Below are 56910 nucleotides of genomic sequence, written 5' to 3'. Positions count from 1 at the left end.
CGACGTCGGGGCCGGTGCGAACCTCTACCCGGCGCTCTCCATGCTCCCCTGGTGCGCCAAGGTCCTGCTGCTCGAATACGCCGAGCCGAACGTCGAGTACCTGGAGAAGCAGACCTCCCCGGCCGGTTTCGACCTCGCCTGGGACGCGTTCTGGGACGTGCTCAGGGAAGGCGCCCTCTACCGGGACGTCGAGCCCAGGAGCCGGGTGAGCGAGATCGTCCGGGTCGAGCGGCTCAACCTGTTCGACCTCGACGGACAGCGCCGCTGGGACATCGGGACGATGTTCTTCGTCGCCGACTCCATGTCCGAGTGCCCCGAGGAGTTCGCGCGCGGCGTGTCCTGCTTCATGAACGCGCTGGAGAAGGACGCTCCCTTCGCCGTCGCCTTCATGAAGGAGTCCGTCGGCTACGACGTCGGCGAGCACCGCTACCCCGCCTACCGGGTGAACAAGACGGTGGCCGCCGAGAGCCTGGCTCCCTTCAGCGCCGAGCTGGAGATCCACGATCTCGACCACGTCGTACGGCCCGGCCACGAGGGCATGCTGCTCGCCCTGGGACGGCGCAATTCGGAGATTGCCGCCCCCTAGGAACGGGGACCATGTCGGGGCGGGGACGGGGAGCGGTTCAAGGCAGGCATCGGGATCTGTACGAGGGGTGCGGGGATGCAGATCAAGCCACGGCAGCATCTGCTGGACATCTGGCGGGCCATGGCCCGTCATTCGTTCGAGGACGGAAAGCTCGTCCTGGAGGACACCGACGGGCTGAGCAGCGTCGCCGACGCCGAGCGCCTGCTCTGCCTGCTGTACCCCGCCACCGAGGTCCCCGCCTTCCGCCTAGACCAGCCCGACACCACCGAACGGGACGTGCTGCGCGCCCTCGAGGGGGTCGGCAGCCGGCTGGAGATCCCGCCCAACCTGATCACCGCGCTGACCCAGTTCATGCGCACCCACACCGGCCCGGACGACAGCCCCACCTTCGCCGGCGGCCACTACTTCAAGCCGTCCGACCCCAAGCTCGAACTCACCTATGAGCAGAGCCAGTTGGGCGTGGTCGACTCCTACTCGATGTCCGTCACGCTGTGCCTGGCCACCCTCGGCTTCCTCAAGGTCTACGAGGTCACCACCAGCCGCCCCGAGGTGCTGCGAGCCGTCGCGGAACTGCGGGAGGCCACCAACATCCGGCTGACCTCCGCGATGATCAGCCTGCTGCGCTCCTTCACGGTCAACGTCTTCGACGCCGAGTCCGAACAGGGCCGCCGGCTGATCCAGGTCATCGGGCAGAACAGACAGTCCGAGCGGGCCGTCCTCCAGCAGTTCTCCCGCCGGTTCCGCCCCCTGCGCGCCACCATCATCGAGAGCCTCAGCCGCGGCATCCAGGTCGACGAGAGCATCCGCGACGAGACCCAGCTCTTCGAGTGCGGCTGGGCCTGGGGCGTGGTGCAGGACGCGCCCAAGATCACCGACCTGGACACCGAGGTCCCCGGCCAGCCCGACGGCATCGCCGACCGGCTCCCGTACGTGTACTTCACCGTCGTCGCCCTCGACGGCATCCAGGACCTGTTCTCCGAGCGCACCCTCACCCTCGGCCTGCTCGACGCCGACCAGCAGAAACTCGCCGAGGCGCTGCGCCTGCGCTGGGAGCTGAGCCAGCAGTACTGGTCGGCCGTCGCCCGCTTCGGCAGCGAACGCTGGCCGCTGGAGGACCTGCCCTGGCAGACCACTGGACTGCGCCTCGAGTCCGAGTACTTCTCGCTGACCGTCGCCGCCATCCTCGTGCACGACCTGATCCGCCGGAAGGCCACCGACGACGACCTCACCCGCACCGTCGCCATCATGGAGCGCCTGGCCGACCGCGGCCGGGTCACCAGCCGGATGACCAAGGAGGATCCCATCCTCCGGATGCACAGCTCCGGCGTCACCATGCCGCTGGCCGGCTCCGACCGCTCCGGCGGACTGCTCCTGTGGCGGATGACGGACTTCTCCGCCCAGCTGCTGAAGCGGACCGTCCAGCTCGCCACGCTCTCCCGCAACATCGACGCCCAGGACCGCCTGCTGCGCCTGGCCGAACAGGTCTTCGAGCACCTGTGGGACCGGCGCATCCAGGAGGGCGACGGCCTCGAACTCTGGGACGACGTCCGGGCCGTCTACCCCGAGGCGCGCGGCGTCGGCCCCCGGCTGTCCTGGAGCATCACCGAGCGTCTCACCGAATGCCTCGTCGCCGCCCGCAACCTCTACGAACAGCAGCCCATCCGCAGCCCCGAACTCGCCCAGCTGGCCCGGGACCTGCTCAGCGAGGCCACCCACCTGTTCGGCAAGGAGCAACTGGAGGCGTCCGCCACCGGCGACGGCAACCGGGCCCGGACCATGCGCAGCATCGAGAGCCGCCTCGACCGCGCCCGCACCCTCCTGGACGAGCGGCCCGCCACCGCCTTCGCGCTCGCCCTGCCCGTGCTCCAGGAACTCGACACCCTGGCCCAGGCCAGGGGCGCCGCGACACAGGAGGTGTGAGCCGTGCTCGTCTTCGCCGCCTCCGACAAGGGAGGCACCGGCCGCTCGGTGACCAGCGCCAACCTGGCCTACCAGCGTGCCCTCACCGGCGACCACGTCGCCTACGTCGACTTCGACTTCGGCTCGCCGACCGCCGCCGCCGTCTTCGACGTGCCCAGCGCGATGCGCGGCGCCGAGGAACGCGGACTGCACTCCTATCTGGAGGGCGAGATCGCCGAACCGGTCCGGATCGACGTCTGGCGGCAGACCGAGCACCCGCTGCTGCGCGCCCGGCCCAACCAGTCCGGCCGCCTCGTCCTGCTGCCCGGCGACGCCGGCGGCGGCGAGTTCGCCACCGGCGAGGAGGCCCTGGAGCGCTGCATCGACCTGCTGCTGCGGCTCAACGGCGAGTTCGACCTGATCGTGGTCGACCTCAGCGCCGGCCGCAGCTACGCCGTCGACATGGTCCTCGCGGCCACCGCCCACCCCCGGATGCGCAACGTCCCCTTCCGCTGGCTGGTCTTCCACCGCTGGACCCGCCAGCACGTGATCGCCGCCGCCGGACTGGTCCACAAGGCGCACGGCATCATCAAGGGCGGTGTGGAGCGCGGGCACGACGAGGACGCCCTGCGCGCCGCGATCCGCTTCGTCCGGGCCGCCGTGCCCGACCCCGAGTCGCCGGTGTGGGCGCAGGGCTCGCCCGCCCAGGCCGCCTGGATGCAGGCCTGCGACGAGACCCTGCGCCGGCTCGCCGCCGAACAGCGCATCGGCGACAGCGTCGTCCTCGGCATCGTCCCGCTGGAGCCCATCCTCCAGTGGCGCGAGCAGCTGATCACCGAGGAGGACGTGCTCTCCACCCAGATAGCCAACAAGGAGACGCTGGAGGCCCTGGAGGAGATCGCCCGGCGGCTGACCGACGACTCCTACTGGGGGCGGCCATGAACCGGTCCTACGGGGGGCGGCGATGACGGAGGCAGTGTTCCGCGAGACGACCGCCGAACCGCGCACCCAGTCGGTGCCGCTGTCCCACCTCTCCCTGGAGCTGGGACACCTCTACATGGAGGACTTCGAGGCCGGGCCGCGCCGGCTGCGCGAGCACTTCGCCCAGGTCCGCCCGTGGGTGGCGGCCGCCCGCGCCGCCGCCGAGGCCCGCGCCGGCGGCCGCCGCCCCCGGATCAGCACCTGCTTCCTGATCGACGACTACTTCACCCGCTTCTCCAGCCCCGCCGAACTCGTCCCGCTGCTGCTCGACGAGGCCGACCGGGCCGGACTCGAGATCGACTACCTGGCCCGCGAGTCCGGCTGTGCCGTCACCGGCAAGGTGCCCGTCGCCCAGGCGGTGGCCGCCCGCATCGTCGAGTCGCCGCCGCCCGGCAGCTACGGCAACCGCCCGCCCGCCGCCCAGACCGGCTGGCTGGCCAACGGCGAGCGCAGCCCCGTGGCCCGCGCCCCGCAGGCGATGAAACCGGCCGCCGCCTGGCAGCCGCCCAAGGAGACCGCCGCCCGCCGCCACTCCGTCTTCCTCGACGTCGAACTGTGGAGCGAGGACGCCGACGGGCACCGCACCTGGTCCTGCCCCTTCCTCGCCGCCGTGTGGCAGCTCGCCCGGCTCGGACTGCTGCGCGCCGAGGGCGAACCCCTCTTCACCCCCGATCCGCCTCCCGGCGGTGACTTCCCCGACGACTGGGACGAGCTGCCCTCGCTGGTCCGGCTCAACGCCCGCGCGGACCCGTTCGCCGCCTACCGGACCTGCTCGGTGCTGCCCAACCGGTTCCTGCCCGTCGAACACGCCGTCCGCGTCGTCCTCGACCAGACCGAGGTGGACACGGCGGCGCTGCGCCAGATCGCCGAACGCTCCGCCCGCGAGCGCGTGCCCGTGCCCGACTCGGTCGCCGACCGCGTCTCCTACGTCTTCTACGCGGGGCCCTGACATGACGGGGCCCGGAGTGGAGGAGAGCGCACCGAGCGCCGTACTCGCCTGCGGCGAGATCCGCACCTGCCTGCTGCCCACCCGGCAGGCGCTCGACATCCGCGCCGCCGCCCAGCTCCTCGGCCTGCGCGCCGACGAACGCGTCCTGCTCTCCGAACGCCCCAACCTCTACGCCCGCTCGCCCGACACCCTCACCGGCGTCGACTGCCCGCTGCCCAGCGCCAACGGCGCCCGGGTCCGCGCGGTCGGCACCGTCGCCGCCCGGGCCGCCCTCACCGAGGGCCGCGTCCTGCAGACCTCCGCCTACTTCCGCCTGCCCGCCACCGGCCCCGACCAGCGTCGGCCGTGGGGCCACTACCTGGTACGGCCCGGAGTGCTGGAACCCTTCGGCAAACTGCCCCACGAGGCGGTCGCCCAGGGCGTCCTCGACGGCGGCCGGCACGGCGACCTCGACGTCGGGCTCATCGCCGACGGGCTGCTCACCCGGCTGCTGCGCCACCCGCTGCTCGACCACTGCCCGCCGCTGCGCTCCCGTCCCACCCGGCTGCGGTGGGCCGCGCTGCCCGCGCACCCCGGCGACGGCCCCAGCCTGGAGCGGTTCACCCTCGCCGAGGACGAGCTGCGCACGGTACGGCTCAGGGTGCCCGAAGGCACCGACAGCGCCGACATCGCCGGGCTGTGCGACGACCTCGCCCTGCACGACTGGCTGCTGACCACCGTGGTCCGCATGCTCGACGGCATCGCCCTCGGCTCCGGGGCGGTGCCCGCCCGCGCGAGACCCGGCGCCGAGGACCGCCCCGCCGTCCTCGCCACGCTCCGCCCCGCCGTCGACCACCTGCTGCACCTGTGGATGCCACGGGCCCGGGTGGCCGCCGCACTGGCCCCGCTGTGGGAGGCGCTGGAGGAACGGCCCGGCTTCACCCGGCAGTGGCAGGCTCTGGTGCAGCGCATCCGCGACCAGCTCGCCCTGCACGCCGTTCCCGCGCTGTACCGGGAGGTGCAGCCGGCTCCCTGAGCGGACGCCCGACCAGGTCACGCACGTCCCCGCATCCCGATTCCGACGCGTATCCCAACGGGGGGAGAAGCGAGATGAGCACGGCACAGTCACCCCAGCCCGAGCAGACGGCTGGCCCGGCGGCCACGGCGGGACCGGAGGTCCCCGGACCGCCGGGCGGATCACCGCCCACCGCCGCCGGCGGCCTGAGGCGAGCCCTCACGGCGGACGCCGACCGGTCCCGGTGGACCCGCCGGGCGACGGCCGGCGTCGCCCTCGGCGGCCTCGCCTGGGGCGTCGCCGCGCTGCTGAGCCCGGACACCGCGCCGCTGCGGCAGTTCGCGACCGGGCTGCTGTGCGCCGTCGCCGCGGTGATCGTCCAGTCCGTCCTGGGCCTCGACCGCCGGGTGGAGGAGCACACCCGGCGCACCGAGAGCCTGCTGACCGGGACCGCCGCCGCGGTGCGCGACAGCCTCCAGCGGCTCGAACGGCACGACGAGGAGCTGCGCGGCGGCCTGACCCGCCAGTCCGAGGAGCTGCGCTCGGGCCTGACCCGCCAGTCCGAGGAGCTGCGCAGCGCGCTGAACCGGCACACGGAGCACATCGGGCAACTGGTGGAGAGCCGGGTCGCCGAGGTGGCGCGCCCCGCCGACTCCTATCCCGGGCCGGACCGGGTCCGCATCGACAGCGTGCCCGAGCTGGCCAAGAGCTTCGCCGAGGTGCTGGCGCCCCAGCCGCCGATCCTCTACACGTTCGTCCGTCTGGAGATGAAGCGGGTGGTCGGGCACATGAGCGACCTGACCAATCTGAGCGCCGAGTGCCCCGGCGAGAACCACGACTGGATGCTCTCCCTCACCCGCGCCGCCGAGCAGTCCGTCTGTGCCACCAGCACCTCCGTCGACCGCCAGTTCTGGAACAGCGAGCCCGCCAGCCGCTACCTCCAGGCGCAGCACGAGGCGATCGAGGAGCGCGGGGTGAGCGTGCGCCGGGTGTTCCTGCTGGAGAGCGCCCGCGAACTGGACGACCGGCTGCTGCGGCTGTGCGAGGAGCAGGAACTGCTGCGCATCGAGGTGCGCGTCGCGGTCCTGCCCGAACTGCCTCCGCACCTCCAGCGCGGCACCACCAACGACTTCATCGTCTACGACGAGGAGGCGTCCTTCGAGATCGACCAGGACCTGCGCGACGTCAACGTCCGCACCCGGCTCATCGCCCGACAGGACCATGTCCAGGACCGGATGAAGCGGTTCCGGGAGCTGTGGGACGCGGGGATGGGCGTGCGCGAGCTGGAGGTGCGGGTGGACGACGAGGAGGACGGCACCTGGATGGTGGACCGCGGCTGACCGGGCCGCGCCCCACGCCCCGCGCCGACCCGGGCCGCGTCTCACGGCCGGGCTGCCCCGCCCCGCGCCGTGCGCCCCGCGCCGATCCGGGCCGCACCGCACGGGAGGCCGCGTGTCAGCGGCAGTACAGGTCCGCCGCCGGGCGCGTCCCGTCCGCCAGGAAGCGGGAGACCACGCGGTCGCCGCAGGCGTTGCCGTTGGCGAGGTAGGCGTCATGGCCGGTGGAGTTCACGGTCACCATGACCGCGCGGCCGCCGAACGCCTCCCGCAGTTTCAGCGCTCCGCTGAGCGGGGTGGCGACGTCGCGGCGGTTCTGCACCATGAGCACGTTGGCGGGACCGTCGCCGGTGATGCGCACCGGCGGCTCCTTCGGCGCGAAGGGCCAGGCGGCGCACAGCATCGCGTTGCGCGGCATGCCCGCGGTCAGCGGGAACTCCTCACGGCTCGCGGCCACGTCCTTCTCGTACGCGGCGGCGTCGCGCGGCCAGACGACGTCGTCGCATATGGTCCCGGCGGCGACGGCGGTGACGTTCTGGAGCACGGCCTCCGGCGGAGCGGCCGGCGCGGGCGGCACCGTGCCCTGCTCCGCGGCCCGGATCAGCTTCGCCAGGGCCGGATACCTGGCCGGGGCGTAGAGGCTGTCCAGCATGGTCTGGCGCAGCACGTTGCCGTTCAGTTCCTCGGGGTTGGCGCCGGGCCAGGGGAGGGGCGCGCGGTCGAGGCGGGCGGCGAGCCGCAGGAACAGCGGCCGTACGTCGGCGGCCCGCTCGGCCACCCGGTCCGGGTTGGCGGGGTCGGCGGCCCAGGCGGCGAAGTCGGGGAAGACGTCCTCCACGCCCTGCCCGTGGGCGGCGATCCAGGCGCGGTTGACACGGTCCGGATCGGGGTTGTCGTTGCTGTCCAGGACGATCCGGTCGGTGCGCCGCGGGAACAGCCGGCTGTAGACCGCGCCGACGTACGTCCCGTACGAGACGCCCCACGCGGAGATCTTCCGTTCGCCGAGGGCGGCACGCAGGCGGTCGAGGTCGCGGGCCTCGTTGACGGTGCCGAGGTGCCGGATCAGTTCGCCGCCGTTGCGCGCGCAGGCGTCGGACATGCGGCGGGCGGTGGCGAGGTTGCCGTCGATCGAGCCGTCCGGGGCGGGCCAGGGGCGCAGCCGGGAGGTGGCGAGATCGGCGTGGTCGAGGCCGCAGTCGACGGCGGTGGAGGGGGCCAGACCGCGCGGGGCGAAGCCGATCAGGTCGTAGGCGTCGCGCACCTCCTGCGGCAGCTTCCGGCCCTTGCCGGACGGGTCGTCGAGGCTGGAGTTCCCGGGGCCGCCCGGGATCAGGAACAGCACTCCGCGCCGGGCGGTGGTCTTCTCGCTGGGGACGCGGGAGACGGCGATGTCGATGAGCGGGCTGTGCGGGTCGGCGTAGTCCATGGGGACCTTCAAGGTGGCGCACTGCCGGCGCGGGTCGGCGGTGGCGTCCGCGCACTTCGTCCAGGTCAGGGAGTCGTGCCCGGGGGAGCCGGCAGAGGCGGAGCCGGAGGCGGCCGAGGCCGTGGCGGCGGGGACGGTGAGGCCGAGGACGACGGCGCAGACGCCGGCGAGGGCGGCGCTGCGGCGGACACGGCTGCGTGTGGAGTGCGTCATGTGACGAGCCTCACCGATCGGGGCCACCCGCCACATCCGGGCAACTGCCCGGATCTTCGGGGGGTTTACCCCCGTGGGTTTCCCTAAGGGGACACTCGCACCCCCGTCCCGCACCCGGTCCGGTCCCCTGTCCGCGTACGCGACAATGGGCGCATGAGTCAGTTCCGCGAAGGTGCGCGATGAGTCTGTTCCGCGACGACGGCATCGTGCTGCGCACCCAGAAGCTGGGTGAGGCGGACCGCATCATCACGCTGCTCACGCGCGGGCACGGACGGGTGCGGGCGGTGGCCCGGGGCGTACGGCGGACGAAGTCGAAGTTCGGGGCCAGGCTGGAGCCGTTCTCGCACGTGGACGTGCAGTTCTTCGCCCGGGGCAGCGAACTGATCGGACGCGGGCTGCCGCTGTGCACGCAGAGCGAGACCATCGCGCCCTACGGCGGCGGCATCGTCACGGACTACGCCCGCTACACCGCGGGCACCGCCATGCTGGAGACCGCCGAGCGGTTCACCGACCACGAGGGCGAGCCGGCCGTGCAGCAGTACCTGCTGCTCGTGGGCGCCCTGCGCACGCTGGCCCGGGGCGAGCACGCCCCGCATCTGGTGCTGGACGCGTTCCTGCTGCGCTCGCTCGCGGTCAACGGCTACGCGCCGAGCTTCGGCGACTGCGCCCGGTGCGGGATGCCCGGGCCCAACCGGTTCTTCTCGGTGGCCTCCGGCGGCTCGGTCTGCGTCGACTGCCGGGCGCCCGGCAGTGTCGTACCCTCACCGCAGACGCTCGCCCTGCTCGGTGCGCTGCTCACCGGGGACTGGGCGACGGCGGACGCCTGCGAGCCGCGGTTCGTGCGGGAGGGCAGCGGGCTGGTGTCCGCCTACCTCCACTGGCACCTGGAGCGCGGACTGCGCTCGCTCAGGTACGTCGAGAAGTAAGCAACGCAAGGGAGACGAGGAGCACATGGCCGTACGCGGGATCCTTGGGGGACGGCGGCGCGAGTACCGGGCGCCGGAGCCGCATCCGTCCGGGGCCCGGCCGCCGAAGCTCCCCGGCGAGCTGGTCCCCGAGCACGTGGCGATCGTCATGGACGGCAACGGCCGCTGGGCCAAGGAGCGCGGCCTGCCGCGCACCGAGGGGCACAAGGTCGGCGCGGAGCGGGTGCTGGACGTGCTCCAGGGCTCGATCGAGATCGGCGTGCGCAACATCTCCCTGTACGCCTTCTCCACCGAGAACTGGAAGCGCTCGCCCGACGAGGTGCGCTTCCTGATGAACTTCAACCGCGACTTCATCCGCAAGACCCGCGACCAGCTCGACGAGCTGGGCATCCGGGTGCGCTGGGTGGGGCGGATGCCCCGGCTGTGGAAGTCGGTCGCCAAGGAGCTCCAGGTCGCGCAGGAGCAGACCAAGGGCAACGACCTGCTGACGCTGTACTTCTGCATGAACTACGGCGGCCGGGCCGAGCTGGCGGACGCGGCCAAGGCGATGGCCGAGGACGTCGCGGCGGGCCGCCTGGACCCGTCCAAGGTCAGCGAGAAGACGATCCAGAAGTACCTGTACTACCCGGACATGCCGGACGTGGACCTGTTCCTGCGCCCGAGCGGCGAGCAGCGCACCTCCAACTACCTGCTGTGGCAGAGCGCGTACGCGGAGATGGTGTTCCAGGACGTGCTGTGGCCGGACTTCGACCGCCGCGACCTGTGGCGGGCCTGCCTGGAGTTCGCCTCCCGCGACCGCCGCTTCGGCGGCGCCATCCCGAACGAACAGCTCCTCGCGATGGAGGGCCGCCCGGAGGAGGCCTGACGTCCGCCCCGGATCCCGCGCCCCGAAAGGGGGGCGCGGGGCGCGCCCGTAGGGGCGCGGTGAACCGCGCGCTCAGCGCACCAGGATCCGCGCCCGCAGTCGGCAGGCACCCCCACGGCGGTCACGGCACCCCGTCGAGGATGCGCCCCGCGCAGCCGGCAGGCTCCTCCACGGTGCTCGCCGGCCAGGGCTCACCCCGTGGAGCACTCCGCGCAGGTTCCGAAGATCTCCACCGTGTGGGCGACGTTCACGAAGCCGTGTTCCGCGGCGATCGCCTCCGCCCACTTCTCCACCGCCGGGCCCTCGACCTCCACGGCCTTGCCGCAGACGCGGCAGACGAGGTGATGGTGGTGCTCGCCGGTCGAGCAGCGCCGGTAGACGGACTCGCCGTCGGAGGTGCGCAGCACGTCGACCTCGCCGGCGTCGGCGAGGGACTGGAGCGTGCGGTAGACCGTGGTCAGGCCCACCGAGTCGCCCTTGTGCTTGAGCATGTCGTGCAGCTCCTGCGCGCTGCGGAACTCGTCGACCTCGTCGAGGGCCGCGGCGACGGCGGCGCGCTGCCGGGTGGCGCGGCCCTTCACGGGCGGTCCTGCGGTGGTCACCGGTTGCCTCCTCAATCCGCTGCGCCTGCCGGGGCCATTGTGCCAGCCCGGTCGGCGCGCGGTCAGACGCCGACTCCGTCGGAGGGCTCCCGGGTGGCCGGAATCGCACACTCCGCCGGGTCCCCGGCGGGCCGGGCGGCGGCCAGTGCCCGGGCGCGGCGGCGGGCGAGCGGAGTGGCCAGGACGGTGAGGACGAGGAACGCGGCGATGGTCAGCAGCACGATCGTCGGGCCGGGCGGCACGTCCTGGTAGTACGAGGTGACGGTGCCGCCGACGGTCGAGCCGAGGCCGAGGGCGACGGCGATCGCGAAGGTGGCGGCGAAGGAGCGGGTGAGCTGCTGGGCGGCGGCCACGGGCACGACCATCAGCGCGGAGACCAGGATCAGGCCGACGACCCGCATGGCGACGGTGACGGTGACCGCCGCGGTGACGGCGACGAGCAGGTTCAGGGCGCGCACGGGCAGCCCCGTGACCCGGGCGAACTCCTCGTCCTGGCTGACCGCGAACAGCTGGCGGCGCAGCCCGAGGGTGACCGCGACGACGAACGCGGCCAGGACGGAGATCGCCGTGACGTCCTCGGGGGCGACCGTGGACAGGGAGCCGAAGAGGTAGGAGCTGAGGTTGGCGTTGGAGCCGCCGGGCGCCAGGTTCACGAACATCACGCCGCCGGCCATGCCGCCGTAGAAGAGCATGGCGAGGGCGATGTCGCCGCGGGTGCGGCCGTACCAGCGGATCAGTTCCATCAGGACCGCGCCGAGCGCGGAGACGGCGGTGGCCATCCACACCGGCGAGGTGTTCAGCAGGAAGCCGAGGCCGACACCGGTCATGGCGACGTGGCCGATGCCGTCGCCCATCAGGGGCTGGCGGCGCTGGACGAGGTAGATGCCGATGGCGGGGCCGGTGACGCCGACCAGGACGGCGGCGAGCAGGGCCCGCTGCATGAAGGCGTGGTCCAGGAGTTCCATCAGCTCAGCAGTCCCGTGCGGATCGGATCGGCGCCGGCGGCGGCGTGGGGGTGTATGTGGTCGTGGCCGGGCAGGGCGTGATGGCCGACGGCCTCGGGCGGGGGTCCGTCGTGGACGACGCGGCCGTCGCGCAGGACGACCGCCCGGTCGATCAGCGGTTCCAGGGGGCCGAGTTCGTGCAGCACCAGCAGCACCGTCGCCCCGGCCGCGACCTGCTCGCGCAGGGTGCCGGCCAGCACCTCCTGGCTGGCCAGGTCCACGCCGGCCATCGGCTCGTCCATGATCAGCAGCTCGGGTTCGCAGGCCAGGGCGCGGGCGATGAGGACGCGCTGCTGCTGGCCGCCGGAGAGGGCGAACGCGCAGTCCCCGGCGCGGTCGGCCATGCCGACCTCCTCCAGGGCCCGCCGTACGGCCGCCCGGTCGGCCTTGCGGTACCGGCCGAAGCGGGTTCGGGCGAGGCGGCCGGCGGAGACGATCTCGGTGACCGTGGCCGGGACGCCGGAGGCGGCCGTGGTGCGCTGGGGGACGTAGCCCACCCGCGCCCAGTCGCGGAAGCGGCGGCGGGGCGTGCCGAACAGCTCGATCTCGCCGGCGGTGAGCGGCACCTGGCCGAGCAGGCCGCGTACGGCGGTGGACTTGCCGGAGCCGTTGGCGCCGAGCAGCGCGACCACCTCGCCGCGGCGGACGGTGAGGTCGATGCCGCGCAGCACCGGACGGCCGCCGAGGTCGGCGCTCACCCCGCGCAGGGATATGACGGGCTCGCCCACGGCGCCCACGTCTCCTTCCGTGCCTGCCGCGCCGCTCATCGGGCGCCCAGGGCCTGGCGCAGGGCCTTGAGGTTGGCCTGCTGGACCGCGATGTAGTCGGTTCCGCGGGACTTCTTGGTGATGCCCTCCACCGGGTCGAGGACGTCGGTGCGCAGACCCGCGTCGCCGGCGACCGTCCTGGCGGTCTTGTCGCTGACGAGGGTCTCGTAGAAGACGGTGGTGACGCCGTCGGCCCTGGCCATCCGCTCCAGGTCCCTGATCCGGGCGATGCTCGGCTCGGACTCGGGGTCGAGGCCGTTGATGGCCTCCTCGGTCAGGCCGTAGCGCTCGGCGAGGTAGCCGAAGGCGGCGTGCGTGGTGATGAAGACCTTGCTCCTGGTGTGCGCGAGGCCGTCCCGGAACTGCTTGTCCAGGTCGTTCAGCTGCGCGACGAGGGCCGCGGTGTTCTCGCGGTAGTCGGCCGCGTGCTTCGGGTCGCCCTTCTCGAAGGCCTTGCCGACGCCTTCGGCGATCTGCGCGTAGCGCACCGGGTCGAGCCAGACGTGCGGGTCCTTGCCGCCGCTCTCCTCGCCCTCGTGGTCGTCGTGGGCGGCGGCGTGGCCGCCGACCTCGTTGCCGTGCTGCTCCAGCGTGGTGAGGGCGGCGGCGTCGATCCGCGTCTTCGGCCCGGACTGGTCGACGGCCTTGTCGACGGCGGGCTGGAGGCCCTTGAGGTAGAGGACGGCGTCGGAGTCCTCCAGCTGTCCGGTCTGGCGGGCGCTGATCTCCAGGTCGTGGGGTTCCTGGCCGGGCTCGGTGAGGCTGGTGACGTGGACGTGGTCGCCGCCGATGCGCTCGGCGAGGAAGGCCATCGGATAGAACGACGCGACGACGTCGTACTTGTCCGTGGTGCCCGCCGCGGCGTCGGCGGAGGAACAGGCCGAGAGGGCACCGAGGCCGAGGGCGGTGGCCGCCGCGACCGCGGTCCCGGATATGAGGCGTCGTCGTATGTTCATGACACTCATTTTCAACAAAAATGGAAACCGTTGTCAACAACCCCGGTGGGAGGCCCCGGAAGGCCCCGTAACCGGCACCGATTTGATTGAGGGGCGACCTGCGCCGGTACTCTGAAGCATTCGCTCTGAAGCGTCTCGCTTCGTCGCCCGTCGTCGTAATGAAGAGAGCACCGTGGCCGCCGACAAGATCGACACCATCGTCAGCCTGAGCAAGCGCCGTGGCTTCGTATTCCCCTGCAGTGAGATCTACGGCGGTCAGCGCGCCGCCTGGGACTACGGGCCGCTGGGTGTCGAGCTCAAGGAGAACCTCAAGCGCCAGTGGTGGCGCTACATGGTGACGTCCCGCGAGGACGTGGTCGGCATCGACTCGTCCGTGATCCTTGCCCCCGAGGTCTGGGTGGCCTCCGGTCACGTCGCCACCTTCACGGACCCGCTGACCGAGTGCACCGCCTGTCACAAGCGGTTCCGCGCGGACCACCTGGAAGAGGCGTACGAGGAGAAGAAGGGGCACGCCCCGGAGAACGGCCTCGCCGACCTCAACTGCCCCAACTGCGGCAACAAGGGCCAGTTCACCGAGCCCAAGCAGTTCTCGGGTCTGCTCTCCACCCACCTCGGCCCCACCCAGGACTCCGGCTCCGTCGCCTACCTGCGCCCCGAGACCGCCCAGGGCATCTTCACCAACTTCGCCCAGGTGCAGACCACTTCGCGCCGCAAGCCGCCGTTCGGCATCGCCCAGATGGGCAAGTCCTTCCGCAACGAGATCACGCCGGGCAACTTCATCTTCCGCACCCGCGAGTTCGAGCAGATGGAGATGGAGTTCTTCGTCAAGCCGGGCGAGGACGAGCAGTGGCAGGAATACTGGATGGAGCAGCGCTGGAACTGGTACACCGGTCTCGGCCTGCGTGAAGAGAACATGCGCTGGTACGAGCACCCCAAGGAGAAGCTCTCCCACTACTCCAAGCGCACCGCCGACATCGAGTACCGCTTCCAGTTCGGCGGCAGCGAGTGGGGCGAGCTGGAGGGCGTCGCCAACCGCACCGACTACGACCTCGGCGCCCACGCCAAGGCCTCCGGCCAGGACCTCTCCTACTTCGACCAGGAGGCCGGCGAGCGCTGGACGCCGTACGTCATCGAGCCCGCGGCCGGTGTCGGCCGGGCGATGCTCGCCTTCCTCCTCGACGCCTACGTCGAGGACGAGGCGCCCAACGCCAAGGGCAAGATGGAGAAGCGCACGGTGCTGCGCCTCGACCACCGCCTGGCCCCGGTGAAGGTCGCGGTGCTGCCGCTGTCCCGCAACCCGGAGCTGTCCCCGAAGGCCAAGGGTCTGGCCCAGGCGCTGCGGCAGAACTGGAACATCGAGTTCGACGACGCCGGCGCCATCGGCCGCCGCTACCGCCGTCAGGACGAGATCGGCACGCCGTTCTGCGTGACGGTCGACTTCGACACCCTCGAGGACAACGCGGTCACCGTCCGCGAGCGCGACTCGATGAAGCAGGAGCGGGTGTCCCTCGACCAGATCGAGGGCTACCTGGCGCAGCGTCTGGTGGGCTGCTGACCCACGGCTGCCCGCCGGGCCCGGGGCCCGGCCCCGGACCCGCCCACGCCCGCGCCCCGTACGACCGAGTCGTACGGGGCGCGGGCGTTTCGCTGTCCGGAGCCGGGCCGGTGGCGCCTGCGGCCCGGAGGGGGGTGGCCTGCCGGCCGGTGGCGGTCAGCGGCCCTGGAGGGACTTCACGTTGTCGCCGAAGGTCCAGTTCTTCGAGCCGTCCCAGTTCACCGACCAGGTCATCAGGCCCTTGAGGGAGCCGCCGAAGTGGCTCCAGGCCTGGGAGACCAGCGAGGGCGACATGTAGCCGCCGCCCGCGCCGGGCTGCGCCGGCAGGCCCGGGACCTGCTTGTCGTAGGGCACCCTGATCGTGGTGCCCTGGATCACCAGGCCCTTGTTCAGGCACTCCGTCTGGGCGGTGAAGCCCTGCACGGTGCCCGCGGAGTACGAGTCGCCGGAGCAGCCGTACATGCTGCCGTTGTAGTACTGCATGTTGAGCCACCACAGGCGGCCGTTGTCGGCGTACTTCTTGATGATCGGGAGGTAGGCGCCCCAGATCGAGCCGTAGACGACGCTGCCGCCGGTCACGTACGCGGTCTCCGGGGCCATCGTCAGGCCGAAGTCGGACGGCATCTGGGCGAGGACCCCGTCGATGATGCGGATCAGGTTGGCCTGGGACGTGGACAGTTGGCCGATGCTGCCGCTGCCGGTCAGGCCGGTCTCGATGTCGATGTCGATGCCGTCGAAGTTGTACTTCTTCAGGATCGGCACGATCGTCGCGACGAACCGGTCCGCCACCGTCTGTGAACTCAGGTCGATGCCGGCCGTCGCGCCGCCGATGGAGAGCAGGATCGTCTGCCCGGCCGCCTTGGCCGCGCACATCTCGGCGGGCGTGGGCACCTTCACACCGCTGTCCATGCCGTTCTCCCACAGGGCCGTCCCGTCGGAGCGGATGACCGGGAAGGCCGCGTTGAGCACGTTGTAACCGTGCGCGGCGATACGGGAGTCGGTGATCGGGGTCCAGCCGAAGGGCGGGTGGACGCCGTTGGCGGCGCCGTCCCAGTTCTCCCAGTAGCCCTGGAGGACCTTGCCGGCGGGGCGGGGCTTCACGGCGCAGGTGTCGGCGGAGGGGGAAGCGGCGGCCGGGGCGGGGGCGGCCGAGGCGGCGGGCGCGAGGGCCAGGGCGAGCGGGGCGAGACACGCGCTCGCCAGGGCGGCGGCGAGCAGACGGAGTCTGCGGCGGATCATGCGGGGCCTCCCGGTGGGGTGCGGTGAGGGGCAGTCATGTCGCAGACATGACAGTCCTCTGGTCCAGACCTTTCGTCAAGAGGTCTGGACCAAAGTCCCCGACCCGCTCCGGTGCGTGCTGAATGACAGATATCGAATGACAGATATTGAAAATTGTCAGTCGTCATGTCAGGCTGGACGCATGACGATGAACACCCGCTCCCTCGGAACCACCGGCCCCCAGGTCTTTGCCCTCGGCCTCGGCTGCATGGGCATGTCCGGGGCGTACGGCGAAGCCGACCGCGCCGAGTCGATCGCCACCGTCCACGCCGCCCTGGACGCCGGCGTGACCCTCCTGGACACCGGCGACTTCTACGGCATGGGCCACAACGAACTGCTCATCGGCGAGGCACTGCGCTCCGCCCCCGCCGCGCACCGCGACAACGCGCTGCTCAGCGTGAAGTTCGGCGCGCTGCGCGACCCGGACGGCGGCTGGGGCGGCGTCGACGGCCGGCCCGCCGCCGTGAAGAACTTCGCCGCCTACTCGCTCCAGCGCCTGGGCGTCGACCACCTCGACGTCTACCGCCTGGCCCGGCTCGACCCGGACGTCCCGATCGAGGAGACCGTCGGCGCCGTCGCCGAACTGGTCGAGAAGGGCTGGGTCCGGCACATCGGACTGAGCGAGGTCGGCGCCGAGACCATCCGCAGGGCCGCCGCCACCGCCCCGATCGCCGACCTCCAGATCGAGTACGCGCTGATCTCGCGCGGCCCCGAGAAGGAGATCCTGCCCACCCTGCGCGAACTCGGCATCGCGGTCACCGCGTACGGCGTGCTCTCGCGCGGTCTGCTCTCCGGCAGCGTCAGCGCCGACCAGCGGTTCGCCGCGACCGACTTCCGCGCCCACTCGCCCCGCTTCCAGGGCGACAACCTGCGGCACAACCTCGGCCTGGTCGACTCGCTGCGGCGGATCGGCGAGGAGAAGGGCGCCACCGTCGCGCAGATCGCCATCGCCTGGGTGCTCTCCCGCGGTGAGGACATCGTCCCGCTCATCGGCGCCCGCACCCGCGAGCGGCTGAACGAGGCGCTGGGCGCCCTGGACGTGACCCTCACCGAGGCCGACCTCACCGCGATCGAGGCCGCCGTACCCGCCGACGCGGTGGCGGGGGAGCGGTACGCGCCCGCGCAGATGGCCATGCTCGACAGCGAGCGCTGAGCACCGTGCACGGCAGCACCGGACACCGCTCCGCCAACGGCGGACACCGCTCCGGGTACGGTCTATGACATGTCACCCACCACCGAGACCCTGACCGCCGAGCGCATCCTCGCGGCGACCGAGGAGGTGCTGCGCCGCCACGGCCCGGCCAAGGCCACCGTGGTGGACGTGGCCCGCGCGCTCGGCGTCAGCCACGGCAGCGTCTACCGCCACTTCCGCACCAAGGCGGCGCTGCGCGAGGCGGTGACCAAACGGTGGCTGGACCGCACCTCGGACGCCCTGGCCGGTGTCGCCGCCGCCGACCGGGCCCCCGGGGAGCGGCTGCGGGACTGGTTCCGGACCCTGTTCGACGCCAAGCGGCACAAGGCCGGCGACGACCCGGAGCTGTTCGCCACGTACTCGGTCCTCGCCGGGGAGAACGGCGAGGCAGTCAGCGAGCACATCGACGATCTGACCGGCCAGTTGACCGGGATCGTCGAGGCGGGCGTCGCCACGGGCGCGTTCACGACGGCCGACCCGGCCGCCACGGCCCGGGCACTCTTCCACGCCACCGGCCGCTTCCACGACCCCTGTTACGCGCGGGAGTGGACGCTGCCGGGCGTGGAGGACGAGTTCGACGCGGTCCTGGACCTGCTGCTGCGGGGACTGCGGGCGTAGCCGGCCCCGTCCCGCGCCTCCTTACGCCGTCGCGCCTTCCTCACGCCGTCGCCCGCCAGAAGGCGCGCATCAGCGGGGGCGGTGTCGGGTTCGTCATCGACACCTGGGTCAGCAGGACGGTCACCTTGCGGTCGGCGGGGACGATGTGGGCCGTGGTGCCGGTGCCGCCGACCCAGCCGTAGCGGCCGGGGACGTTCCACGGCTCGGCGGGGGCGATGTCCACCGCGCCGCCGTAGCCCCAGCCCTGGCCGTTCAGGAAGAGGCCGGCGCGCTCGCGCTGGCCTCGGGTGAGGTGGTCCGTGGTCATCCGGCGCACCGACTCGGGGCCGAGCAGACGCCGGCCGTCCGCGGCGCCGCCGCCGAGCAGCATCCGTGCGAAGGCCAGCAGGTCGTCCGCCGTGGCGACCAGGCCGCCGCCGCCCGAGGGGAACGCCGGCGTGCGGGTCCAGTCGCCGTCCGGCCCGTCCACCGGCTCCAGGCCGCCGGTCCCGTCCGGCCGGTAGAGGCTGGTGAACCGATCGCGCTTCTCCGCCGGGACCTCGAACGCCGTGTCCCGCATGCCCAGCGGGGCGAAGACCCGCTCCGCCAGGAACTCGGGGAGCGCGCGCCCCGAGGCGCGGGCGGCCAGGATGCCCTGGACGTCGGAGGAGGTGTCGTACAGCCAGGCCTCGCCCGGCTGGTGCAGCAGCGGGACCCGGGACAGCCGCTCCAGCCAGACGTCCGGCTCCGGCCAGTCCTGCACCGGCCGGCCGTGGTCCTGCACCTCGGCCAGGGCCCGGACGGCCGGGAGGGAGAAGTCGGCGGCGAAGCCCCAGCCGGTGCGCGAGCTGAGCAGGTCCTCCACCGTGATCGGGCGGGCGAGCGGCACCACGTCGTCCACCGGGCCCGCCGGGTCCCGTACGACGACCGGCTCCGCCAGCTCCGGCAGCCACTTCGCCACCGGGTCGGCAAGGGCGAGCACCCCGTCCTCCACCAGCGTCAGCACGGCCGCCGCCATGACCGGCTTGGTGAGGGAGGCGATCCGGAAGAGCGTGTCCCGGGCCATCGGGGCGCTCCCGGCGGTGTCCACCGAGCCCACGGCGACCACCTCCACGTCGTCGCCGCGGGCCACCAGGCCCACCGCTCCCGGCACCGTCCCGTCGTCCACGTGCCGCCGCAGCATGTCATGCAGTGCGCTCATCGTCAGGGCCCGCCTCTTCCTCTGGTCGCCGTCCGCCGGTCGCCGGCGTATGCCGGCGACCGTGCTGTGCGTACGACTCCTGCCACCGCGGAAAGTCATCGCGCCGGGCGGGCTCGCGGGGTCAGCCGATCGTGCGGGGCAGGCGGAGGCTGAGCAGGCCCGTGAGGACCACGCCGGCCGACTGGACCAGGAGCGTGATCACCAGGGCGTCGCCCATGCCCGTGGCGGGGACCAGGGACAGGAACAGGGTGCCGAGGGTGGCGACGCCGAGCGCCAGCCCCGACTGCTGGGTGGTCACCATGACCCCGCTGCCCACCCCGGCCCGGGCGGCCGGCACCTCGGACAGGACGATCCGGAAGATGATCGGCAGCTGGAGCGCCTGTCCCGCACCGGCCACGGCCGTGCCGGGCAGCAGCGCCAGGAGGCCGACGTGCGGCCAGGACGCGTGGACCGTGAGCGCCATCAGGCCCACGCCCACGAGCTGAACCCCCGCACCCGCGGCCACCACCCGGGTGCCGAACCGGGCGACCAGGCGCGGCCCGGCCAGCGAGACGAGGAAGAAGACGACGGCCATCGGCGCCAGCGCCAGCCCCGCGGAGACCGGGCCGAGGCCCGCACCCTGCTGGAGGGCCACCGCGATGACGAACATGAAGCCGCTGAAGCCGATCGAGAACGGCACGATCAGCATGAGGCCGCGGCGCAGCGACACCAGGCGGAACAGGCTCGGCGGCACCAGGGGCGTGCGGCCGAGCCGGTCCGCGCGCCGCTCCACGGCGAAGAAGGCGGCCGCCACGAGCGGGAAGGCGGCCAGCGACAGCCAGGTCCACAGCGGCCAGCCGGCCGCGCGGCCCTCGGTCAGCGGGGCCAGCAGGGTGAGCAGGCACAGTGCCAGCAGTACCGTGCCGGGGCCGTCGACCGGCTCCGGGCGCTCCGAGCGGGTCTGGGGGACCGCGCGGACCGCGAGCAGCAGACCGGCGACGACGACGGGCACGTTCACCAGGAACACCGAGCGCCAGCCGGTGCCCCACAGGTCGGCGGCGACCAGGACGCCGCCGAGGATCTGGCCGGCCACCATGGACAGGCCCGCCGTCGCGCCGTACAGGCCCATGGCCTTGGCCCGGCGGGGGCCGGCGGTGGTGGCCTGGATGGTGGCGAGCACCTGCGGCAGCATCGCGGCGGCCGACGCGCCCTGCGCGACCCGGGCCGCGACCAGCGTCCACGCGTCGGGCGCGAGTCCGCAGGCCAGCGAGGTCAGACCGAAGGCCGCCATGCCGCCCAGGAAGAGCCGACGGCGGCCGAACAGGTCGCCGAGCCGCCCGCCGAGGACGAGCAGCACGGCGTAGGCCACGCCGTAACCGGCGACGACGAGTTCGAGGACGGACTCGCCCGTGTGCAGGTCGCGGCCGATGGTGGGCAGGGCGACGTTGACGATGAAGAAGTCGATGAGGGGCAGTGCCGCGCCCAGCAGCACCGTGAACAGTCCGAGCCCGCCCAGGGCGGCGGTGGCCGCCGGGCGCCGGACGGTGCGGGAGGAGAGGGTTTGCGTGGTCACGGGTACGAGCCTGCGCCCGCGCCGAGACGGGTACCAGAGTGTTCTTATCCTGGTAGCGGAAGTACCTGGAAACAGGGTGCGGCGGACGGCAAGCTGGAACCATGAGCACGATGGCCCAGGAGACGCCCACCCGCGACGCACAGCCCCCCGGCGGCCGGTCCGCGCAGGACGACGCCCGGGCCGCGCGCAGCGGTCAGGCCGCGACGTCGGCGATCCGGCGGCACGAACTCGCCGCCTTCCTCCGCCACCGCCGTGAGCACATCGCCCCCGAACGCGTCGGGCTGCCCCGCGGCCCGAGACGCCGTACGCCCGGGCTGCGCCGCGAGGAGGTCGCCCACCTCTCCGCGGTCGGCGTCACCTGGTACACCTGGCTGGAGCAGGGCCGGGACATCCAGGTCTCCGTGCAGGTGCTGGACGCCCTCGCCCGCACCCTGCTGCTCGACCCGGGCGAGCGCGCCTTCCTCTTCCAGCTGGCCGGCGCGACCGACCCGTCGCCGACGACGGTCTGCCCGTCGGTCACCCCGGCGCTGCGCGCGGTGCTGGAGCAACTGGAGCCGTTCCCGGCCTGCCTCCAGAACAGCCGGTACGACATCCTCGCCCACAACCGGACCTACGGCCTGCTCTTCTGCGACCTGGACGAGGTGCCGCCCGAGGACCGCAACTGCATGATCCTGTCGTACACCAACGAGGAGTGGCGCTCCTCGATCGTGCACCTGGAGGACACCCTGCGGCACATGGCGGCCCGCTTCCGGGCGGCGATGGCCGGTCACCTCGGCGAGCCGGCCTGGAAGACGCTGCTGAAGCGGCTGCGCGACAGCTCCCCGGACTTCCGCGAGGCATGGGACCGGCACGAGGTGGTCGGCCCGGCGAGCAAGCGCAAGGAGTTCCGCAACGCCTTCGTGGGCCGCGTCACCGTCGACCACACCGACCTGTGGCTCAGCCCGGAGGTCGGCCCCCGCATGGTGACGTACGTCCCGGCGGACGAGGAGTCCCGGGAGCGGCTGGAGAAGCTGCACGCGATCGCGCTGGAGCGGCAGTCGCCGCCGCGGCCCTGACCTGCGGGTACGGCCCGGAGGCCGGTGCGGGGGTCCGGGACGGCCCGGGGCTACGGTCAGCCGCCCTGGCCGGCGCTGCCGACGGGGCCGACCTTCACCGCGGTGCCGCCCTCCTCGGCGGGCAGCGAGCTGCCGCCCGGCCAGCTGAGGGAGACCGTCTTCGTCTCGTTCGGCGGGGTCACCAGCAGGCCGGTGATGCGGACGCCGGAGCCGCCCGTGTCGTTGATCGGGTAGGTGATGCCGAAGTACGTCGCCTGCCCGGCCTTGAGGACGCTCGGACCGGTGCTCTTGCCGACGCGCTGAGCGGACACCGACCCCGCGTTGGTCTTCAGGTCGACGCCCGCGTACCCGGAGATCGTGCAGAACCGGCCACCGCGGTTGGTCAGCTGCACGGTGACGGTGCCGTCGGGTTCGCCGCTGATGCTGGTGTCCTTCGCCGTGATCGTCAGATCATCGGTGCGGCAGGTGCCGGCCTTGCTGCTCTGTCCCGACCCGGAACCGGACCCTGACCCGGCCCCGGTGGTGCCCTGCCCCGCCGAGCCCGTGCCGGAGGAGGCACTGCCGCCGCTGCCGCTACCCCCGCTGCTCCCGCCCGAGTTCGTGCCGGCGGAGTCCGTCGCGCCGCCCTGGCCGGAACCGGCCGTGCCCGAACCGCCGGAGGAGGACGCGGCCGCCGAGGACGACGGGCTGCTCTGTCCCGCGCTGTCGCCGTCGCTCTGGCACGCCGTCAGCGAGAGACTCGCGGCGACGGCCAGGGCGGCGAGGGTGACCTTGTGAACGCGCATGGCTTCTTCCTCAGCATCGGTTGCGGGTGACTCCGTCCACTCGGTACCGGCCGGTGCCGAGCGAGTGTTTCCGAGCGCTAGGAGGCACCCGGCCGGGTGCGCCGTTCCACCCGGCCGGTGCCTAATACATGCCTGTTACACGGTCACAGGCACAGCCGGGTGCTGTGACGAATCGCGCGGTCGGCCGGAATCGGACGACGCCGGACTCCCCGCCCTCCCCCGTTCCTGCTGCTCCTCGGTTCCCGAGCGGCTTCTTGACCCGCACACCGTGTCAGACGGTCGGCTCGGAGACGTCATGTTCACCATCGGAGACTTCGAGGAACCGCGCGGCATGCTGCGGCTGCGGCGGGCCGAACTGGAGACCGCCGTGGTCGAGGCGAGAGCACGGCCGGAGCGGTGACCGGGTCGGGCCCGCACACGGCTCGACACCGCCCGGCGCGGGGGCGCGGCGTCGGCGCTCGGCGCGCGGCCGGTGCCGGGGGCCGGCCCGGGGCGGCTCAGGCGTTCGCGCTCACGCCCGCCGCCTCGCGGACCTCGTGCTCCTGGAGGCGGTCGGCGGTGTGTTCGGCGGTGCGGCGGGCCCAGCGGCCCGAGGTGACCGCACCGAGGACCAGCACCGCCGCGCCGCACACGACCAGGACCCACCAGCCGGGGCGGGCGGCCGAGACGAACGTGTCCTTGTAGCCGGACGAGCCGATGCCGGAGGCCAGCAGCGCGCCGACGACGGCCACGCCGAGGGTCTGGCCGAGCTGCCGGCTGGTCGAGGCGACGGCCGCGGCGACGCCCGCCTGCGCGCGCGGCATCCCGGAGACGGCCGTGTTGGTGATGGGGGCGTTGACGAAGCCGAAGCCGATGCCGAACAGGACGTAGCCGATGACGAGCGTCACGTTCGAGGTCTCGGCCTCGAAGGCGGCGAACAGCACCGCGCTGACCGTCATCGCCGCACCGGCCACCAGCAGCGGCAGCCGCGGCCCCCGGCTGCCGACCAGCCGCCCGGACAGCGGTGCGCACAGGAACGTGGGCAGCGCCATCGGCAGCATCCACAGGCCCGCGTGCAGGGCGTCCAGGCCGCGGACGTTCTGGAGGTAGAGCGTGGACAGGAAGAGGAAGCCGCCGAGCGCGGCGAACGCGCTGACCGCGATCACGGTGGCACCGCTGAACGGCGCCGAGCGGAAGAAGCGCAGGTCGATCAGGGGTTCGGCGCGGCGCGGCTCGTAGGCGAGCAGCCCGAGCAGGGCGGCCAGGGCGACGACGGCGAACGGGACGACGCGGGCGAGGCTCGCCTCCGGGGCCTCGATGATCGCGTACGTCAGCGACCCGAACAGGGCGATGACCAGGACCTGGCCGACCGGGTCGGGGCGGCGGGCCTTCGGCGCGCGGGACTCGGGCACGAAGCGCAGGGTGAGCAGCAGCGCGGCCAGGCCCACCGGCAGGTTGACCCAGAAGATGGAGCGCCAGCCGACCGACTCCACCAGCAGTCCGCCGACCAGCGGTCCCGCGGCCATGGATATGCCCACCACCGCGCCCCACACGCCGATCGCGCGGGCGCGCTCGCGCGGGTCGGTGAAGGTGTTGGTGATGATCGACATGGCGACCGGGTTGAGCATCGAGCCGCCGACCGCCTGCACCATGCGGAAGACGATCAGCAGTTCGAGGTTGGGTGCGAGGGAGCACAGGAGCGAGCCGACGCTGAAGACGATCAGGCCCGTCATGAAGATCCGTTTGCGGCCGATCCGGTCGGCCGTGGACCCGGCCAGCATCAGCAGCGAGGCGAGCACCAGGGTGTAGGCGTCGATGGTCCACTGGAGTCCGGACGTGCTCGCGTGCAGTTCGCGCTGCATCGAGGGGAGGGCGACGTTCAGGACGGTGTTGTCGATGCTCACGATCAGCAGGCTCATGCAGCAGATCGCGAGCACCAGCAGCCGTCGGCGGTGGCTCAGCTCGGGCATGCGTTCCATGCTACGCGACTTCGATAGTGCGGTTAACTAATTACCGATACAGGATTCTCCGTGGGGCGGGGCGGGGCCTCCCCGGCGGTACGCGACAATGGGGGAATGCCCACCACGTCCGAGTCCCCGTTGCGCATCGGTCCGCACCTCGTCCAGCCGCCGGTCGTCCTGGCACCCATGGCCGGGATCACCAACGCACCCTTCCGCACCCTGTGCCGGGAGTTCAGCGGCGGCAAGGGCCTGTTCGTCAGCGAGATGATCACCACCCGGGCCCTGGTCGAGCGCAACGAGAAGACGATGCAGCTGATCAGGTTCGACGCGAGCGAGCAGCCGCGCTCGATCCAGCTCTACGGCGTGGATCCGGCGACCGTAGGCAAGGCCGTCCGCATGATCGCGGAGGAGGGCCTCGCCGACCACATCGACCTCAACTTCGGCTGCCCGGTGCCCAAGGTGACCCGCAAGGGCGGCGGCTCGGCCCTGCCCTACAAGCGCAACCTGCTGCGCGCCATCGTGCGTGAGGCGGTCAGCGGGGCCGGCGACCTGCCGGTCACGATGAAGATGCGCAAGGGCATCGACGACGACCACCTCACCTACCTCGACGCCGGCCGCATCGCCGTCGAGGAGGGCGTCAGCGCCATCGCGCTGCACGGCCGCACCACCGCCCAGCACTACGGCGGCACCGCCGACTGGGACGCCATCGCCCGCCTCAAGGAGCACGTGCCCGAGATCCCCGTGCTCGGCAACGGCGACATCTGGTCGGCCGAGGACGCGCTCAGGATGGTGCGCGAGACCGGCTGCGACGGCGTGGTCGTCGGCCGCGGCTGCCTCGGCCGGCCGTGGCTCTTCGCCGACCTGGTCGCCGCCTTCGAGGGCCGTACGGACGACTTCGTACGGCCCACGCTGCGGGAGGTCGCCGACGTGATGGTGCGGCACGCCACGCTGCTCGGCGAGTGGATCGGCGACGAGTCGCGCGGCGTCATCGACTTCCGCAAGCACGTCGCCTGGTACCTCAAGGGCTTCGCGGTCGGCTCCGAGATGCGCAAGCGGCTCGCGATCACCGCGTCGCTGGACGAACTGCGCGCGGGCCTGGACGAGCTGGACCTCGACCAGGCGTGGCCGGCCGGCGCGGACGGTCCGCGCGGCCGTACGTCCGGCAACAACCGGGTGGTGCTGCCGGACGGCTGGCTGAAGGACCCGTACGACTGCGCGGGCGTGGCGGAGGACGCGGAGCTGGACACCTCCGGGGGCTGAACGCCCCTTCGGGCGGGACCGGCGGGGAGGGGTCAGCCCTTCGACGGGTGCGGGGTGGAACCGTACGCCGTCAGGAAGCGGTCGCGGAAGGCGCTCATCTTCCACACCGGGGCGTCGTGTGCGGGCCGCAGCCCCTCCGTCCACCGCCAGTTCGCGATCTTGTCGAGGACCTTCGGGTCCTTGGCGACGACCGAGACCGGCACGTCCCGGCTGGCGTGGTCGCCGCTGACCCGGGCGATGGGCTGGTGGTCGCCGAGGACGACCAGCACGGTGTCGTCGGTGCCGTAGCGCTGGAGCCACTGGGTCAGCGCGGTCACCGAGTACTGGACCGACTTGCCGTACTCCTCGCGGGAGCGGGTGGGGTTCGTGATGATGTCCTGCGGGCGGGTGCCCGCCGCCTCGATGCCCTTGAACACCGAGCCGTCACCGAGCTGGTCCCAGCCGACCATCTTCGGGATCGGCGCCCAGGGCTGGTGGCTGGAGGTCAGGATGACGAACGACGTCAGCGGCTTGTCGTGCCTCCTGCCGTGCGCCAGGCGCTGGAACGCCTCGAGGGCGTACTGGTCGGGCATGGTGGACCAGCTGAACTTGGGACCCCGGTAGCCCATCCGGAAGGCGTTGTAGACCTTGTCGAGGCCGTACCACCTGGCCTCCGGCCAGCCCTTCTGCACGCCCGGCATGATCCCGACCGTGTCCCAGGCGCCGGTCTTCCGGAACGCCTCGGTGAGGGTGAGGTGGTCGCCGGAGGTCACCGTGCGGTAGCGGTTCTGGTTGTCGACCCACAGGCCCGACATGAAGGTGGAGTGCCCGAGCCAGCTGCCGCCGCCGTACGTGGCCGAGGTCAGCCAGCCGCTCTTCGCGCGGAAGCCGGCCTTCGCCAGGGCCGCGGTGCTCGCGTCGAGGGTCCGGTCCACGCCGGGGGCCATGACCGGGTCCTCGACGGCGCTGCGGCCGTAGCTCTCGATGAAGGTGAAGATCATGTCCTTGCCGCGCAGGTCGGGCACGAGCTGACTGCCCGGCGTGGCGCCGAACGCGTCCGTCTTGGCCGTCTTCGCGAACGCGCGTTCGTCGCGGATCGTGGAGCGCAGTGCCTGCTCGTGGTACTTGAGCATGGTGACGGTGTGCTCGGAGGCCACGGGGATGCCGTGGAACTGGACGTTCAGCGACGAGCAGGTCATCCACAGGGCGCTGAGCACGAGCAGGGCGCGGGTCGCGCGGGAGCGGTCGCGGCCGAGAAGGTTCCCGACGCGGACCGTCGCGAGGGCGATCAGGGCGAGCAGCGCCAGCACGAGCAGGACGACGCCGATCGCGGCCAGCAGGGCGACGGTGCCGCCGAGGGTGTCGGAGAGGTAGGACTGAGCGTCGTCCAGGAGCTGCCAGTCCAGAATGACGTCGAAGCTGCGGCCGAGGTACTGGTTGAACTCGATGTCCGTCAGGTTCAGCACGGTCAGCATCCCGAGGGCGGTGCCGCCGAGCGCGGCGACGACGATCCTCGGCCGCCGCGGCAGCGCGATCAGCACGGCGGCCCCGAGCAGTGCCTCCACGGGAATCCGCAGGAACGAAGCGACATGGAACTGCTCGCGCTTGTTCGGCAACAGCAGCGCGAGGACGACGAGCCCGAGGGCGGCGAGGGTGACCGCGAGGGACATCCCGCGCGCGCCCCGGGGATGAGCTTCCTCCCAACGCCGCTTGGCCCTCCGGAGGGCGCGGAGGGGGGTGCGGGCGCGGAGGGGGTGGGGGGTGTGCGGGGCGGTCTCGGCGGGCGAGGCGGGGGAGGCGTCGGCTTCCGCGCCGCCGTCGCCCGGTCCCGCGTCACCTGCCGACGCGGTCGTGGCGGGCGGCGTGGCGGGCCGGCCCGACGCGGCGGCTCGGCCCGGGGCCGCGGCCGGGGCGGGCGCGCTCGCCCCCGCGGCGGAAGCGGCCGAAGCGGCCGAGGCGGGCGCCGTGGCCGCGGCCGTCCCGGCCGGTGTGGGCGTGTTGCCCGGCGGTTCGGGGGCGGAGGGCTTCGGCGCCTTGGTCGGTGGCTTCGGCGTCCGGGGCGGGGGCGTCTGTCGGGGCACCCAGGGGTCCTTCCGTGTGCGGCGGCGCAGGAGTGGCGGTTGCCTGGGAGGGAGGGGCCGCCGCAGTGCCGTACGGGCCGGCGGCCGGAGCCGTTCACGGGGCTCGGCAAACACCGGGCAAACAGCGCGGCGGCCGCCCGTCCCCGGACCGACGGGAGGACCGAAAACACGTCCGCATGGTGAAATCCGGGGCCCTGTGGCAGCGTGATTCTCGCCACCCTTGATAGGTGCTGCGCTCAGATGAGCGGATCTTGGGCGACTGCACCTCATCAAGAGATGGCACTCAGTGCCACGATGTGATCGTTCATCGATCGAACTCACTCGTGCCGCGAGTCGCTCATGTGAGCGTTTTGATCCACCGGGAGGTCCCTCACCGTTCAAGAAGTGAAAACATCCGGCCCTGACGACTTGCCAACCCTTGACTTTCGATCCGCTGGCGGACCGCTGGTTACGGGCGCATGACGCGCGAGTGGACGTACCCACAAGCCTTTGATCTGGGTATGTTCCTCGCCGTCAGGGCAGCCACCGCGTCCTCGAGGAGTCGAGACCCGTGTCGGAAAACAAAGATCCCCAGGTAGCCGAACGCGGCAACAGCGTTGAGGGCGTGAAGTTCGTCTACGACTTCACCGAGGGCAACAAGGACCTCAAGGACCTCCTCGGCGGCAAGGGCGCCAACCTCGCCGAGATGACCAACCTGGGCCTCCCCGTCCCGCCGGGCTTCACCATCACCACCGATGCCTGCAAGGTCTACCTCGACAGCGGCGAGGAGCCCGCGGCACTGCGTGACGAGGTGAGCGCGCACCTCGACGCCCTCGAGCAGAAGATGGGCAAGAAGCTCGGCCAGGCCGACGACCCGCTGCTCGTCTCCGTCCGCTCCGGCGCGAAGTTCTCCATGCCCGGCATGATGGACACCGTCCTGAACATCGGCCTGTCCGACAAGTCGGTCCAGGGGCTGGCCAAGCAGGCCGGCGACGACCGCTTCGCCTGGGACTCCTACCGCCGCCTCATCCAGATGTTCGGCAAGACCGTCCTCGGCGTCGACGGCGACCTCTTCGAGGAGGCCCTCGACAAGGCCAAGGAGGCCAAGGAGGTCACGGTCGACACCGAGCTGGAGGCCGCCGACCTCAAGAAGCTGGTCACCACCTTCAAGAAGATCGTCAAGAAGGAGGCCGGCCGCGACTTCCCGCAGGACCCGCGCGAGCAGATGGACCTCGCCATCAAGGCGGTCTTCGACTCGTGGAACGGCGAGCGCGCCAAGCTCTACCGCCGCCAGGAGCGCATCCCGCACGACCTCGGCACCGCCGTCAACGTCTGCTCCATGGTCTTCGGCAACCTCGGCCCCGACTCCGGCACCGGCGTCGCCTTCACCCGTGACCCCGCCTCCGGCCACCAGGGCGTCTACGGCGACTACCTCCAGAACGCGCAGGGCGAGGACGTCGTCGCGGGCATCCGCAACACCGTCGCGCTCGCCGAGCTGGAGCAGATCGACAAGAAGTCGTACGACCAGCTGATGCAGATCATGGAGACCTTGGAGAACCACTACAAGGATCTCTGCGACATCGAGTTCACCATCGAGCGCGGCCAGCTGTGGATGCTCCAGACCCGCGTCGGCAAGCGCACCGCCGGCGCCGCCTTCCGCATCGCCACCCAGCTCGTCGACCAGGGCCTGATCGACGAGGCCGAGGCCCTCCAGCGCGTCACCGGCGCCCAGCTCGCCCAGCTGATGTTCCCCCGCTTCGACGACGGCGCCAAGGTCGAGCAGGTCGGCCGCGGCATCGCCGCCTCGCCGGGCGCGGCGGTCGGCAAGGCGGTCTTCGACTCGTACACCGCCGTCAAGTGGTCCCGCTCGGGCGAGAAGGTCATCCTGGTGCGCCGCGAGACCAACCCCGACGACCTGGACGGCATGATCGCCGCCGAGGGCATCCTCACCTCGCGCGGCGGCAAGACCTCCCACGCGGCCGTCGTCGCCCGCGGCATGGGCAAGACCTGTGTCTGCGGCGCGGAGGACCTGGAGGTCGACACCAAGCGCCGTCGGATGACGGTGCCCGGCGGGCACGTCGTCGAGGAGGGCGACGTCATCTCCATCGACGGCTCCACCGGCAAGGTCTACCTCGGTGAGGTGCCCGTCGTCCCCTCGCCCGTCGTGGAGTACTTCGAGGGCCGCATGCACGCCGGCGCCGACGACGCCGACGAGCTGGTCGAGGCCGTGCACCGCATCATGGCCTTCGCCGACCGCAAGCGCCGGCTGCGGGTGCGCGCCAACGCCGACAACGCCGAGGACGCCCTGCGCGCCCGCCGCTTCGGCGCCCAGGGCATCGGCCTGTGCCGCACCGAGCACATGTTCCTCGGCGACCGCCGCGAGCTGGTCGAGCGCCTGATCCTCGCCGACACGCAGGACGAACGCGAGGAGTCCCTGAAGGCCCTGCTGCCCCTGCAGAAGAAGGACTTCGTCGAGCTGTTCGAGGCGATGGACGGCCTGCCCGTCACCGTCCGCCTGCTCGACCCGCCGCTGCACGAGTTCCTGCCCGACATCACCGAGCTGTCGGTGCGCGTGGCCCTGGCCGAGTCCCGCCAGGAGCCGCACGAGAACGAGCTGCGCCTGCTCCAGGCCGTGCACCGGCTGCACGAGCAGAACCCGATGCTGGGCCTGCGCGGCGTCCGCCTCGGCCTGGTCATCCCGGGCCTGTTCACCATGCAGGTCCGCGCCATCGCGGAGGCCGCCGCCGAGCGCAGGAACGCCAAGGGCGACCCGCGCGCGGAGATCATGATCCCGCTGGTCGGCACCGTGCAGGAGCTGGAGATCGTCCGCGAGGAGGCCGACAGGGTCATCGCGGAGGTCGAGGCGGCCACCGGCACGAAGCTGAAGCTGGCGATCGGCACCATGATCGAGCTGCCGCGCGCCGCGCTCACCGCCGGGCAGATCGCGGAGGCCGCGGAGTTCTTCTCCTTCGGCACCAACGACCTGACCCAGACGGTGTGGGGCTTCAGCCGCGACGACGTGGAGGCCAGCTTCTTCACCGCGTACCTGGAGAAGGGCATCTTCGGCGTCAGCCCGTTCGAGACGATCGACAAGGACGGCGTCGGCTCCCTGGTCCGGTCCGCCGCGAAGGCCGGCCGTGCCACCCGCCCCGACCTCAAGCTCGGCGTCTGCGGCGAGCACGGCGGCGACCCGGAGTCCGTCCACTTCTTCCACGAGGTGGGCCTGGACTACGTCTCCTGCTCCCCGTTCCGCATCCCGGTGGCCCGCCTGGAGGCCGGCCGCGCGGCCTCCCGGTCGGAGGGCAGCGACCACCGGTAGACACCGATGAAGCCCCGGAGTCCTCGTCGTGGTCCCCGACCCTCATGACCGATTGCGACGGGGACTCCGGTCCACGGAAAAGGGGCGGCATCCTGTGCGGGGATGCCGCCCCTTTCGTGCGGGCGTCTGCGCTGTCCGCGCGGGCGCCCGTGCGGTCGCGGTGGTGCTCAGTCGTTGTCCGTGTGTTCGCGGACGACCGTGCCCTTGGCCGCGTCGATGTCGTACGTCGTCTTGGTCCAGTTGTCGGTGGAGACGACGTCGACGGACCAGACCGGCTTGTCGTCCTTCTCGTCGAGGTTGACGGCGGTGACCTTGCCCTTGGTCTTGTCGGTGGCGACCTTGGCCGCCTGGGCCGGGGTCTGGGTGGCCGCGCGGAGCCGCTCGGCGATCTTGCTGCGGTCACCGGCGTCCTGGTCCGGTTCGGTCTGGCTGCGGAAGACCTTGCCGGTGGCCGCGTCGACCTCGACCCAGTGAACCGTGCCGTCGGCGGTGGCGACCTTGGTCCGCCACTCCGGAGCGCCCGCGGCGGGGGCCGGGTTCGGGGTGGCGACGCCGGGCGTGCCCGTCGGCGAGGACTTGGCCTTGCTGGAGACGCCGTTCAGCTCGATGGCGACCAGCTTGCCGCCGGAGACCTCCTTGACGGCGGTGCCGGCCGCCTGGTCCCAGCCGACCTTCGTCTTCGAGAGCAGGTCCCGGCGCTGCGTCTGGTCCTGCGTCAGGGACCGGGTGGGGGAGGGAGAGGCGGTGGAAGTGGGACTGGCCGCTGCCGCCTCGGCCACACTCGACCCGGTCGAGGTGCTCGAACAGCCAGTCATCAGGAGAGCGGAACCGCCCAGGGCGCAGATCGCGGCGATCGAACAGAGGGGCGGAAGACGTCGCGCAGTGGTCATACCACTGTGGGTAACCGCCCCCGCGCGACACGACACGGACCTGCCGGACAAATCACCACAATGGCCGCCCCGTGCCTGGCCGGGGGCGGCCGGGTCCGGTTCAGAGCGACGCGCCGCTGTCGATCACCAGGTCCGTGCCGACCAGGGAGGCCGCCTCGTCCGAGGCGAGGTACAGGATCGCGGCGGCGACCTCCTCGGTGGCCGAGACGCGGCCGAGGGGGAGCGTGGCCCGGGCGCGCTCGGCGCGGTCCGCCTCCGACTCGCCCGGCCGCAGCGACATCTGCGTGGCCGTCGCGCCGGGGCTGACCACGTTGACGCGGACGCCGTCGCGGATGTGGTCCAGTGCCGCGCCGCGGCTGAGCGCGGTCACCGCCGCCTTCGTGGCGGCGTACGCGGCGGCCCCCGGCGAGGCGGAGTGCGGGCCGAAGGTGGAGGAGACGTTGACGATCGCGCCGCCGGACGGCTGGGTCCGCATCCGTCGCACCTGAGCCTGGAGGGCCAGGAAGACGCCGGTGACGTTGACGGCGAGCTGGGCGTGCCAGTCCTCCTCCGGGAGGTCGGCCACCGCCCCGCCCTTGAAGATCCCGGCGTTGTTGACCGCCACGTCCAGCGAGCCGAAGTGGTCCACCGCGGCCGCGACCAGCGCCTCGGCGTCGGCGGCGCGGGACACGTCCGCGGGCACCGCGAGCGCCTTGCCGCCCCGCTCCTCGATCAGCGCGACCGTCTCCTGGAGCGGCTCCGGGCGGCGGCCGGCGACCACCACCCGGGCGCCCTCGGCGGCGAGGGCGAGCGCCACCGCGCGGCCGATGCCGGAACCGGCCCCTGAGACGAGGGCGGTGCGGTCGGTGAAACGGGCGCGTGCGGCCGGGGCGGCGGCGGTGCCTGAAGCGGTGGTCATGACTCTCCCCTTGTCCTGACCGGTCGTCTCGTGACCGGTCATCTTATCTTGACCGTTCGTTCCATTATCGAGGGAAAAAGAAGACGCGCCCGTCAGTGGGGGCGCGCGCTCGCTCAGTCCAGCAGTGCCAGTGCCTGCTCCACCGCGTCCCGCACGCGGACCGGGTCCGCCGTCGCCTTGCCGACGACCCGTACGCCCTGGAGCAGCACCAGCAGGGTGCGGGCCAGGGGCAGCGGGTCGCGCTCGGCGGGCAGTTCGCCCTGGGCCTGGGCGCGGACCAGGGCCGAGTGCAGCAGGGTCTCCAGGTGGTCCCAGTTGCGCTCGACGTACCGCGCGGCGGCGGGATCGTGCGGGGCCAGCTCGGCCGCCGTGTTGGTCACCATGCAGCCGTTCAGGCGCAGGTCGGCGTGGGTGGCCTCGGCGGCGTAGCGGCGCATGACCGCGCGGACGCCCGGCAGGGCGGGGCCCGGCCGGGACAGCTCGCGCACGATCCGCGCCATGCCCGCCCGTTCGTAGCGGTCCAGCGCCTTCAGGTACAGCTCGTGCTTGTTGCCGAAAGTGGCGTACAGGCTGGCCCGGCCGATCCCCAGGTGTTCGACGAGATCGGCCATCGACGTCGCCTCGTAGCCGCGCCGCCAGAACAGCTCCAGGGCCGCTTGCAGCGCCGCGTCGGGGTCGAACTCCTTGGTCCTGGCCATGATGTGCAGCCTAGACTCATCTGGAACGAACGGTCAAGATCGATCCTTTCGGGAGCGCGGCCGTCCTGTCTCCGCTCCCGGTGCGGCCTCGGCTACCGGGCCCGCACCTCGTACGCCGTCACCCGCACCGTCTCGTCGTCCAGGCACTGCCCCGAGGTCAGGTCGAAGCGCTGCTTGAGCAGGGGCGAGGCGACGTACGGGCGGCCCCGGTCGGTGCCGGTCAGGCCGCGGGAGAGGACCGCCGCGCCGGTGAACGGGTCACGGTTGTCGATGGCGAACAGCCGGCCGGAGCGGTCCCGGAACAGGGCCGCCTGCCGGCCGTCCGGCAGCAGGGCGGCGACTCCCCGGCCGGGCAGCAGCGCGCTCAGGTCGCAGCAGGTGAACCAGTCCCCGGCCAGCCGGAGTTGGACCTTCGGTCCGGTGCTCTCGGGGGCCAGGGTCTCGACGGCCGGAGCGCTGGGGGTCAGGGTCATCGCGGGGTGCTTCCTTCCGGTACGTCGGCCGCGGCGCCGCCCCCGGCCGCGCCGGCGGCGGCGAGGGCGCGAGGCGGCAGGCCGATGGACAGCAGCGGCAGGTCGGGCTTCATCTGGTCGCGCTCGGGGACGAAGGCGACGACCGGGTCGGGGGTGCCGGGAGCGTTGACGAAGGAGACGAACCGGGCGAGCTTCTCGGGGTCGTTGACCGTCTCCGCCCACTCGTCGCGGTAGTGGGACACGTGCGCGGCCATCAGCGACTCCAGCTCGTCGCAGATGCCGAGCGAGTCGTGGACCACCACGTCCCGCAGATGGTCCAGGCCGCCGGGCAGCCGCTCCAGCCACACGCTGGTGCGCTCCAGCCGGTCGGCGGTGCGGATGTAGAACATCAGGAACCGGTCGATCAGCCGCACCAGTCCGGCGTCCGACAGGTCCTGCGCCAGCAGGTCCGCGTGGCGCGGGGTGGCGCCGCCGTTGCCGCCGACGTAGAGGTTCCAGCCGTTCGCGGTGGCGATCACGCCGAAGTCCTTCGACCGCGCCTCCGCGCACTCCCGGGCGCACCCGGACACCGCCGACTTCAGTTTGTGCGGCGAGCGCAGCCCCCGGTAGCGCAGCTCCAGGTCGATCGCCATCCGCACCGAGTCCTGCACGCCGTAGCGGCACCAGGTCCGCCCCACACAGGACTTCACGGTGCGCAGCGACTTTCCGTACGCGTGCCCCGACTCGAACCCGGCGTCCACCAGCCGCGCCCAGATGGACGGCAGTTGCTCGACGCGCGCGCCGAACATGTCGATCCGCTGGCCGCCGGTGATCTTCGTGTAGAGGCCGAAGTCCCGGGCGATCTCGCCGATCACGATCAGCTTCTCGGGCGCGATCTCGCCGCCGGGGATGCGCGGCACCACCGAGTAGGAGCCGTTCTTCTGGAGGTTGGCCAGGAAGTGGTCGTTGGTGTCCTGCAAGGCGGCCTGCTCACCGGCCAGCACGTAGCCGTCGGCGCCGATCGCCGGGGCGAGCGAGGCGATGACCGAGGCCACGGCCGGCTTGCAGATCTCGCAGCCGTCGCCGCCGCGCGCCTCCTCGCGGCCGTAGCGGTCCAGCAGCTCCCGGTAGGAGGCGATGCGCAGGGCGAGGACGATCTCGTACAGCTCCTCGCGGGTGCGGGCGAAGCAGCCGCACAGGCCCTGGTCCGTCTCGATGCCGCCGGCCGCCAGTTCGGCGTCCACCAGCTGGGTCAGCACCTTGACACAACTGCCGCAGCCGGTACCGGCCTTGGTGCACCTCTTCACCTCGGGCACACTCGTGCAGCCGTGCTCGGCGACCGCGCCGCGGACCGTGCCCTTGGTGACGTTGTGGCAGGAGCAGATCACCGCCTCGTCCGGCAGGGCGGCGGGGCCGAGTCCGGCCGGGGCGCCCGCGGCCGCGGGCAGCACCAGCGACTCGGGGGCGACGGGCGGCACCGAGCCGGTGAACGCGCGCAGCGTGCCGTACGCCTCCGCGTCGCCGACCAGGATGCCGCCGCGCAGCGTGCCGTCCCGGCCGATGACCAGCTTCTTGTACAGCCCCGCGCGGGAGTCGGAGTAGACCACGTCCAGGCAGTCGCCGCCGGCTCCGTGCGCGTCGCCGAAGGAGGCCACGTCCACACCGAGCAGCTTCAGCTTGGTGGACAGGTCGGCGCCGGTGAACGTCAGCGGGGACGCCTCGTCGCCGGCGATGGCGGCCGCCGCCGTCTCCGCCTGTTCGTAGCCGGGCGCGACCAGCCCGTACACCCGGCCGTCCACCGCCTGCGCGCACTCGCCGATCGCGAAGACGCGCGGGTCGGCGACCGTACGGCAGCGCGCGTCCACCGCGATCCCGCCACGCTCGCCGAGCGTCAGCCCGCACTCGCGGGCCAGTTGGTCGCGCGGCCGGACACCGGCGGAGAACACCACCATGTCGGCGGCGAGTTCGGAGCCGTCGGTCAGCTTCATGCCGGTGACCGCGCCGTCCGGGCCGGTGGTGATCTCCTGGGTCCCCGTGCCGGTGTGCACGGTCAGCCCCATTTCCTCGATGGTGCGCAGCAGTGCCGCGCCGCCGCCCTCGTCGACCTGCACCGGCATCAGGCGCGGCGCGAACTCCACGATGTGCGTGACCAGTCCGAGTCCCTTCAGCGCGCCGGCCGCCTCCAGCCCGAGCAGTCCGCCGCCGACCACCGCGCCGGTCCGCGCCCCCGCCTTCGCGTACGCCTCGATGGAGAGCAGGTCCTCGATGGTGCGGTAGACGAAGCAGCCCTCGGCGTCCTTGCCGGGCACCGGCGGCACGAACGGGTACGAGCCGGTGGCCAGCACCAGCACGTCGTAGCCGACGGTCAGGCCCGAGCGGGCGGTGACGGTCCGGGCCGTACGGTCCACGGCGACCGCCGGATCGTCGACGTGCAGCTCGATACCGTGACCGGCGATGAACTCGCCATCGGTGAGGGAGAGTTCGTCGGGTGTGCGGCCGGCGAAGTACGAGGTGAGCTGGACGCGGTCGTAGGCGGGGCGCGGCTCCTCGCACAGCACGACCACGCGGTGTGTGGCGGTCAGGCCGCGCTCGGCGAGCGCCTCCAGGAAGCGCTGGCCGACCATGCCGTGGCCGACGAGCACGATCGTGGGGCGGGGCCGGTCACGAAGAGCCGTCGTGGACATCGGGAGCCTCCGTCAGGGTGTGCGGGTGACGACCTCGGGGCGCACGGGGACGCGGGCGGGGCGATCGGTACGGGTGGCCCGGTGGTGGGCGGCGGGCCGGTCACCGCCGGTCGCCGCCCCCGCGGGTCCGAGGTCATGCCCTGAGCGTGCGGCGCGGACGTTACCCGTCGGCATCCCGTCTGTTTCCCCGGCGGAACGCTGCCCTCAGTGCCCGGCCCGGGCGGGTGTGAGGGGTGTGCGGCACGGCGGGGAGGAGGTGCGAGGCGGGGGGAGCGGCGTGGGGCGGGACGGCCGGGGGTGGGGTGAACCGAACCCCCGGGTTCCGTGGCAGCACCCTCGCGGGCGGGCGGCGCGGGCGGAAGGCTGGGAGACGCCGGTTCCACCGGCCCACGTACGAGGACGCGTTCCGCTTCCAAGGGGGAGACCACCATGACCGCCGCACCCGCACCCACGCCCGCACCCGCACCCACGCCCGCCGTCCGGAACACCGCCGCCGACCGCGTACGCCGAGGGGTCCGCGCACCGTTCACCGCGGCCACCTGGCGCCGGGCCGCCTACGCGGTGCTCGCCCTCCCGGCCGGCGTCCTGTGCGTCCCGCTCGCACTGGTCGGCGGTCCGGCCGGGCGGCTCCAGCGGGGTCTGCTGCGCCGCTTCCTGGGCGTCGAGCTGCCCGGGACCAAGGGCGGCCTGCGCCACGCGCTGCTCGCCACCCCCGTGAACCTCCTGGTCGCGGCCGTCACCCTGTACGGCTGGTCGATCGTCCCCATGAACCTCGCCTGGCCGCTGCGCGCGGGCTCCGACTACGCCGACGCCTGGGGCGGGCCCACCTTCGCGGGCGCCTGGGCCTTCCACGCGGTCGTCGGCGGCGTCGGCTTCGCGCTGCTCATGCCGCGGCTCGGCCGGGTGATGGCCGCGCTCCAGATCCGTATCGCCCGCTCACTGCTGTCCTGAGGGCCGGTCCGCGACGCCCGGCGGCCCGTGCGGGACGCCCGTCAGCCGGTCCACGACGTCCCTGAATCACCCGTCCGCGGCAGGGGTGCCGGGACCGCGGGAAGTGCGGGACGGCCGGTGGGGGAGGCGGTCGGGAGCGGGGAGCGTGCGGCGGGCGCGGCGGCCGGGAGCAGGGCGGGACGCGCCGCCGAAGGCGGTGGGCGTACCTCAGAAGTCCCTCAGCTCCATGGACCGTGCACACGTCCGGTCCCTAGGGTCGTGATCATGCCCGACATATCGCTGACCGTCGTCGCCCTGCTGTGCCTCGCCGCGCTCGCCGCCGGCTGGATCGACGCCGTGGTCGGCGGGGGAGGGCTCCTGCTGCTTCCGGTGCTGCTGCTCGGGCTGCCCGGCTCCACTGCGGCCGCCGCCGCGCTGGGCACCAACAAGGCGGTCGCCATCGTCGGCACGACCGGCGCGGCGGTGACGTACGCCCGCCGCGCTCCGGTGGACGTCCGCACCGCCGTGCGCATCGGCCTGGCCGCGCTCGCCGGGTCCTGCGCCGGGGCGTTCTTCGCGGCCGGGATGAGCACCGATGTGCTCAAGCCGGTGATCATGGTGGTGCTGCTGGCGGTCGGCGCGTTCGTGATCCTGCGGCCCTCGTTCGGCACCGCCCCGGCGTCCGGCCCGGTCTCCCGCCGCCGGGTCCTCGCGGCGATCGGTCTGGCGGGCCTCGGCATCGGCTTCTACGACGGCTTCATCGGTCCCGGCACCGGCACGTTCCTCGTCCTGGCGCTGACCGCCGTCCTCCATCTGGACCTGGTGACCGCCTCCGCCACCGCCAAGATCGTCAACTGCTGCACCAACGCGGGCGCGCTGGCCACCTTCGCCTGGCAGGGCGTGATCCTGTGGCAACTCGCCGCCGTCATGGCGGTGTTCAACCTGGCAGGCGGCATGCTGGGCGCGCACACCGCGATGAAGAAGGGCAGCGGCTTCGTCCGTGTCGTCCTGCTGACCGTGGTCTTCGCCCTGGTCGCGAACCTGGCGTACCAGCAGTGGCTGGCCTAGGGTCTAACGCCTGGACCAGGCCGGATCAGGGAGCGGCACCGGGCCCCGCGAGCCCGGCGTGACCCACACGGGAGATGCCAGGGCCGCTGGGCGCCCGCGGCCCGGAACACGTCCTCGGCGGCGAGGCGGGGCCATGCCCGCCGGTCACCCGACCGCTGCCCGGTGGCCGTCCGTCGGCGACCGTTCGGGAACAGCTCCCCGCCGGCGGCCGTCTCTCAGCGGCTCCCCGTCAGATGGGCGAAGACCACCACGTTGCCCTGGTAGCCGGTCGCCCTGGAGTAGCCGCCGCCGCAGGTGATCACCCGCAGCTCGGGGCGCTTCGCCGCGCCGTAGACCTTCTCGTCGGGGAAGCCCTTCGCCTGGTACACCTCGATCGCGTCCACCGTGAACACGGCCACCCCGCCGTCGCGGCGGTCCACCTCGATGACGCTGCCCTTCTTCAGGGCGCCGAGGTCGTAGAAGACGGCCGGGCCCTGGCTGTTGTCGACGTGGCCGGCGACGATCGCGGTGCCCCGCTCGCCGGGGGTGGTGCCGGACTCGTACCAGCCGGCCAGGTTCTCGTCGTCGGCGGGCGGCACGTCCAGGCTGCCGCCGGGAGTCAGGCCGAGGCCCATGAGGGGGGCGTTCACCCGGATCGAGGGGATGCGGATGCGGGTGGGCGGGGACGGCGGCAGCGCGGGCGCGGTGAGCCGTTCCTCGCCGGGATCGGGGGTGCCCTCGGCCGCGGCGGGCTGCGGCGGGGCGTTCGTCGTGGCGGCGCTGTGCAGGAGCCACGCGCCCGAGCAGAGGGCGACCACGGTGACCGAGGCTATGGCGGTGTTGCCGATCCTGCGCATGCGTTTCCCTCTTCCGGCTTCCGGACAGGCCCTACGGTGCCCTGCCCCCTCCGGGCGACGAGGGGCGTCGCGCCCGGAGGGGGAGGGACGTGCGGTACCGGCGGACGGACAGCGGAGGGTGTCCGTCAGATCCCGTCGCCTCTCGCCCGGCGATGCAGGAGCCAGGTACCGCCCGCGCCGGCGACGGCGAGCGCCGCCACTCCGGCCGCGGTCTGCACGGGGTCGCGGCCGAGTGCGCCGCCGACCCCCGTCTTCACACTTCCCCGGGGCTGCACCTGCTCCGGCCCCGGCTGGACGGTCAGCGCGACGACCAGGTCGCCCCGGACCTCCCGGCCGCCCTCGGCGCACTCCGCGACGATCTCGTACGTCCCCGGCTGCGCGCTCTCCGGCACCCGGAACCCGCCGGTCGCGTCGCCGCCGCGGGCGCCGGGCGCCAGCGGGAAGGAACCTGCGCCGACCGCGCTCGCGTCCCCCGCGGCGGCCGCCGTACCGCCGCAGGCCTTGGTGTTCACGGTGACCTGCCCGCCCGGCTCCACCGAGCGCGGCAGCACCTCCAGCCCGCTCGCGGCCGAACCGGAGCGGGGCGCGGCGAGGAGGACGGTGCCGGTGCCGCGGGCGGGTGAGGCGAACAGAGCGCCGCCGCGGGCGGGCGCGGTCAGGAGCGTGGCGGTGGTGGTGGCGGCGAGGGGTGCGGCGCCCCGGACGGGCGCGCCGTGGTCGGGCGCGGTGACGAGAGCGGTGTCCGCGCCGTAGGCGGGCGCGGCGAGCCCGCTCACGGCGGCGACGGCGAGCGCGGCCCCGGTCACGGCCCCGGCCGTGGTGCGGACGGTACGTCGCATCGGTGCTCCCTGAAGCTCGGCGGACGGGACGCGACCCGCGGCACCCGCATGTGCCGCCGTCGCCGCGCCCTGCCCTTCCGAGGTAAGAGGCACCGGGGCCGGCCCGCTTCCTGAGTGAGCGTCAGAAATGCGGTGAACGGGTGCCGAAACGCCGGGCCCGGGGTGCGCGGAGGCGGACGTTTGGGCAGGTCAGCGCGATGCTCCTGACGAGCCGTCGGAAACTACCCGAAGGGCGCAGGGCGCGGGTGTGAACGGGTGACCGGACCGGCCGGCGGCCGGCCCGCGGGGCCGGGACTTGACCTCGATATAACTTGAGGTACCAGTCTCTCCCGCATGGACACCACGACGGGCGCCCCCGCCCCCCTGAAGGTCACCCTCATCGTCGGCAGCAACCGCCACGGCCGCTTCGGCCCCGTGGTCGCCGACTGGCTCCTCGCCCGCCTGCGCGACCACGACGGCATCGCCGCGCAGGTGGTGGACGTGGCCGACACGGCCGCCCTGCCGACCACCCTGGAACGCGGCCCGCGGACGGCGGCGGCGCTCGCGGACATCACGCCGAAGCTCGCGTCGGCGGACGCGTTCGTCGTCCTCACCCCCGAGTACAACCACTCCTACCCGGCCGGCCTGAAGAACCTGATCGACTGGCACTTCACCGAGTGGCAGGCCAAGCCCGTCGCCCTCGTCTCCTACGGCGGCCTGGCGGGCGGCCTGCGCGCGGTGGAACACCTGCGCCAGGTCTTCGCCGAACTCCACGCGGTCACCGTCCGCGACACGGTCTCCTTCCACAACGCCGGCGCCTCCTTCGACGACACCGGCCGCCCGAAAGACCGGTCGGCGCCCGACGCGGCCGCCAAGTCGATGCTGGACCAGCTGACTTGGTGGGGGCACGCACTGCGGGACGCCAGGGACCGGCGGCCGTACGGGAGTTGACGTGCGGACGCCGCCGGCGACTGGCTCCCGCCGTCGTCCGTGGTACGGGACCAGCTCGTCTGTTCCGGGCTGGTCGGGCTGTGCGAGCCCGTACGGCGGGAGTTCCTGCGAGCCGTCGGCGGCAGGCCCGCGTACTACGAGGCGGACACGCTGCTCCGGGAGACCTTTCCGTACTGCCCGATGCGGGACTTCGCCTGGGAGGACGCGGCCGATCTCCAGCAGGCGCTCGCCGATCGTGGCCGGCACCAGTGCGCGAGCCCTGTCGATCTGCTGGTGGCCGTCACCGCCGGGCAGCACACGATGACCGTGCTCCACGAGGACGGTGACTTCGAGACCATCGCCCGTGTGACGGGGCAACCGGTGCGCCGCGTTCTCGCCGGGTCACGACGGCTGCCACGTCCGGCGGGCGTTCCCGTCGAACCCACCCTCACCCCGCCCCCGCCAACGCCCGCTGCACCCCGTGCTCCCTCGGGCCGAGGAACTGCGGGTTCGGGCGGAAGACCGCGTCCAGGGCCGCCTTGCCGGCCGCGAACACCTCGCGGGTGCCGCCGTAGTACCAGGTGACGTCGTGCACCGCGTCCACGCCGACGCCGTAGGAGTCGACGCCGGCCGCGTCGCACAGGGCCACCGCGCGGCGGATGTGGAAGCCCTGGCTCACCAGGACCGCCCGGTCCACCCCGAAGACCTTCTTCGCCCGCACGCACGAGTCCCAGGTGTCGAAGCCGGCGTAGTCGCTGACGATCCGCGCCCCGGGGACGCCGTGCTCCGTCAGGTACGCGCGCATGGCGTCCGGCTCGTCGTAGTCCGTGCGGCTGTTGTCGCCGGTCACCAGGACCACCTTGATCCGGCCCTCGCGGTACAGCGTCACCGCCGCGTCCAGGCGGTGCGCCAGGTACGGCGACGGTTCGCCGCCGTGCCACAGGCCCGCGCCGAAGACGATCGCGACGTCCGTGCGCGGCGCGTCCGCCGTGGTGCGCAGGCGGTCCCCGGTGGACACGTACAGCCACGTCGCAGGCAGCAGCGCCAGCACGCACACCGCCATCACGGCCTGCACCAGCCGCCGCCGGCCGGCCCGGGTGCGCGGCAGCCGCGGCCGAAGGCGCGCCAGACGGCCCGACGGACGGCCCGACGGAGCGTCTGCCGAGCGGTCCGGCGGGCCGACCGGCGGGTGGTCCGTCGGGGTTGCCGCCGGAGGGTCCGTCGGGCTGCCTGCGGCACTGCCGGTCGGTCGGCGCATGGGTCGGTCCCCTCCTCGGGCGGCCCGGACGGGCCTCGACCAGGGAAGACGCGACCCGGGGCAGACCGGTTCACGCCCTGTGTACCACCCTGGGAACAGCACCGCCTCCCGTCCGTACGCCCCGCCCAGCCCCGCCTCACACCGCCCCGCCGCGCCCCGTGAACCCCCCGCAAACACCCGTCACCGCCGTGCAACGGCGAGGCAACCCGGCCCGGCGACGATGGCCGCATGACGCCGCTCACCCGCACCCCGCACGACCCGCCCGCCCTGGTCCTCGTGGCGCACGGCAGCCGTGACCCACGCGCGCGGGTGGCCGTCGACGCCCTCATGGAACGCGTCCGGCGGCTGCGCCCCGCCCTGCCCGTCCGCCTCGGGCACATCGAACTGAACGAGCCGCTGCTCTCCGACACCCTGGCCCGGCTCAAGCCCGCAGGAACCGCCGGAACCGCCACCGGGGCCGAGGCGCGTACCGCCGCCGTGCTCGTGCCCCTGCTGTTCAGCCCCGGCCACCACGTCAAGCACGACGTCCCCGAGACGGCGGCGAGCGCACCGGTACGCGCGCGCGTGGCCGCGCCCCTCGGCCCGCACCCGCTGCTGGTGGACGCCCTGTGCGCCCGGCTGGGCGAGGCGGGCTGGCGTACGCCGTCCGACGAGGCGACCCGCCGCGTGAGCGCCGTCGTGCTCGCCGCCGCCGGGTCGCACGACCCCGACTCGGCCGCCGGCACCCGCCGTACCGCCCGGCTCCTGGCCGAGCGGGTCGGCGTACCGGTCGTCCCCGCCTACGCCTCCGCCACCGCGCCCACCGTCGAGGCCGCCGTACGCGCCCTCGCCGGGCGAGGCCGGCACCGCGTCGCCGTCGCCTCCTGCTTCACCGCCCCCGGCCGCTTCGCCACCGAGTGCGCCGAGGCCGCCCCCTGGATCGCCGCCGCCCCCCTCGGGGACCACCCCGCCCTGGCCCGCCTCGTCCTGCACCGCTACGACCAGGCACTCGGCCACGACCAGGCACTCGGCCGGGACGACGCGCTCCTCCCCGGCCACCCGCTCACCGCCCGCCCACCCCGCACCCTCACCCCGGCGGCCTGAGCCCCCACCCGACCCGGGGACTCCTCGCCGGCACCCCCCGCTCCGACCGCCCCCACCCCGCCGGAAACCTCCCCTCCGTATCCCGATCGTCACCGCCTGCCCTTACTGTCGAGGCATGGAAGGGATCGCCCCCGGGGCACGTGAGGCAACCGAGGCAGCAGGGCCGTACGAGAACCAGCTCCCGCCCGACGGCTACGAGACGTCGGCCGTCGAGCGCTGGGCCGCCGAGCCGGACAAGCGGCCGGGACGCACGGCGTTCCAGCGCGACCGCGCGCGCGTGCTGCACTCCGCCGCCCTGAGGCGCCTGGCCGGCAAGACGCAGGTCGTCACGCCGGGCACCCGCAGCCTGGCCTGGGACCCGAGCCCCCGCACCCGCCTCACCCACTCCCTGGAGTGCGCGCAGGTGGGCCGCGAGCTGGGCGCCGCCCTCGGCTGCGACCCCGACCTCGTGGAGGCGGCCTGCCTCTCCCACGACCTCGGCCACCCGCCCTTCGGGCACAACGGCGAACAGGCGCTGAACGAGTTCGCGGCCGACTGCGGCGGCTTCGAGGGCAACGCCCAGTCGCTGCGCCTGCTCACCCGCATCGAACCCAAGCGGTTCGTGCCCGACCCCGTCTCCGGCGCCCTGGTCAGCGTCGGCCTCAACCTCACCCGCGCCGCCCTGGACGCCGCCACGAAGTACCCGTGGCCGCGCGGCGCCCACCCCGCCGACCCGGCCTCGCCCAAGTTCGGCGTCTACGAGGACGACCGGCCGGTCTTCGACTGGCTGCGCAAGGACGCGCCCGGCACGCGCACGTGCTTCGAGGCGCAGGTCATGGACTGGGCCGACGACGTGGCGTACTCGGTGCACGACGTGGAGGACGGCCTGCACGCCGGCCACATCGACCCGAACTGCCTGCACGCCGAGCCCGAGCGGCAGGCGGTCTTCGAGGTCGCCGTCGGCCGCTACGTCCCGGCGGACACCGACCCCGCCGAGCTGGCCGAGGCCCTGGACCGCCTGCTGGCCCAGGAGTGGTGGCCGCACGGGTACGACGGCACGGCCGTCGCGCAGGCCCGCCTCAAGGACGCCACCAGCCAGCTCATCGGCCGCTTCTGCCTGGCCGCCGAGGGCGCGACGCGGCAGGCGTTCGGCAGCGGGCGGCTGACGCGGTACGGCGCGGAGCTGGTCGTCCCCAGAAGCACCCGGCTGGAGTGCGCCGTCCTCAAGGCGGTCGCCGACCGGTACGTGATGCAGCGCGCCGAGCAGGAGCGGCTGCGCGCCGACCAGCGGATCGTGGTCGCCGAGCTGGCCGAGGCCCTCACCGCGCGCGCCCCCGAGGCCCTGGAACCGCAGTTCAGGGCCCTGTTCGCGGAGGCCGCCGACGACCGCGCCCGCAAGCGCGTCGTCGTCGACCAGATCGCCTCCCTGACCGACGCCTCCGCCCGCTCGCTGCACGCGAGGCTGACGGGGCGGACGGGGCCGGAGGAACGCATATGACGCCGGCGGCGCGCCCGCCGGCACCCGTGGGACGGGAGTGACCCGAGGGACCGCGGCCGGCCCCCGGCGTGACCCTCCGTGGCCTGATCGGGCCACTCCCTCTTCCCGCATCACGCTGCGTGCGGGACGCTCGCATGTGGCGGCACCGACAGTGTTCTCTGGGGACGCCCCCAGACCCCTGGCAGGAGGCATCAAGTGGTCGACGCGGATCAGACGTTCGTCATCGTCGGAGGAGGCCTGGCCGGCGCGAAGGCGGCCGAGACCCTGCGCGCGGAGGGTTTCAGCGGCCGCGTCATCCTCATCTGCGACGAGCGCGACCACCCCTACGAACGGCCGCCGCTGTCCAAGGGCTACCTCCTCGGCAAGGAGGAGCGCGACACCGTCTTCGTGCACGAACCGGCGTGGTACGCGCGCAACGACGTGGAACTCCACCTCGGCCAGACCGTGGACGCCATCGACCGCGAGGCGAAGACCGTCCACTACGGCGACGACGGCACCCATGTGCGCTACGACAAGCTGCTGCTGGCCACCGGCGCCGAGCCGCGCCGCCTGGACATCCCCGGCACCGACCTCGCCGGCGTCCACCACCTGCGCCGCCTCGCCCACGCCGAGCGGCTCAAGGGAGTCCTCGCCCACCTCGGCCGGGACAACGGCCACCTGGTGATCGCCGGGGCCGGCTGGATCGGCCTGGAGGTCGCGGCGGCGGCCCGCGAGTACGGCGCGGAGGTCACGGTCGTCGAGCCGTCCGCCACCCCGCTGCACCACGTGCTGGGCCCCGAGCTGGGCCAGCTCTTCACCGAGCTGCACAGCGCGCGCGGCGTCCGCTTCCACTTCGGGGCCCGGCTGACCGAGATCGTCGGGCAGGACGGCGTGGTGCTGGCCGCCCGTACCGACGACGGCGAGGAGCACCCCTGCCACGACGTGCTCGCCGCGATCGGCGCCGCCCCGCGCGTGGCGCTGGCCGAGGCGGCCGGCCTGGAGCTGGCCGACCGGGCGCACGGCGGCGGCATCGCGGTGGACGAACGGCTGCGCACCTCCGACCCCGACATCCACGCCGCCGGCGACGTGGCCGCCTTCCCGCACGGCCTGTTCGGCACCCGGCTGCGGGTGGAGCACTGGGCCAACGCGCTGGGCGGCGGCCCGGCCGCGGCCCGCGCGATGCTCGGCCGGGACGTCGTGTACGACCGGGTGCCGTACTTCTTCTCCGACCAGTACGACCTGGGCATGGAGTACAGCGGCTGGGCGCCGCCGGGGTCGTACGACGAGGTGGTGATCCGGGGCGACGCCGCCAAGCGCGAGTTCGTCGCGTTCTGGGTGAAGGAGGGCCGGGTGCTGGCCGGGATGAACGTCAACGTGTGGGACGTCACGGACCCGATCCAGCGGCTGATCCGCTCCCGGGCCCGGATCGACTCGGACGCCCTGGCCGACCCGCACGTGCCGCTGGACACGCTGGCCGCGTGACCGCACGGCGGCGGCCGCCCCGGGGACTCCCCGGGGGCGCCCTCACGCCCGCGGTCGCCACCGTGCGGCTCAGGACTGTCCGAGCGTCCCCGTAGAATTCACCCGTGGCAGGACGGATCAACGACGAGGACGTGAAGGCGGTACGGGACGCGGTCCCGATCGACGCCGTCGTCTCGGAGTACCTCCAGCTGCGCAACGCGGGCGGCGGCAACCTCAAGGGGCTGTGCCCGTTCCACGACGAGAAGTCGCCGTCCTTCCAGGTCAGCCCGAGCAAGGGACTCTTCCACTGCTTCGGCTGCCAGGAGGGCGGCGACACCATCACGTTCGTGATGAAGATCGACCACCTCTCCTTCTCGGAGGCGGTCGAGCGCCTGGCCGCCCAGGCCGGCATCACCCTGCGGTACGAGGAGGGCGGCTACAACCCCGCCCACCAGCGCGGCGAGCGCATCCGCCTGGTCGAGGCGCACAAGCTGGCCGCCGAGTGGTACGCCGAACAGCTCGCCTCCTCCGCCGAGGCGGAGGCCGGGCGCGTCTTCCTCGCCGAGCGGGGCTTCGACCAGGCCGCGGCCCTCCACTTCGGCGTCGGCTACAGCCCGCAGGGCTGGGACCACCTCACCCGCTTCCTGCGCGGCAAGGGCTTCACCGACAAGGAACTGGTCCTCTCCGGCCTCGCCCAAGAGGGCCGCCGCGGCCCCATCGACCGCTTCCGCGGCCGCCTGATGTGGCCCATCCGCGACATCGGCGGCGAGGTCGTCGGCTTCGGCGCCCGCAAGCTCTACGAGGCGGACAACGGCCCGAAGTACCTCAACACCCCCGAGACCCCGATCTACAAGAAGTCCCAGGTGCTCTACGGCATCGACCTGGCCAAGAAGGAGATCGCCAAGGTCTCCCGCGCGGTCGTGGTCGAGGGCTACACCGACGTCATGGCCTGCCACCTGGCCGGTGTCACCACCGCCATCGCCACCTGCGGCACCGCCTTCGGCGGCGAGCACATCAAGATCCTGCGCCGGCTCCTCATGGACAACGGCTCGGCCCGGGTGATCTTCACCTTCGACGGCGACGCGGCCGGCCAGAAGGCGGCCCTGCGCGCCTTCGAGGACGACCAGAAGTTCGCCGCCGAGACCTACATCGCCATCGCCCCCGACGGCATGGACCCCTGTGACCTGCGTCTGGCCAAGGGCGACGACGCCGTCGCCGACCTGGCCGAACCGCGCACCCCGCTGTTCGAGTTCGCGCTGCGCCAGATCGTCGCCCGCTACGACCTGGACACCCCGGGCGGCCGCGCCGCCGCCCTGGACGAGGCCGCGCCGGTCGTCGCCCGGATCAAGAACAGCGGCGCCCAGCACGAGGTCGCCGTCCAGCTGGCCGGGCTGCTCGGCATCCTGGACACCCAGTTCGTGGTCAAGCGGGTGGCGCAGCTGGCCCGGTGGGCGCGCGAGCGCGGGGGCCGCGGCCCCGCACCGGACCGGCAGCAGCGCGGCGGCCCCCGCCAGGAGTACGCCGCCTCCGCCACCGGGCCCGCCGTCCGCGGCCCCGCCCTCAACCTGCGCAACCCCGTCTACGCCACCGAGCGCGAACTGCTGAAGCTCGCCCTGCAACGCCCCGAGCTGGTCTCCCCGGCCTTCGACGCGTACGGCGTGGACGAGTTCACCGCGCCGCCCTACGCCGCCGTGCGCCAGGCCATCCTGGACGCGGGCGGCGCCGAGTACGGCACCGCCGACCCGCAGGAGTACCTGGTCCGGGTCCGCGAGGCCGCTCCCGACGACACGGTCCGCGCGATGGTCACCGAGCTGGCCGTCGAGGCGATCCTGCTGCGCCGCGAGGTCGACGAGGCCTACGCCGGCGCCCAGCTCGTCACCGTCCGCCGCCGCGCGGTCGAGCGCCGTATCCGCGACCTCAGCAGCACCGTGGCCCGCCTCGGCACCGGTGGCGACCCGGCCCAACTCGCCGCCGCGCAGAACGAGTTGTGGATCCTCCAGCAGTACGACCAAGCCCTGCGGGAGCGCGGCGCCGCCGCCCTGTGACCGCGCTCCGGGCGCCCGCCCGGGAGGACGCGCCGAGGCCCCGTGCCCGACGGTGGTGACCGCCCCGTCACGGACCGAACGCAAAAAGTCACCGCACGCCCCTCGTGGCGGCGATGTGTCGTACCCCACACTGGGTCCGGTGCCTGAGTCCTCGGAGCGCGGCCGGTCCGTCACCCACGGGCCCCCTTCCCCTCCCGGCTGTGCTCATCGCGTACGGGACGGACCGGGGCGACAGTGCCGGCTCCGCCCCCCGAGCAGCGCTGCCGGACAGCTGAGCAGCGATCATCCTGGAGGTCGCCCCCCGTGCAGACCCAGACCCTCACCTCCGTCGACAGCACCACCGGCCGTGGGACGGCGGTGGCCGTGCCCCCGCAGGACCGGGCCGCGCACCACCCCAAGACGCAGCCGGCCGCCGAGCCGGAGGAACCGCCGGCCGCCGAGCCGGCCCCGGAGCCGCTCGACGCGTCCGACGCACCCGAGGGGCCCGGCGAACCCGAGAGCCTCGACGCACCCGAAGCCCTCGACGCTCCCGACCCCCTCGACGCCGAGCCGACCCCCGACCCGCTCGACGCCGGGCCGTCTCCCGCCGCGCCCGCCCGCACCGAGTCCGGCGGCCCCTCCGCCGACCTGTTCCGGCAGTACCTGCGCGAGATCGGGCGGATACCGCTGCTCACCGCCGCCGAGGAGGTCGAACTCGCCCGGCGGGTGGAGGCCGGCCTGTTCGCCGAGGAGAAGCTGAGCAGCACCCCCGACCTCGACAGCCGCCTGGCCGGTGATCTGGACCGCCTCGTCGTCCTGGGCCGGGTCGCCAAGCGCCGCCTCATCGAGGCCAACCTGCGCCTGGTGGTGTCGGTGGCGAAACGGTACGTCGGCCGCGGCCTCACCATGCTCGACCTGGTCCAGGAGGGGAACCTGGGGCTGATCCGGGCCGTGGAGAAGTTCGACTACGCCCGCGGCTACAAGTTCTCCACCTACGCCACCTGGTGGATCCGCCAGGCCATGTCCCGGGCGCTGGCCGACCAGGCCCGCACCATCCGCGTCCCCGTACACGTCGTGGAACTCATCAACCGCGTGGTGCGGGTGCAGCGCCGGATGCTCCAGGAGCGCGGCTACGAGCCGACCCCCGCCGAGGTCGCCGCCCAGCTCGACCTCACGCCCGACCGGGTCGGCGAGGTGCTGCGGCTGGCCCAGGAACCGGTGTCCCTGCACGCCCCGGTCGGCGAGGAGGACGACGTCGCCCTCGGCGACCTCATCGAGGACGGCGACGCCGCCTCCCCGGTGGAGTCGGCGGCGTTCCTGCTGCTGCGCGAGCACCTGGAGGCCGTGCTGTCCACGCTGGGGGAGCGCGAGCGCAAGGTCGTGCAGCTGCGCTACGGACTGATGGACGGCCGGCCGCGCACCCTGGAGGAGATCGGCCGCATCTTCGGCGTCACCCGCGAACGCATCCGGCAGATCGAGTCCAAGACCCTCAGCAAGCTCCGCGACCACGCCTTCGCCGACCAGCTCCGCGGCTACCTCGACTGAACGGGCCGCACGGGACCGGACCAGCCGCACGGCACCGGACCGGGCCGGACGAGAGCGGACCGGCAGGACGCCGCCGGACGGGAGAGGGGGCCGCCCACCGGACGGCCCCCTCCTCACTCCGGCCGGCCCCGAGGACCGGCCGCCGCCCTCAGTCCACCTCCGCGACCGCCTGCGCGAACTGCGCCTGGTACAGGCGGGCGTAGGCCCCGCCCGCCGTCAGAAGCTCGGTGTGCGCGCCCTGTTCGACGATCGAGCCGTTCTCCATCACGAGGATCGTGTCCGCGTCCCGGATCGTGGAGAGCCGGTGCGCGATGACGAACGACGTACGCCCGTGCTGGAGTTTGGCCATCGCCTTCTGGATCAGCACCTCGGTGCGGGTGTCCACCGAGCTGGTCGCCTCGTCCAGGACCAGGATCACCGGGTCGGACAGGAACGCCCGCGCTATCGTGATCAGCTGCTTCTCACCGGCGCTGACCCCGGTGCCCTCGTCGTCGATGACGGTGTCGTAGCCGTCGGGCAGCGTGCGGACGAACCGGTCCACGTGCGCGGCCCGCGCCGCCTCCTCGATCTCCCCGCGCGTCACCTCGCGCGCGGCGCCGTAGGCGATGTTCTCCGCGATGGTGCCGCCGAACAGCCAGGTGTCCTGGAGCACCATGCCGATGGCCGAGCGCAGCTCGTCGCGCGACATCCGGGCGATGTCCACGCCGTCCAGCGTGATCCGCCCGCCGGTCACCTCGTAGAACCGCATCAGCAGGTTCACCAGCGTGGTCTTGCCCGCGCCGGTCGGGCCGACGATCGCGACCGTCTGACCCGGTTCCACCGTGAGCGACAGGTCCTCGATGAGCGGCTTGTCCTCCACGTAGCGGAACGACACGTGCTCCAGGGCGACCCGCCCGCGCAGTTCCTCCGGCCGCACGCCCGGCACCGGGTCCGCCTCCTGCTCCTCCGCGTCCAGGAGTTCGAAGATCCGCTCGGCCGAGGCGACGCCCGACTGCACCAGGTTCGCCATCGAGGCGACCTGCGTCAGCGGCATCGAGAACTGCCGCGAGTACTGGATGAAGGCCTGCACGTCGCCGATGGACAGCGAGCCCGAGGCGACCCTGAGACCGCCGACGACCGCCACCAGCACATAGTTCAGGTTGGAGACGAACATCATCAGCGGCTGCATGACGCCGCTGTTGAACTGCGCCTTGAACCCGGCCTCGTACAGCGCCTGGTTCTGCTCGGCGAACTGCTGCGCCGACTCCTCCTGCCGGCCGAACACCTTCACCAGGGCGTGCCCGGTGTACATCTCCTCGATGTGCGCGTTCAGCTTGCCGGTGGAGCTCCACTGCTGCACGAAGTGCGGCTGGCTGCGCTTGCCGACGCGGGTGGCGACGACGAACGACAGCGGCACCGTCACCAGCGCGACCAGCGCGAGGATCCAGGAGACGTAGAACATCATCACCAGCACGCCGATGATGGTCAGCACCGAGTTGATGAGCTGGCCCATCGACTGCTGGAGGGTCTGGCCGATGTTGTCGATGTCGTTGGTGGCGCGCGAGAGCACCTCGCCGCGCTGGCGCTTGTCGAAGTAGGACAGCGGCAGCCGGGACAGCTTGGTCTGCACGTCCTCGCGCATCCGGAACATCGTCCGGTTCACCGACCGGTTCACCAGCCGCGTCGCCACCGCCATCAGCAGCCCGGCCACCATGAACGTGCCGAGAGCCAGCAGCAGCACCCGGCCCACCGCGTCGAAGTCGATGCCCTGGCCGGGCGTGAAGTCGGTGCTCTTCAGCATGTCGGCGATCGAGCCCCGGCCGTGCTCCCGCATGTTCTGGAGCACCTGGTCCTTGGTGGCCCCGGCCGGCATCTGCCGGCCGATGATCCCCGCGAACACCAGGTCGGTGGCCTTGCCGAGGATCTTCGGCCCCACGACGCTCAGGGTGACGCTGATCACCACGCACAGCACCAGCGCGTACATGGTGACCCGTTCGGGCTTGAACTGCGCGAGCAGCCGCTTGCCCGACTCCTTGAAGTTCATCGAGCGGCTGTTCGGGCCGCCCCCGGCCATCATCCGCCCCATGGGCCCGGCCATCAGGCGGCCTCCGCTTCCGTCAGCTGGGAGAGCACGATCTCCCGGTACGTCTCGTTGTCCGCCATCAGCTCGCGGTGGCGGCCCGCGCCGACGACCCGGCCGCCGTCCAGGACGACGATCCGGTCCGCGTCGCGGATGGTCGCCACCCGCTGGGCGACGATGACGACGGTCGCCTCCGCGGTCTCCTCGGCCAGCGCCGCGCGCAGGGCGGCGTCGGTGGCGTAGTCGAGCGCGGAGAAGGAGTCGTCGAAGAGGTAGATCTCCGGGCGCTGCACCAGCGTGCGGGCGATCGCCAGGCGCTGGCGCTGACCGCCGGAGACATTGGTGCCGCCCTGCGCGATCGGCGCGTTCAGACCGCCCTCCAGCTTGGCCACGAAGTCCTTGGCCTGCGCCACCTCCAGCGCGTGCCACAGCTCCTCGTCGGTGGCGTCCGGGTTGCCGTAGCGCAGGTTCGTGGCGACGGTCCCGGCGAACAGGTACGGCTTCTGCGGCACCATGCCGACCGTCCTGGCCAGCAGCTTCGGGTCCACGGTGCGCACGTCCACCCCGTCGACCAGGACCTCGCCGTCCGTCGCGTCGAACAGACGCGGCACCAGGCCGAGCAGCGTGGACTTGCCGCTGCCGGTGGAGCCGATGACCGCGGTCACCTCGCCGGGCCGGGCCACCAGGTCGACGGACCTGAGCACCGGCTCCTCGGCGCCCGGGTAGCGGAAGCCGGCCTGACGCAGCTCCAGATGACCGTGGCTGCGCAGTTCTCGCACGGGCGCGAGCGGCGGGACGACGCTCGACTCGGTGTCCAGCACCTCCTGGATGCGCTCGGCGCACACCTCCGCGCGCGGCACCATCATGAACATGAAGGTGGCCATCATCACGGACATCACGATCTGCATCAGATAGGCGAGGAACGCCGTCAGGTCGCCGATCTGCATGCCGCCGCTGTCGATGCGGTGCGCGCCGAACCACACCACCGCGATGGACGACAGGTTCACCACCGTCATCACCATCGGGAACATCAGCGCCAGCAGCCGCCCGGTGGCCAGCTGCATCTCGGTCAGGTCGGTGTTCGCCTTGCGGAAGCGGTCGTTCTCGTACTCGTCGCGGACGAAGGCGCGGATGACGCGGTTGCCGGTGATCTGCTCGCGCAGCACCCGGTTCACCGTGTCCAGCCGGGTCTGCATCGACCGGAACAGCGGGCGCAGCCGGCGCACGATCAGCGTCACGCAGATGGCCAGCACCGGCACGACCGCGACCAGCACCCCGGACAGCGGCACGTCCAGACCGAGCGCCAGCACGACACCGCCCACGCACATGATGGGCGCCGACACCATCAGGGTGAACGTCATCAGCGCCAGCATCTGCACCTGCTGGACGTCGTTGGTCGTACGGGTGATGAGCGAGGGCGCGCCGAAGTGGCCGACCTCACGCGCCGAGAAGGACTGCACGCGGTCGAAGACGGCGCCCCGGATGTCGCGGCCGAGCGACGAGGCGGTCTTGGCGCCGTAGTAGACGGCGCCGATGTTGCACACCACCTGCGCCAGCGAGATGGCGATCATCACGGCGCCGAACGTGAGGATGTAGCCGGTGTCGCCCTTCACCACGCCCTTGTCGATGATGTGGGCGTTCAGCGTCGGCAGGTAGAGGGTGGCGCAGGTCTGCAGGAACTGCAGCAGCACCAGCAGGGATATCGGTTTCTTGTAGGGCCTGAGGTAGGTCCGCAGGAGTCTTAGGAGCACGCTGGGTCTCTCGGAGTCGGCGATCGGGGCGGCGGGGTGTCGTCCGTCCCCTGGCCCCTATCGTCGGACACTCCACCCGCGTTACCTCAACTGATTAACCCAATAGCGGACCAACGGCTGACGGTACTCGGCCATCCGTCCTACGCCCGCACGCACCGGTCCGCCGCGGCCCGGGCACCCGCGCCGGCCCGCACCGCTGCGATCCCTCGCCGCCCTCACCCGTGGAACGCCCCAGGGCGCGCCTCACCCGTGGAACGCCCCCGGGTGGGTCTGCTCGCGCACCGACACGTACTGCTGGCGCACCGCCTGGCCCACCGCCAGCTCCTCGCCCGGTTCGAGGATTTGCGCGGCCGCGCCCTGCCACAGCGGCGGAGTACGCGGGTCGAGGACGCCCTGCGAGACGCCGAGCGCCCAGGCGGCCTGCCGGGCGGCGCCGATGGCCGCGTAGTCCGCGGGCTGCGGCACCACGACCTGCGCGCCGAACAGCGCGGGCGCCGCCGCCTGCACGGCGGGCAGTTCGGCGGCCGGTCCGAGCAGGAACACCCGCCGCACCTCCACGCCCCGCCCGCGCAGCACGTCCAGCGCGTCCACGAGCCCGCACAGCATGCCCTCGAACGCGGCCCGCGCCAGGTGCTCCGGCTTCATCGACTCGCGCCGCAGCCCCGCGAGCGTGCCCGCGGTGTGCGGCAGGGCGGGGGTCCGCTCGCCCTCCAGGTACGGCAGCAGCACCAGCCCGTGCGCGCCCGGCGTCGACTTCATCGCCAGGTCGGACAGCGACTCCAGGTCGGGCAGGCCGAGCAGTTCGGCGGTCCCGCGCAGGGCCCGTACGGCGTTCAGCGTGGTGACCACCGGCAGATGCATGCCGGTCGCGTCGGCGAGCGAGGTGATCATGCCGGCCCGGTCGACCAGCGCCTCGGGGTGCACGGCCATCACCGAACCGGAGGCCCCGAGCGAGACCACCACGTCGCCGAGTCCGAGCCCGAGCCCGAAGGCGGCAGCCATGGTCTCCCCGGTGCCCGCCGAGATCAGCAGCCCCTCCGGGGTCGTGCCGGCCGCCTCGGCGGGGCCGATCACCTCCGGCAGGACGGCCTGCTGGCCGAGCGCCAGCTCCACCAGATCGGGGCGGTAGGCGCCGGTGGCCGCCGACCAGTAGCCGGTGCCGGAGGCGCCACCGCGGTCGGTGGTCCGCCGGGCCGGCCGCCCCAGCAGCTGCCACACCAGCCAGTCGTGCGCCTGGAGCAGTACGGCGGTGCGCCGGGCCGCGTCGGGCTCGTTCTTCGCCAGCCAGCGCAGCTTCGTCACCGGCTGCGCGGCCTGCGGCACGAGTCCCACCGCCTGCGCCCACGCCTCCCGGCCGCCGAGCGCGTCGATCAGATCGGCCGCGGCGATCTGCGCCCGCCGGTCGCCGCCGACCAGCGCGGGCCGCACCGTGGCGCCCTGGGCGTCCAGCGGGACCAGCGCGTTCTGCTGGGCCGACACGCCGATGGCCTGCACGCCCTCCAGCAGCCCGCCGCCCGCGGCCTCCCCGAGTGAGAGCAGCCAGGCCTGCGGATCGACGTCGGCAGGGCGGCCGCCCCCCTCGGGGCTCTCCACCGGATGCGGCGCGTAACCCTGCCGGAGCACGGCGCCCGTGTCCGTGTCGCAGACCACGATGCGAGTGAAATCAGGTGAACTGTCCAACCCGGCGACTATCCCCATGGCCGAAATTCTGCCGCACCGCGACCCCTGCTCGGGTCACGGATCGCCAGGCGGGCGCTTTCCCGCGGGTGCGCGACGGGCGCGGTCCGCGTCCGGGGCGCTCCGCCGGACGCCACGGGCGCCCCGCAGCGGCCTCGGGCCGTCCCGGCCGCAGCGCGGACGGCCCGGCCCGATCAGGTGTTGCTGGTGCCCCAGTCGTCCGGGCCGCTGCCGTTGCCGTGGCCGCGCAGCGAGCGCACCCGCTGCGCCACGGACTCCGGCACGTGGTCGCCGACCTTGTCGCTGACCACGTGGTACGCCTTGTCCGCGAACTGGCGGCCCTGCTGCGCCGCCGTCTCGGCGGTGTTGCGCACCGCCGGGTTCTGCGCGACCTGCCGTGCGGAGTTCCGGAGCTGCTCGTAGCGCTCACGTCCCGCCTTCGTGCCCAGTACGTACCCCACGGCGAGCCCTGCGATGAACACGAGCCGGTACCGCATGGTTGGCCACCCTTCTTCTGCCTCGAGTCGGAGCCGGGGGAACCGATTGGCAAAGCACCCCCCTGCTTGCGCTAATGTATGTGTCGCAGCGAGCGCGCGCCCCCTGGCGAATACCCAGGCAGACGCGTTCGATGCAACGAGGCATTCCTCCGTAGCTCAATTGGCAGAGCAGCCGGCTGTTAACCGGCAGGTTACTGGTTCGAGTCCAGTCGGGGGAGCTCGGTCCTCCGTAGCTCAATTGGCAGAGCAGCCGGCTGTTAACCGGCAGGTTACTGGTTCGAGTCCAGTCGGGGGAGCATGTGAACGAGGACCCTCCGGGGTCCTTTTTCATGTCCGGTGTCGTGACCCGGGGAACCGCGCGGTCCGTGGCGGAGTCCTCAAGGTCATGAAGGGCCGCGGCAAGCCGACCATGACGAAGCAGGAGATCGTATGAGCGGCTATGCTGCGGCAGACGGCGCGCACACATGTACGCGACGCGCCGAACGGGGCGGTAGCTCAGCCGGTTAGAGCAGCGGACTCATAATCCGTCGGCCGTGGGTTCGAGTCCCACCCGCCCCACCTCGCAGTGCAGGCGCAGAATCGATCTGACCTGTCCGTACGCGGCCGCGGTGGTCGCC

45 protein-coding genes and 3 tRNA genes (1 of these 48 only partly in view) are annotated in these 56910 nt (G+C 72.8%); 25 read left to right on the top strand and 23 right to left on the bottom strand.

Annotated features, from left to right (window positions below; translation table 11 throughout):
• From AB0N63_RS07380 to AB0N63_RS07355, 6 genes are all read left to right on the top strand, one after another.
• A protein-coding gene (locus AB0N63_RS07380) for an SCO2525 family SAM-dependent methyltransferase (protein WP_365525361.1) crosses the window boundary here: on the top strand, window positions 1-586 show its 3' portion. The gene continues 167 nt to the left of window position 1, outside the view; only the last 586 of its 753 coding nucleotides appear in the window; the start codon falls outside the window, past its left edge; its stop codon occupies window positions 584-586.
• 75 nt (window positions 587-661) lie between these two features.
• The gene (locus AB0N63_RS07375; RefSeq protein WP_365525359.1) at window positions 662-2506 is read left to right on the top strand and encodes an SCO2524 family protein; all 1845 of its coding nucleotides are present in this window, start codon (window positions 662-664) and stop codon (window positions 2504-2506) included.
• A 3-nt stretch (window positions 2507-2509) separates the two neighbouring features.
• Window positions 2510-3427: an SCO2523 family variant P-loop protein gene (locus tag AB0N63_RS07370; protein WP_019982285.1), complete on the top strand. Its 918-nt coding sequence runs from the start codon at window positions 2510-2512 to the stop codon at window positions 3425-3427.
• Window positions 3428-3449: 22 nt separating this feature from the next.
• On the top strand, window positions 3450-4415 hold the full coding sequence (locus AB0N63_RS07365; RefSeq protein WP_365525355.1) for an SCO2522 family protein: 966 nt from the start codon (window positions 3450-3452) through the stop codon (window positions 4413-4415).
• 1 nt (window position 4416) lies between these two features.
• Entirely contained in the window at window positions 4417-5430 is a 1014-nt protein-coding gene (locus tag AB0N63_RS07360) for an SCO2521 family protein (RefSeq protein ID WP_365525352.1), read from the top strand.
• Between the two features lie 74 nt (window positions 5431-5504).
• Window positions 5505-6749, top strand: coding sequence for a hypothetical protein (locus AB0N63_RS07355; protein ID WP_365525350.1), 1245 nt, complete (start codon window positions 5505-5507; stop codon window positions 6747-6749).
• A 115-nt stretch (window positions 6750-6864) separates the two neighbouring features.
• Here the strand turns inward: AB0N63_RS07355 and AB0N63_RS07350 are convergent, their stop codons facing one another.
• Complete coding sequence (locus AB0N63_RS07350; RefSeq protein ID WP_365525348.1) at window positions 6865-8385, bottom strand: alpha/beta hydrolase; 1521 nt, start codon at window positions 8383-8385, stop codon at window positions 6865-6867.
• Window positions 8386-8564: 179 nt separating this feature from the next.
• Between AB0N63_RS07350 and recO the strand changes: the two genes are divergently transcribed.
• Window positions 8565-9311 carry a DNA repair protein RecO gene (recO, locus tag AB0N63_RS07345; RefSeq protein ID WP_019982280.1) on the top strand — a complete coding sequence of 249 codons (747 nt, stop codon included), beginning with the start codon at window positions 8565-8567 and terminating at the stop codon, window positions 9309-9311.
• Window positions 9312-9336: 25 nt separating this feature from the next.
• Window positions 9337-10176 carry an isoprenyl transferase gene (locus AB0N63_RS07340; RefSeq protein ID WP_365525345.1) on the top strand — a complete coding sequence of 280 codons (840 nt, stop codon included), beginning with the start codon at window positions 9337-9339 and terminating at the stop codon, window positions 10174-10176.
• Between the two features lie 191 nt (window positions 10177-10367).
• Here the strand turns inward: AB0N63_RS07340 and AB0N63_RS07335 are convergent, their stop codons facing one another.
• From AB0N63_RS07335 to AB0N63_RS07320, 4 genes are all read right to left on the bottom strand, one after another.
• Complete coding sequence (locus AB0N63_RS07335; protein ID WP_365525342.1) at window positions 10368-10778, bottom strand: transcriptional repressor; 411 nt, start codon at window positions 10776-10778, stop codon at window positions 10368-10370.
• A gap of 62 nt (window positions 10779-10840) precedes the next feature.
• Complete coding sequence (locus AB0N63_RS07330; protein ID WP_365525340.1) at window positions 10841-11743, bottom strand: metal ABC transporter permease; 903 nt, start codon at window positions 11741-11743, stop codon at window positions 10841-10843.
• Complete coding sequence (locus tag AB0N63_RS07325; protein WP_365525338.1) at window positions 11743-12549, bottom strand: metal ABC transporter ATP-binding protein; 807 nt, start codon at window positions 12547-12549, stop codon at window positions 11743-11745. Before AB0N63_RS07325 ends, AB0N63_RS07330 begins: the two co-directional genes overlap by 1 nt.
• Window positions 12546-13505 carry a metal ABC transporter substrate-binding protein gene (locus AB0N63_RS07320; RefSeq protein ID WP_365525335.1) on the bottom strand — a complete coding sequence of 320 codons (960 nt, stop codon included), beginning with the start codon at window positions 13503-13505 and terminating at the stop codon, window positions 12546-12548. The genes AB0N63_RS07325 and AB0N63_RS07320 overlap by 4 nt, the downstream gene beginning before the upstream one ends.
• Window positions 13506-13677: 172 nt before the next feature.
• Here AB0N63_RS07320 and AB0N63_RS07315 point away from each other — a divergent pair, with 172 nt between their 5' ends.
• Window positions 13678-15060 carry a glycine--tRNA ligase gene (locus AB0N63_RS07315; protein ID WP_019982275.1) on the top strand — a complete coding sequence of 461 codons (1383 nt, stop codon included), beginning with the start codon at window positions 13678-13680 and terminating at the stop codon, window positions 15058-15060.
• A gap of 156 nt (window positions 15061-15216) precedes the next feature.
• Here AB0N63_RS07315 and AB0N63_RS07310 read toward each other — a convergent pair whose 3' ends face one another.
• Window positions 15217-16299 carry a chitinase gene (locus AB0N63_RS07310; protein ID WP_365525332.1) on the bottom strand — a complete coding sequence of 361 codons (1083 nt, stop codon included), beginning with the start codon at window positions 16297-16299 and terminating at the stop codon, window positions 15217-15219.
• 181 nt (window positions 16300-16480) lie between these two features.
• Between AB0N63_RS07310 and AB0N63_RS07305 the strand changes: the two genes are divergently transcribed.
• The gene (locus tag AB0N63_RS07305; RefSeq protein WP_365525330.1) at window positions 16481-17491 is read left to right on the top strand and encodes an aldo/keto reductase; all 1011 of its coding nucleotides are present in this window, start codon (window positions 16481-16483) and stop codon (window positions 17489-17491) included.
• A gap of 69 nt (window positions 17492-17560) precedes the next feature.
• Window positions 17561-18148, top strand: a complete 588-nt coding sequence (locus tag AB0N63_RS07300; RefSeq protein ID WP_365525328.1) for a TetR family transcriptional regulator — start codon at window positions 17561-17563, stop codon at window positions 18146-18148.
• 40 nt (window positions 18149-18188) lie between these two features.
• Here the strand turns inward: AB0N63_RS07300 and AB0N63_RS07295 are convergent, their stop codons facing one another.
• Together AB0N63_RS07295 and AB0N63_RS07290 are read right to left on the bottom strand one after the other, a co-directional pair.
• Window positions 18189-19328, bottom strand: a complete 1140-nt coding sequence (locus tag AB0N63_RS07295) for a serine hydrolase domain-containing protein (protein ID WP_365525325.1) — start codon at window positions 19326-19328, stop codon at window positions 18189-18191.
• Window positions 19329-19449: 121 nt separating this feature from the next.
• Complete coding sequence (locus tag AB0N63_RS07290; protein ID WP_365525322.1) at window positions 19450-20880, bottom strand: MFS transporter; 1431 nt, start codon at window positions 20878-20880, stop codon at window positions 19450-19452.
• A gap of 101 nt (window positions 20881-20981) precedes the next feature.
• On the opposite strand from AB0N63_RS07290, the gene AB0N63_RS07285 reads away from it, so the two are divergent.
• The gene (locus tag AB0N63_RS07285; protein WP_365525319.1) at window positions 20982-21935 is read left to right on the top strand and encodes a helix-turn-helix transcriptional regulator; all 954 of its coding nucleotides are present in this window, start codon (window positions 20982-20984) and stop codon (window positions 21933-21935) included.
• Window positions 21936-21991: 56 nt separating this feature from the next.
• Here AB0N63_RS07285 and AB0N63_RS07280 read toward each other — a convergent pair whose 3' ends face one another.
• Window positions 21992-22720 carry a DUF4232 domain-containing protein gene (locus tag AB0N63_RS07280; RefSeq protein ID WP_365525316.1) on the bottom strand — a complete coding sequence of 243 codons (729 nt, stop codon included), beginning with the start codon at window positions 22718-22720 and terminating at the stop codon, window positions 21992-21994.
• Between the two features lie 497 nt (window positions 22721-23217).
• The gene (locus tag AB0N63_RS07275) at window positions 23218-24669 is read right to left on the bottom strand and encodes an MFS transporter (RefSeq protein ID WP_365525313.1); all 1452 of its coding nucleotides are present in this window, start codon (window positions 24667-24669) and stop codon (window positions 23218-23220) included.
• Window positions 24670-24774: 105 nt separating this feature from the next.
• Here AB0N63_RS07275 and dusB point away from each other — a divergent pair, with 105 nt between their 5' ends.
• Window positions 24775-25920, top strand: coding sequence for a tRNA dihydrouridine synthase DusB (gene dusB, locus AB0N63_RS07270; RefSeq protein WP_365525311.1), 1146 nt, complete (start codon window positions 24775-24777; stop codon window positions 25918-25920).
• A gap of 32 nt (window positions 25921-25952) precedes the next feature.
• Here dusB and AB0N63_RS07265 read toward each other — a convergent pair whose 3' ends face one another.
• A complete protein-coding gene (locus AB0N63_RS07265; RefSeq protein ID WP_365525308.1) occupies window positions 25953-27569 on the bottom strand; it encodes a CDP-alcohol phosphatidyltransferase in 1617 nt (538 codons plus the stop codon).
• Between the two features lie 961 nt (window positions 27570-28530).
• Between AB0N63_RS07265 and ppdK the strand changes: the two genes are divergently transcribed.
• Window positions 28531-31278: a pyruvate, phosphate dikinase gene (gene ppdK, locus AB0N63_RS07260; RefSeq protein ID WP_365525305.1), complete on the top strand. Its 2748-nt coding sequence runs from the start codon at window positions 28531-28533 to the stop codon at window positions 31276-31278.
• Between the two features lie 167 nt (window positions 31279-31445).
• Here the strand turns inward: ppdK and AB0N63_RS07255 are convergent, their stop codons facing one another.
• From AB0N63_RS07255 to nirB, 5 genes are all read right to left on the bottom strand, one after another.
• On the bottom strand, window positions 31446-32168 hold the full coding sequence (locus tag AB0N63_RS07255; RefSeq protein WP_365525302.1) for a PepSY domain-containing protein: 723 nt from the start codon (window positions 32166-32168) through the stop codon (window positions 31446-31448).
• Window positions 32169-32268: 100 nt separating this feature from the next.
• Window positions 32269-33066 (bottom strand): glucose 1-dehydrogenase, encoded by a 798-nt coding sequence (locus tag AB0N63_RS07250; RefSeq protein ID WP_365525299.1) that lies wholly within the window; start codon window positions 33064-33066, stop codon window positions 32269-32271.
• Window positions 33067-33179: 113 nt separating this feature from the next.
• The gene (locus AB0N63_RS07245; protein ID WP_365525297.1) at window positions 33180-33764 is read right to left on the bottom strand and encodes a helix-turn-helix domain-containing protein; all 585 of its coding nucleotides are present in this window, start codon (window positions 33762-33764) and stop codon (window positions 33180-33182) included.
• Window positions 33765-33856: 92 nt separating this feature from the next.
• Window positions 33857-34237: a nitrite reductase small subunit NirD gene (gene nirD / locus AB0N63_RS07240; RefSeq protein ID WP_365525295.1), complete on the bottom strand. Its 381-nt coding sequence runs from the start codon at window positions 34235-34237 to the stop codon at window positions 33857-33859.
• Complete coding sequence (gene nirB / locus AB0N63_RS07235) at window positions 34234-36900, bottom strand: nitrite reductase large subunit NirB (protein WP_365525292.1); 2667 nt, start codon at window positions 36898-36900, stop codon at window positions 34234-34236. Before nirB ends, nirD begins: the two co-directional genes overlap by 4 nt.
• A gap of 429 nt (window positions 36901-37329) precedes the next feature.
• Here nirB and AB0N63_RS07230 point away from each other — a divergent pair, with 429 nt between their 5' ends.
• The gene (locus tag AB0N63_RS07230) at window positions 37330-37851 is read left to right on the top strand and encodes a hypothetical protein (RefSeq protein WP_365525290.1); all 522 of its coding nucleotides are present in this window, start codon (window positions 37330-37332) and stop codon (window positions 37849-37851) included.
• Window positions 37852-38115: 264 nt separating this feature from the next.
• Window positions 38116-38898, top strand: a complete 783-nt coding sequence (locus tag AB0N63_RS07225; RefSeq protein WP_365525288.1) for a TSUP family transporter — start codon at window positions 38116-38118, stop codon at window positions 38896-38898.
• A 215-nt stretch (window positions 38899-39113) separates the two neighbouring features.
• Here the strand turns inward: AB0N63_RS07225 and AB0N63_RS07220 are convergent, their stop codons facing one another.
• Both AB0N63_RS07220 and AB0N63_RS07215 read right to left on the bottom strand, forming a co-directional pair.
• The gene (locus AB0N63_RS07220; protein ID WP_365525286.1) at window positions 39114-39734 is read right to left on the bottom strand and encodes a class F sortase; all 621 of its coding nucleotides are present in this window, start codon (window positions 39732-39734) and stop codon (window positions 39114-39116) included.
• Window positions 39735-39859: 125 nt separating this feature from the next.
• Window positions 39860-40366: a hypothetical protein gene (locus AB0N63_RS07215; RefSeq protein ID WP_365525675.1), complete on the bottom strand. Its 507-nt coding sequence runs from the start codon at window positions 40364-40366 to the stop codon at window positions 39860-39862.
• Between the two features lie 540 nt (window positions 40367-40906).
• On the opposite strand from AB0N63_RS07215, the gene AB0N63_RS07210 reads away from it, so the two are divergent.
• Window positions 40907-41503: an NAD(P)H-dependent oxidoreductase gene (locus AB0N63_RS07210; RefSeq protein WP_365525283.1), complete on the top strand. Its 597-nt coding sequence runs from the start codon at window positions 40907-40909 to the stop codon at window positions 41501-41503.
• A 427-nt stretch (window positions 41504-41930) separates the two neighbouring features.
• Here AB0N63_RS07210 and AB0N63_RS07205 read toward each other — a convergent pair whose 3' ends face one another.
• The gene (locus AB0N63_RS07205; protein ID WP_365525672.1) at window positions 41931-42545 is read right to left on the bottom strand and encodes an ElyC/SanA/YdcF family protein; all 615 of its coding nucleotides are present in this window, start codon (window positions 42543-42545) and stop codon (window positions 41931-41933) included.
• A gap of 423 nt (window positions 42546-42968) precedes the next feature.
• On the opposite strand from AB0N63_RS07205, the gene AB0N63_RS07200 reads away from it, so the two are divergent.
• From AB0N63_RS07200 to AB0N63_RS07180, 5 genes are all read left to right on the top strand, one after another.
• Window positions 42969-43823 carry a sirohydrochlorin chelatase gene (locus tag AB0N63_RS07200; RefSeq protein ID WP_365525280.1) on the top strand — a complete coding sequence of 285 codons (855 nt, stop codon included), beginning with the start codon at window positions 42969-42971 and terminating at the stop codon, window positions 43821-43823.
• A gap of 115 nt (window positions 43824-43938) precedes the next feature.
• Window positions 43939-45300: a deoxyguanosinetriphosphate triphosphohydrolase gene (locus AB0N63_RS07195; protein WP_365525278.1), complete on the top strand. Its 1362-nt coding sequence runs from the start codon at window positions 43939-43941 to the stop codon at window positions 45298-45300.
• Between the two features lie 195 nt (window positions 45301-45495).
• Entirely contained in the window at window positions 45496-46761 is a 1266-nt protein-coding gene (locus tag AB0N63_RS07190) for an FAD-dependent oxidoreductase (protein ID WP_365525275.1), read from the top strand.
• Window positions 46762-46865: 104 nt separating this feature from the next.
• A complete protein-coding gene (gene dnaG, locus AB0N63_RS07185; protein WP_365525272.1) occupies window positions 46866-48785 on the top strand; it encodes a DNA primase in 1920 nt (639 codons plus the stop codon).
• A gap of 303 nt (window positions 48786-49088) precedes the next feature.
• Window positions 49089-50309, top strand: a complete 1221-nt coding sequence (locus AB0N63_RS07180) for an RNA polymerase sigma factor (RefSeq protein ID WP_365525270.1) — start codon at window positions 49089-49091, stop codon at window positions 50307-50309.
• 148 nt (window positions 50310-50457) lie between these two features.
• On the opposite strand, the gene AB0N63_RS07175 is transcribed toward AB0N63_RS07180, so the two are convergent.
• From AB0N63_RS07175 to AB0N63_RS07160, 4 genes are all read right to left on the bottom strand, one after another.
• Window positions 50458-52386: an ABC transporter ATP-binding protein gene (locus AB0N63_RS07175; RefSeq protein WP_365525267.1), complete on the bottom strand. Its 1929-nt coding sequence runs from the start codon at window positions 52384-52386 to the stop codon at window positions 50458-50460.
• Complete coding sequence (locus AB0N63_RS07170) at window positions 52386-54119, bottom strand: ABC transporter ATP-binding protein (RefSeq protein ID WP_365525265.1); 1734 nt, start codon at window positions 54117-54119, stop codon at window positions 52386-52388. Before AB0N63_RS07170 ends, AB0N63_RS07175 begins: the two co-directional genes overlap by 1 nt.
• 243 nt (window positions 54120-54362) lie before the next feature.
• The gene (locus AB0N63_RS07165) at window positions 54363-55817 is read right to left on the bottom strand and encodes an FGGY family carbohydrate kinase (RefSeq protein ID WP_365525262.1); all 1455 of its coding nucleotides are present in this window, start codon (window positions 55815-55817) and stop codon (window positions 54363-54365) included.
• A gap of 173 nt (window positions 55818-55990) precedes the next feature.
• A complete protein-coding gene (locus AB0N63_RS07160) occupies window positions 55991-56293 on the bottom strand; it encodes a hypothetical protein (RefSeq protein WP_009188461.1) in 303 nt (100 codons plus the stop codon).
• A gap of 145 nt (window positions 56294-56438) precedes the next feature.
• On the opposite strand from AB0N63_RS07160, the gene AB0N63_RS07155 reads away from it, so the two are divergent.
• The 3 genes from AB0N63_RS07155 to AB0N63_RS07145 all read left to right on the top strand — a co-directional run bounded on the left by AB0N63_RS07155 (window position 56439) and on the right by AB0N63_RS07145 (window position 56851).
• Window positions 56439-56511: transfer RNA gene (locus AB0N63_RS07155), tRNA-Asn, on the top strand.
• A 5-nt stretch (window positions 56512-56516) separates the two neighbouring features.
• Window positions 56517-56589: transfer RNA gene (locus AB0N63_RS07150), tRNA-Asn, on the top strand.
• Between the two features lie 188 nt (window positions 56590-56777).
• Window positions 56778-56851, top strand: a tRNA-Ile gene (locus AB0N63_RS07145).
• Window positions 56852-56910: the final 59 nt, after the last annotated feature.

The sequence above is a fragment of the Streptomyces sp. NPDC093260 genome (assembly GCF_040683715.1).
Taxonomy (GTDB): Bacteria; Actinomycetota; Actinomycetes; order Streptomycetales; family Streptomycetaceae; genus Streptomyces; species Streptomyces sennicomposti.
Note: the sequence above shows the minus strand (reverse complement) of the source record. Positions and strands in the feature narration are given on the sequence as shown.

What these genes read in the sequence shown, in the direction of transcription:
- AB0N63_RS07375 (WP_365525359.1), top strand. Translation starts at nt 662, where the DNA reads ATGCAGATCAAGCCACGGCAGCATCTGCTGGACATCTGGCGGGCCATG.
- AB0N63_RS07365 (WP_365525355.1), top strand. Translation starts at nt 3,450, where the DNA reads ATGACGGAGGCAGTGTTCCGCGAGACGACCGCCGAACCGCGCACCCAG.
- AB0N63_RS07360 (WP_365525352.1), top strand. Translation starts at nt 4,417, where the DNA reads ATGACGGGGCCCGGAGTGGAGGAGAGCGCACCGAGCGCCGTACTCGCC.
- AB0N63_RS07355 (WP_365525350.1), top strand. Translation starts at nt 5,505, where the DNA reads ATGAGCACGGCACAGTCACCCCAGCCCGAGCAGACGGCTGGCCCGGCG.
- AB0N63_RS07350 (WP_365525348.1), bottom strand. Translation starts at nt 8,385, where the DNA reads ATGACGCACTCCACACGCAGCCGTGTCCGCCGCAGCGCCGCCCTCGCC.
- recO (WP_019982280.1), top strand. Translation starts at nt 8,565, where the DNA reads ATGAGTCTGTTCCGCGACGACGGCATCGTGCTGCGCACCCAGAAGCTG.
- AB0N63_RS07340 (WP_365525345.1), top strand. Translation starts at nt 9,337, where the DNA reads ATGGCCGTACGCGGGATCCTTGGGGGACGGCGGCGCGAGTACCGGGCG.
- AB0N63_RS07330 (WP_365525340.1), bottom strand. Translation starts at nt 11,743, where the DNA reads ATGGAACTCCTGGACCACGCCTTCATGCAGCGGGCCCTGCTCGCCGCC.
- AB0N63_RS07325 (WP_365525338.1), bottom strand. Translation starts at nt 12,549, where the DNA reads ATGAGCGGCGCGGCAGGCACGGAAGGAGACGTGGGCGCCGTGGGCGAG.
- AB0N63_RS07320 (WP_365525335.1), bottom strand. Translation starts at nt 13,505, where the DNA reads ATGAACATACGACGACGCCTCATATCCGGGACCGCGGTCGCGGCGGCC.
- AB0N63_RS07310 (WP_365525332.1), bottom strand. Translation starts at nt 16,299, where the DNA reads ATGATCCGCCGCAGACTCCGTCTGCTCGCCGCCGCCCTGGCGAGCGCG.
- AB0N63_RS07305 (WP_365525330.1), top strand. Translation starts at nt 16,481, where the DNA reads ATGACGATGAACACCCGCTCCCTCGGAACCACCGGCCCCCAGGTCTTT.
- AB0N63_RS07300 (WP_365525328.1), top strand. Translation starts at nt 17,561, where the DNA reads ATGTCACCCACCACCGAGACCCTGACCGCCGAGCGCATCCTCGCGGCG.
- AB0N63_RS07295 (WP_365525325.1), bottom strand. Translation starts at nt 19,328, where the DNA reads ATGAGCGCACTGCATGACATGCTGCGGCGGCACGTGGACGACGGGACG.
- AB0N63_RS07285 (WP_365525319.1), top strand. Translation starts at nt 20,982, where the DNA reads ATGAGCACGATGGCCCAGGAGACGCCCACCCGCGACGCACAGCCCCCC.
- AB0N63_RS07280 (WP_365525316.1), bottom strand. Translation starts at nt 22,720, where the DNA reads ATGCGCGTTCACAAGGTCACCCTCGCCGCCCTGGCCGTCGCCGCGAGT.
- AB0N63_RS07275 (WP_365525313.1), bottom strand. Translation starts at nt 24,669, where the DNA reads ATGCCCGAGCTGAGCCACCGCCGACGGCTGCTGGTGCTCGCGATCTGC.
- dusB (WP_365525311.1), top strand. Translation starts at nt 24,775, where the DNA reads ATGCCCACCACGTCCGAGTCCCCGTTGCGCATCGGTCCGCACCTCGTC.
- AB0N63_RS07265 (WP_365525308.1), bottom strand. Translation starts at nt 27,569, where the DNA reads ATGTCCCTCGCGGTCACCCTCGCCGCCCTCGGGCTCGTCGTCCTCGCG.
- AB0N63_RS07255 (WP_365525302.1), bottom strand. Translation starts at nt 32,168, where the DNA reads ATGACCACTGCGCGACGTCTTCCGCCCCTCTGTTCGATCGCCGCGATC.
- AB0N63_RS07250 (WP_365525299.1), bottom strand. Translation starts at nt 33,066, where the DNA reads ATGACCACCGCTTCAGGCACCGCCGCCGCCCCGGCCGCACGCGCCCGT.
- AB0N63_RS07245 (WP_365525297.1), bottom strand. Translation starts at nt 33,764, where the DNA reads ATGGCCAGGACCAAGGAGTTCGACCCCGACGCGGCGCTGCAAGCGGCC.
- nirD (WP_365525295.1), bottom strand. Translation starts at nt 34,237, where the DNA reads ATGACCCTGACCCCCAGCGCTCCGGCCGTCGAGACCCTGGCCCCCGAG.
- nirB (WP_365525292.1), bottom strand. Translation starts at nt 36,900, where the DNA reads ATGTCCACGACGGCTCTTCGTGACCGGCCCCGCCCCACGATCGTGCTC.
- AB0N63_RS07230 (WP_365525290.1), top strand. Translation starts at nt 37,330, where the DNA reads ATGACCGCCGCACCCGCACCCACGCCCGCACCCGCACCCACGCCCGCC.
- AB0N63_RS07225 (WP_365525288.1), top strand. Translation starts at nt 38,116, where the DNA reads ATGCCCGACATATCGCTGACCGTCGTCGCCCTGCTGTGCCTCGCCGCG.
- AB0N63_RS07220 (WP_365525286.1), bottom strand. Translation starts at nt 39,734, where the DNA reads ATGCGCAGGATCGGCAACACCGCCATAGCCTCGGTCACCGTGGTCGCC.
- AB0N63_RS07210 (WP_365525283.1), top strand. Translation starts at nt 40,907, where the DNA reads ATGGACACCACGACGGGCGCCCCCGCCCCCCTGAAGGTCACCCTCATC.
- AB0N63_RS07205 (WP_365525672.1), bottom strand. Translation starts at nt 42,545, where the DNA reads ATGGCGGTGTGCGTGCTGGCGCTGCTGCCTGCGACGTGGCTGTACGTG.
- AB0N63_RS07200 (WP_365525280.1), top strand. Translation starts at nt 42,969, where the DNA reads ATGACGCCGCTCACCCGCACCCCGCACGACCCGCCCGCCCTGGTCCTC.
- AB0N63_RS07195 (WP_365525278.1), top strand. Translation starts at nt 43,939, where the DNA reads ATGGAAGGGATCGCCCCCGGGGCACGTGAGGCAACCGAGGCAGCAGGG.
- AB0N63_RS07175 (WP_365525267.1), bottom strand. Translation starts at nt 52,386, where the DNA reads ATGGCCGGGCCCATGGGGCGGATGATGGCCGGGGGCGGCCCGAACAGC.
- AB0N63_RS07165 (WP_365525262.1), bottom strand. Translation starts at nt 55,817, where the DNA reads ATGGGGATAGTCGCCGGGTTGGACAGTTCACCTGATTTCACTCGCATC.
- AB0N63_RS07160 (WP_009188461.1), bottom strand. Translation starts at nt 56,293, where the DNA reads ATGCGGTACCGGCTCGTGTTCATCGCAGGGCTCGCCGTGGGGTACGTA.